General features: G+C 64.1%; 50 protein-coding genes and 1 riboswitch (2 of these 51 running past the window's edge). Of the genes, 32 read left to right on the forward strand and 18 right to left on the reverse strand.

Annotated elements, in window-relative coordinates; all coding sequences use genetic code 11:
- From pgi to CEJ45_RS06710, 5 genes are all read left to right on the forward strand, one after another.
- On the forward strand, window positions 1-530 hold the final stretch of the coding sequence (pgi, locus tag CEJ45_RS06690; protein ID WP_088754392.1) for a glucose-6-phosphate isomerase. The gene continues 1174 nt to the left of window position 1, outside the view; 530 of the gene's 1704 nt are visible here — the last part of the coding sequence; the start codon falls outside the window, past its left edge; its stop codon occupies window positions 528-530.
- A 32-nt stretch (window positions 531-562) separates the two neighbouring features.
- Window positions 563-1207, forward strand: coding sequence for a hypothetical protein (locus CEJ45_RS06695; protein ID WP_338152853.1), 645 nt, complete (start codon window positions 563-565; stop codon window positions 1205-1207).
- A gap of 202 nt (window positions 1208-1409) precedes the next feature.
- A complete protein-coding gene (locus tag CEJ45_RS06700) occupies window positions 1410-3014 on the forward strand; it encodes a sensor histidine kinase (RefSeq protein WP_088754393.1) in 1605 nt (534 codons plus the stop codon).
- Window positions 3015-3068: 54 nt separating this feature from the next.
- Window positions 3069-3533: a response regulator gene (locus tag CEJ45_RS06705; protein WP_088754394.1), complete on the forward strand. Its 465-nt coding sequence runs from the start codon at window positions 3069-3071 to the stop codon at window positions 3531-3533.
- On the forward strand, window positions 3530-4678 hold the full coding sequence (locus tag CEJ45_RS06710; RefSeq protein ID WP_088754395.1) for a hybrid sensor histidine kinase/response regulator: 1149 nt from the start codon (window positions 3530-3532) through the stop codon (window positions 4676-4678). The genes CEJ45_RS06705 and CEJ45_RS06710 overlap by 4 nt, the downstream gene beginning before the upstream one ends.
- Before the next feature lie 38 nt (window positions 4679-4716).
- Here the strand turns inward: CEJ45_RS06710 and CEJ45_RS06715 are convergent, their stop codons facing one another.
- Window positions 4717-6915 (reverse strand): ATP-binding protein, encoded by a 2199-nt coding sequence (locus tag CEJ45_RS06715; protein ID WP_088754396.1) that lies wholly within the window; start codon window positions 6913-6915, stop codon window positions 4717-4719.
- 579 nt (window positions 6916-7494) lie between these two features.
- On the opposite strand from CEJ45_RS06715, the gene CEJ45_RS24800 reads away from it, so the two are divergent.
- The 3 genes from CEJ45_RS24800 (at window position 7495) to CEJ45_RS06725 (ending at window position 12207) form a co-directional block, all read left to right on the forward strand.
- On the forward strand, window positions 7495-7665 hold the full coding sequence (locus tag CEJ45_RS24800; RefSeq protein WP_158214896.1) for a hypothetical protein: 171 nt from the start codon (window positions 7495-7497) through the stop codon (window positions 7663-7665).
- Between the two features lie 13 nt (window positions 7666-7678).
- Window positions 7679-8050, forward strand: coding sequence for a hypothetical protein (locus CEJ45_RS06720; protein ID WP_088754397.1), 372 nt, complete (start codon window positions 7679-7681; stop codon window positions 8048-8050).
- Window positions 8051-8418: 368 nt separating this feature from the next.
- Window positions 8419-12207 carry a hybrid sensor histidine kinase/response regulator gene (locus CEJ45_RS06725; protein WP_088754398.1) on the forward strand — a complete coding sequence of 1263 codons (3789 nt, stop codon included), beginning with the start codon at window positions 8419-8421 and terminating at the stop codon, window positions 12205-12207.
- A gap of 112 nt (window positions 12208-12319) precedes the next feature.
- Here the strand turns inward: CEJ45_RS06725 and CEJ45_RS06730 are convergent, their stop codons facing one another.
- Window positions 12320-12601, reverse strand: a complete 282-nt coding sequence (locus CEJ45_RS06730; RefSeq protein WP_088754399.1) for a PAAR domain-containing protein — start codon at window positions 12599-12601, stop codon at window positions 12320-12322.
- Window positions 12602-12882: 281 nt separating this feature from the next.
- Between CEJ45_RS06730 and CEJ45_RS06735 the strand changes: the two genes are divergently transcribed.
- Together CEJ45_RS06735 and CEJ45_RS06740 are read left to right on the forward strand one after the other, a co-directional pair.
- Window positions 12883-15015, forward strand: coding sequence for a TonB-dependent siderophore receptor (locus CEJ45_RS06735; RefSeq protein WP_370516331.1), 2133 nt, complete (start codon window positions 12883-12885; stop codon window positions 15013-15015).
- A gap of 65 nt (window positions 15016-15080) precedes the next feature.
- Window positions 15081-16331: a PepSY-associated TM helix domain-containing protein gene (locus tag CEJ45_RS06740; protein ID WP_088754401.1), complete on the forward strand. Its 1251-nt coding sequence runs from the start codon at window positions 15081-15083 to the stop codon at window positions 16329-16331.
- A 25-nt stretch (window positions 16332-16356) separates the two neighbouring features.
- Here CEJ45_RS06740 and CEJ45_RS06745 read toward each other — a convergent pair whose 3' ends face one another.
- A complete protein-coding gene (locus tag CEJ45_RS06745) occupies window positions 16357-17181 on the reverse strand; it encodes a universal stress protein (protein WP_088754402.1) in 825 nt (274 codons plus the stop codon).
- A gap of 230 nt (window positions 17182-17411) precedes the next feature.
- On the opposite strand from CEJ45_RS06745, the gene CEJ45_RS06750 reads away from it, so the two are divergent.
- Both CEJ45_RS06750 and CEJ45_RS06755 read left to right on the forward strand, forming a co-directional pair.
- The gene (locus tag CEJ45_RS06750) at window positions 17412-17828 is read left to right on the forward strand and encodes a VOC family protein (protein WP_088754543.1); all 417 of its coding nucleotides are present in this window, start codon (window positions 17412-17414) and stop codon (window positions 17826-17828) included.
- The gene (locus tag CEJ45_RS06755) at window positions 17825-18775 is read left to right on the forward strand and encodes a 2-hydroxyacid dehydrogenase (protein WP_088754403.1); all 951 of its coding nucleotides are present in this window, start codon (window positions 17825-17827) and stop codon (window positions 18773-18775) included. Before CEJ45_RS06750 ends, CEJ45_RS06755 begins: the two co-directional genes overlap by 4 nt.
- Before the next feature lie 15 nt (window positions 18776-18790).
- On the opposite strand, the gene CEJ45_RS06760 is transcribed toward CEJ45_RS06755, so the two are convergent.
- From CEJ45_RS06760 to CEJ45_RS06785, 6 genes are all read right to left on the reverse strand, one after another.
- Window positions 18791-20224 carry a heavy metal sensor histidine kinase gene (locus tag CEJ45_RS06760; RefSeq protein WP_241517292.1) on the reverse strand — a complete coding sequence of 478 codons (1434 nt, stop codon included), beginning with the start codon at window positions 20222-20224 and terminating at the stop codon, window positions 18791-18793.
- Complete coding sequence (locus CEJ45_RS06765) at window positions 20217-20909, reverse strand: heavy metal response regulator transcription factor (protein ID WP_088754405.1); 693 nt, start codon at window positions 20907-20909, stop codon at window positions 20217-20219. The genes CEJ45_RS06760 and CEJ45_RS06765 overlap by 8 nt, the downstream gene beginning before the upstream one ends.
- A gap of 99 nt (window positions 20910-21008) precedes the next feature.
- The gene (locus CEJ45_RS06770; protein ID WP_088754406.1) at window positions 21009-24161 is read right to left on the reverse strand and encodes an efflux RND transporter permease subunit; all 3153 of its coding nucleotides are present in this window, start codon (window positions 24159-24161) and stop codon (window positions 21009-21011) included.
- The gene (locus tag CEJ45_RS06775) at window positions 24158-25399 is read right to left on the reverse strand and encodes an efflux RND transporter periplasmic adaptor subunit (RefSeq protein ID WP_088754407.1); all 1242 of its coding nucleotides are present in this window, start codon (window positions 25397-25399) and stop codon (window positions 24158-24160) included. The genes CEJ45_RS06770 and CEJ45_RS06775 overlap by 4 nt, the downstream gene beginning before the upstream one ends.
- Before the next feature lie 55 nt (window positions 25400-25454).
- Entirely contained in the window at window positions 25455-27008 is a 1554-nt protein-coding gene (locus tag CEJ45_RS06780) for an efflux transporter outer membrane subunit (protein WP_141106962.1), read from the reverse strand.
- A gap of 139 nt (window positions 27009-27147) precedes the next feature.
- Window positions 27148-28332 (reverse strand): citrate synthase family protein, encoded by a 1185-nt coding sequence (locus CEJ45_RS06785; RefSeq protein WP_088754409.1) that lies wholly within the window; start codon window positions 28330-28332, stop codon window positions 27148-27150.
- A gap of 103 nt (window positions 28333-28435) precedes the next feature.
- Between CEJ45_RS06785 and CEJ45_RS06790 the strand changes: the two genes are divergently transcribed.
- The 4 genes from CEJ45_RS06790 (at window position 28436) to CEJ45_RS06805 (ending at window position 32079) form a co-directional block, all read left to right on the forward strand.
- Entirely contained in the window at window positions 28436-29821 is a 1386-nt protein-coding gene (locus tag CEJ45_RS06790; protein WP_088754410.1) for a CoA transferase, read from the forward strand.
- Window positions 29822-29870: 49 nt separating this feature from the next.
- Window positions 29871-30563: a signal peptidase I gene (gene lepB / locus CEJ45_RS06795; RefSeq protein ID WP_088754411.1), complete on the forward strand. Its 693-nt coding sequence runs from the start codon at window positions 29871-29873 to the stop codon at window positions 30561-30563.
- A gap of 186 nt (window positions 30564-30749) precedes the next feature.
- On the forward strand, window positions 30750-31322 hold the full coding sequence (locus CEJ45_RS06800) for a TetR/AcrR family transcriptional regulator (RefSeq protein WP_277622408.1): 573 nt from the start codon (window positions 30750-30752) through the stop codon (window positions 31320-31322).
- Window positions 31323-31740: 418 nt separating this feature from the next.
- Window positions 31741-32079: a hypothetical protein gene (locus tag CEJ45_RS06805; RefSeq protein ID WP_229296920.1), complete on the forward strand. Its 339-nt coding sequence runs from the start codon at window positions 31741-31743 to the stop codon at window positions 32077-32079.
- Between the two features lie 22 nt (window positions 32080-32101).
- On the opposite strand, the gene CEJ45_RS06810 is transcribed toward CEJ45_RS06805, so the two are convergent.
- From CEJ45_RS06810 to budC, 4 genes are read right to left on the reverse strand one after another with little or no spacing between them, the layout of a single operon-like run.
- Window positions 32102-32899, reverse strand: a complete 798-nt coding sequence (locus CEJ45_RS06810) for an endonuclease/exonuclease/phosphatase family protein (RefSeq protein WP_088754413.1) — start codon at window positions 32897-32899, stop codon at window positions 32102-32104.
- On the reverse strand, window positions 32899-35241 hold the full coding sequence (locus CEJ45_RS06815; RefSeq protein ID WP_088754414.1) for a VTT domain-containing protein: 2343 nt from the start codon (window positions 35239-35241) through the stop codon (window positions 32899-32901). The genes CEJ45_RS06810 and CEJ45_RS06815 overlap by 1 nt, the downstream gene beginning before the upstream one ends.
- Window positions 35242-35295: 54 nt before the next feature.
- Window positions 35296-35469, reverse strand: coding sequence for a hypothetical protein (locus CEJ45_RS06820; RefSeq protein ID WP_154133323.1), 174 nt, complete (start codon window positions 35467-35469; stop codon window positions 35296-35298).
- A gap of 33 nt (window positions 35470-35502) precedes the next feature.
- Complete coding sequence (gene budC, locus CEJ45_RS06825) at window positions 35503-36288, reverse strand: meso-2,3-butanediol dehydrogenase (RefSeq protein ID WP_088754416.1); 786 nt, start codon at window positions 36286-36288, stop codon at window positions 35503-35505.
- Between the two features lie 336 nt (window positions 36289-36624).
- Between budC and CEJ45_RS06830 the strand changes: the two genes are divergently transcribed.
- The 7 genes from CEJ45_RS06830 to CEJ45_RS06860 all read left to right on the forward strand — a co-directional run bounded on the left by CEJ45_RS06830 (window position 36625) and on the right by CEJ45_RS06860 (window position 42589).
- Complete coding sequence (locus CEJ45_RS06830; protein WP_088754417.1) at window positions 36625-39063, forward strand: ATP-binding protein; 2439 nt, start codon at window positions 36625-36627, stop codon at window positions 39061-39063.
- A 51-nt stretch (window positions 39064-39114) separates the two neighbouring features.
- Complete coding sequence (locus CEJ45_RS06835) at window positions 39115-39840, forward strand: methyl-accepting chemotaxis protein (RefSeq protein WP_088754418.1); 726 nt, start codon at window positions 39115-39117, stop codon at window positions 39838-39840.
- The gene (locus tag CEJ45_RS06840; RefSeq protein ID WP_088754419.1) at window positions 39837-40445 is read left to right on the forward strand and encodes a hypothetical protein; all 609 of its coding nucleotides are present in this window, start codon (window positions 39837-39839) and stop codon (window positions 40443-40445) included. The genes CEJ45_RS06835 and CEJ45_RS06840 overlap by 4 nt, the downstream gene beginning before the upstream one ends.
- A gap of 31 nt (window positions 40446-40476) precedes the next feature.
- Entirely contained in the window at window positions 40477-41430 is a 954-nt protein-coding gene (locus CEJ45_RS06845; RefSeq protein WP_088754420.1) for a chemotaxis protein CheX, read from the forward strand.
- A gap of 76 nt (window positions 41431-41506) precedes the next feature.
- Window positions 41507-41875, forward strand: a complete 369-nt coding sequence (locus tag CEJ45_RS06850) for a response regulator (RefSeq protein WP_008329138.1) — start codon at window positions 41507-41509, stop codon at window positions 41873-41875.
- Between the two features lie 173 nt (window positions 41876-42048).
- Window positions 42049-42315, forward strand: a complete 267-nt coding sequence (locus CEJ45_RS06855) for a BrnT family toxin (protein WP_088754421.1) — start codon at window positions 42049-42051, stop codon at window positions 42313-42315.
- A complete protein-coding gene (locus CEJ45_RS06860) occupies window positions 42302-42589 on the forward strand; it encodes a BrnA antitoxin family protein (RefSeq protein ID WP_088754422.1) in 288 nt (95 codons plus the stop codon). Before CEJ45_RS06855 ends, CEJ45_RS06860 begins: the two co-directional genes overlap by 14 nt.
- Window position 42590: 1 nt before the next feature.
- Here the strand turns inward: CEJ45_RS06860 and CEJ45_RS06865 are convergent, their stop codons facing one another.
- From CEJ45_RS06865 to CEJ45_RS06875, 3 genes are all read right to left on the reverse strand, one after another.
- On the reverse strand, window positions 42591-43457 hold the full coding sequence (locus CEJ45_RS06865; RefSeq protein WP_088754423.1) for a PPC domain-containing DNA-binding protein: 867 nt from the start codon (window positions 43455-43457) through the stop codon (window positions 42591-42593).
- 307 nt (window positions 43458-43764) lie between these two features.
- Complete coding sequence (locus CEJ45_RS06870) at window positions 43765-45081, reverse strand: voltage-gated chloride channel family protein (protein WP_088754424.1); 1317 nt, start codon at window positions 45079-45081, stop codon at window positions 43765-43767.
- An 89-nt stretch (window positions 45082-45170) separates the two neighbouring features.
- Window positions 45171-45244, reverse strand: a riboswitch (Fluoride riboswitch).
- A gap of 201 nt (window positions 45245-45445) precedes the next feature.
- Window positions 45446-45820: a cupin domain-containing protein gene (locus CEJ45_RS06875; RefSeq protein ID WP_088754425.1), complete on the reverse strand. Its 375-nt coding sequence runs from the start codon at window positions 45818-45820 to the stop codon at window positions 45446-45448.
- Window positions 45821-45960: 140 nt separating this feature from the next.
- Here CEJ45_RS06875 and CEJ45_RS06880 point away from each other — a divergent pair, with 140 nt between their 5' ends.
- From CEJ45_RS06880 to ldcA, 5 genes are all read left to right on the forward strand, one after another.
- Window positions 45961-46875, forward strand: coding sequence for a DUF72 domain-containing protein (locus CEJ45_RS06880; RefSeq protein WP_088754545.1), 915 nt, complete (start codon window positions 45961-45963; stop codon window positions 46873-46875).
- A gap of 162 nt (window positions 46876-47037) precedes the next feature.
- Window positions 47038-47673 (forward strand): 7-carboxy-7-deazaguanine synthase, encoded by a 636-nt coding sequence (queE, locus tag CEJ45_RS06885; RefSeq protein ID WP_088754546.1) that lies wholly within the window; start codon window positions 47038-47040, stop codon window positions 47671-47673.
- A 106-nt stretch (window positions 47674-47779) separates the two neighbouring features.
- A complete protein-coding gene (gene queD, locus CEJ45_RS06890; RefSeq protein WP_034332336.1) occupies window positions 47780-48226 on the forward strand; it encodes a 6-carboxytetrahydropterin synthase QueD in 447 nt (148 codons plus the stop codon).
- Window positions 48226-48777 (forward strand): tRNA adenosine(34) deaminase TadA, encoded by a 552-nt coding sequence (gene tadA, locus CEJ45_RS06895; RefSeq protein WP_088754426.1) that lies wholly within the window; start codon window positions 48226-48228, stop codon window positions 48775-48777. Before queD ends, tadA begins: the two co-directional genes overlap by 1 nt.
- 2 nt (window positions 48778-48779) lie before the next feature.
- Window positions 48780-49784 carry a muramoyltetrapeptide carboxypeptidase gene (gene ldcA / locus CEJ45_RS06900; protein ID WP_088754427.1) on the forward strand — a complete coding sequence of 335 codons (1005 nt, stop codon included), beginning with the start codon at window positions 48780-48782 and terminating at the stop codon, window positions 49782-49784.
- A 48-nt stretch (window positions 49785-49832) separates the two neighbouring features.
- On the opposite strand, the gene CEJ45_RS06905 is transcribed toward ldcA, so the two are convergent.
- Complete coding sequence (locus CEJ45_RS06905; protein WP_088754428.1) at window positions 49833-50405, reverse strand: DUF1439 domain-containing protein; 573 nt, start codon at window positions 50403-50405, stop codon at window positions 49833-49835.
- A 245-nt stretch (window positions 50406-50650) separates the two neighbouring features.
- On the opposite strand from CEJ45_RS06905, the gene CEJ45_RS06910 reads away from it, so the two are divergent.
- The 4 genes from CEJ45_RS06910 (at window position 50651) to CEJ45_RS06925 (ending at window position 55606) form a co-directional block, all read left to right on the forward strand.
- A complete protein-coding gene (locus CEJ45_RS06910; RefSeq protein ID WP_088754429.1) occupies window positions 50651-52249 on the forward strand; it encodes an ABC-F family ATPase in 1599 nt (532 codons plus the stop codon).
- 38 nt (window positions 52250-52287) lie between these two features.
- The gene (gene nadA / locus CEJ45_RS06915) at window positions 52288-53427 is read left to right on the forward strand and encodes a quinolinate synthase NadA (protein ID WP_088754430.1); all 1140 of its coding nucleotides are present in this window, start codon (window positions 52288-52290) and stop codon (window positions 53425-53427) included.
- Window positions 53424-54329, forward strand: coding sequence for a carboxylating nicotinate-nucleotide diphosphorylase (gene nadC / locus CEJ45_RS06920; protein WP_088754431.1), 906 nt, complete (start codon window positions 53424-53426; stop codon window positions 54327-54329). Before nadA ends, nadC begins: the two co-directional genes overlap by 4 nt.
- Window positions 54330-54490: 161 nt before the next feature.
- Window positions 54491-55606, forward strand: a complete 1116-nt coding sequence (locus CEJ45_RS06925) for a zinc-binding metallopeptidase family protein (protein WP_088754432.1) — start codon at window positions 54491-54493, stop codon at window positions 55604-55606.
- A gap of 112 nt (window positions 55607-55718) precedes the next feature.
- Here the strand turns inward: CEJ45_RS06925 and CEJ45_RS06930 are convergent, their stop codons facing one another.
- Window positions 55719-57032, reverse strand: partial view of an MFS transporter gene (locus CEJ45_RS06930; protein ID WP_088754433.1) — the 3' portion only. Its footprint extends 30 nt past the window's final position; only the last 1314 of its 1344 coding nucleotides appear in the window; its start codon lies off the right edge, out of view — the gene reads right to left on this strand; its stop codon occupies window positions 55719-55721.

Genomic DNA, 57032 nt, shown 5'->3' on the forward strand with positions numbered 1-57032 from the left:
TCTACTGGGGCGACAATGGCATCAACGGCCAGCATTCCTTCTACCAGTTGCTGCACCAGGGTACACAGATGATTCCCTGCGATTTCATCGGCTTCTGCCAGCCGGTCGAATCGCTCGGCCAGCATCATGCACTGTTGATGGCCAACATGTTCGCCCAGGCAGAGGCCCTGGCCTTCGGCAAGAATGCGCAGCGGGTGCGCGAAGAAGGTACTTCGGAAGCGCTGGCCCCGCATCGCGTCTTCCCTGGCAACCGCCCCAGCAACAGCATGCTGGTCGAGAAGCTCACCCCCTTTAGCCTGGGATCGCTGGTGGCCTTGTATGAGCACAGCGTCTTCACCCAGGGCGTGATCTGGAACATCGATTCCTTCGACCAGTGGGGCGTGGAGCTGGGCAAACAATTGGCCAAGCGTACTGCCCGCCAGTTGCTCGATCCCGCCGAACCGCTGCATCACGACAGTTCCACCAACGCCCTGATTCGCCGCTATCGCAACGCTGCCAGTGCAGGTGCAGCGACTGACACGACCCGATAAACCACGCTGCCCGCCCTTGTGCAGGAGAAGCCATGAGCACCATCATCGCCGCCCGTTTCGATCTGCAGGAAGAAGCCGCCCATGCGGTCTCGGTGCTGGAAGAGGCCGGCTTTGAGCGCGGGCGCATCAGCAGTTTTTTCGTCAATCCGGCAGGCCAGCATGACCGCTTTGCCGTCGGTGGCGACCGCGACAAATCACCGGGCGCCGAAGAAACCGACCGGGGTGCCGCCGCCGGCGTTGCCGCCGGTGCCGGTGCAGGTGCCGCTGCGGGACTGGCCACGGCCCCGGTGACCGGCCCGCTCGGCGCGGCCCTCGGTGGATTGGTAGGCGGCCATCTGGGTGGCCTGGTTGGCAGCCTGGCCGCCACCGATGACGCGCCCCTGCCGCGCCGTGTGGCGGGCATGATGGTGGCCGTTGCCATAGCCGATGAGCAGGAGGGAAGCGACGTGATTCGACTTCTGCGCGGCCTGCAGGCCAGCGACCTGGAGCGCGCCGAGGGCAGCATCCGGGAAGGCGATTGGGTCGATTTTGATCCGCTGTCGATCCCCGGGCGGTGGACGAGCGCGCGTGAGCGAGCGTGCGCAGTACGTTGTAGCGTCGTAGTGCAAGCCCGGCCCCTTGTTGCCGGGCTTTTTCATGGGCACTTGCCACGGGCTGCGCGCGCGTGCATATTGTGAGTTTATAATCGTGCGTAACAATTGATTACCGGAAACGCACCCGGCCGGATCGCACGACAACATCGCAGCGGTCCGCAAGCAAGGATGTGCGCAGGGCAGAACAACAAGGAAATGTCGTGGGGGCGCACTGCAGGTCAAGCCAGGACCCGGCTTGATCGATGGCGATGCACCGTAAGAATGATCATGAAGCGGGCGAACGCACATGAGATTGCTGACCAAGGGCTTGCTGATCGTTGCCATACCAAGCCTGTTTGAGATACTGCTGCTGGGCGCACTGTTCAACTCGCAGGCCGATGCCGAGGATGCCGAGCGCTGGGCCTCACATTCCCTCCAGGTGATGAACCAGGCCGCCGCGTTGCGCGAACCCATGCTGCTGGAAGCTGCGCGTATCCGCAATGCCGTCTTGCTGGATCAGCCCGATACCCTGAGCCGCAGCGACATGTGGGCCGACATCGAGGTCAAGGCCGGTGAACTGGCGCGCCTGGTGAGCGACAATGCGGGCCAGGGCCGCATCGTGCGCGAGGTGCATGAATCCATCGCGCGCTATCGCAGGTGGGACGACAGTGCCCGCGAGCGCCTGATGCGTGGCCAGCGAGATGACCTGATCCGCGAGTTGCGTGAGGAGCAGGGCCAGCACCGTCTTTCCGAATTCCTCAACCAGCTCGACAACTTCGTGGAAGAAGAGCGACGCCTTGGTGCCGAGCGCAGCGAGCGCGTCCAGGCTGCACGCCGTTCGCAGACCTGGCTGCTGATCCTGGCGGTATTGGGCTCCATCGTGACGGCGGCGCTGGCCTCGCTGGCCTTTACGCGCAGCATCGCGGCCCGCGTGAACGTCCTGATCAGCAATGCCCGCCGCCTCTCCGAAGGCCAGCCGCTGGCCGCACGCGTGGGCGGCAGCGACGAAATCTGCCTGCTGGACGATGCCCTTCATCGCAGCAGTGAGCGTCTCACCGAAGCTGCCCGGCAGGCCCGCGGCTACCGCGAGGAACTCGAACAGCGGGCGCGCGAACTGGCCGACGTCAACACCGACCTGCGCCAGCAGACCCAGGACAACGAGATGTTCATCTACAGCGTCTCCCATGACTTGCGCTCACCGCTGGTGAACCTGCAGGGTTTCAGCAAGGAAATCACCCACGCCACCCGCGACCTCCTGGACGAAGTCGACCGCCTCGCATTGCCCGAGCCGGACCGCCAGCGCCTGCGCACGCTTGTCGAAGACGACATCCATACATCGCTGCGCTTCATCCAGAATGCGGTCACCCGTTCGGCCGGCATTATTGACGCCATGTTGCGACTGTCCCGTGCCGGCCGTGTTGAATACCAGCCGGTCATGCTGGACATGCATGCCATCGCCACCCGTATTGTCGCGGCCATGAGCGGCAGCATCCGGGCCAAGTCGGCCCGGGTCGAGATCGAGGACAACCTGCCCCCGGCCTATGGCGATCCGACCTCTGTCGAACAGGTGCTCGGCAACCTGGTGGGCAATGCCGTCAATTACCTGGATCCGTCCCGGCCCGGCCATATCACCATCGGCCACGTACCCCAGGCAGACAGCGTGGTTGCCGCGCCCAGCCTGGTGACCTACTTCGTGCGCGACAACGGCCTGGGCATCCCGGCGGCCTACATGGACAAGATGTTCATCGCTTTCCAGCGCCTGCATGGCAACGTCGCCAAGGGCGAAGGCATCGGCCTGGCGCTGGTCAAGCGGGTGGTGGAGCGGCATGGCGGGCGCATCTGGGTGGAATCGGTGGAAGGGCAGGGCAGCTGTTTCTATGTCGCCTTGCCGGCCCGCCCGCCGGTGTCCTGAAACCGCACGCAGCCCGTCAGGCGGTGCAACGAATCCATTGACAAGGAGAGCAAGATGGCCACAGAGCAGAGCGTCAACATCATCCTGGTCGAAGACGACGACGGCCACGCCTTGCTGGTCGAAAAAAACCTGCGGCGTGCCGGCCTGGTCAACGGCTTCCAGCGGCTGCGCGACGGGCAGGAAGCGCTGGATTATTTTTTCGGCGGCGACCTGGCCCGGGCCGAGCTGCAGCAGCTGGTGGTGCTGCTGGACGTGAACATGCCGCGCGTCAATGGCGTGGAGGTCCTGCGCCGGATGAAGCAGGAGGCCGCCACTGCCGCCATTCCCGTCATCATGCTTACCACCACGGACGACCCGCGCGAAATTGCCCATTGCTACGAAGTGGGCTGCAATGTCTACATCACCAAGCCGGTGGAATACGAAGACTTCATCGAAGCCGTGCGGCGCCTGGGTTTCTTCCTGCAGGTGGTCAAGCTGCCGCCAGCGTCAGCGGTGGCCAGGGAGAGTGAGTCCCGATGACCGTGCCCATTGCCCACGTACTGGTGCTGGAGGATGACGAAGGCCTGCTTGCGCTGGCCCGCCGTGTCCTCACCAAGCAGGGCCACCGTGTCACCGCCGTGGCCGATGCCGAATCCGCCCAGGCGGCGGTACAGCAGGAGCGGCCCGACCTGCTGATCGTGGACTACAACCTGCAGGCCCTGGAGAGCGGCCTGGATTTCTTCCGCAGCCTGCGCGCGTCCGGTGTGGAGATCCCTGCCATCATGGTCTCGGGCGTCTCGGATGAATTGCGCATCATCGAGGCCTTGCGGGCCGGGGTGGCCGACGTATTGCCCAAGACCAGCGATTACCTCGATCACCTGCCGCAGTCCGTGCAGCGCGTCCTGGAGCAGCAATCGCAGGTGCGACAGGCCGTGCAGCAGCTGCAGCGGGAGCTGGATGCCTTGCTGGCGGCGCAGCGTGAGGCAGAGGCCGAAATCGCCTGGCTGCGCAACGCCCGCGAAACCTTCCTCACGACGCTTTCGCATGAACTGCGCACGCCCCTCAACGCCATCCTTGGCTGGACCCAATACCTGTTGCGCGATGCCTCCGATCCGGCCGGGCTCAACAAGGGCTTGCAGGTCATCGAGCGCAATGCGCGCCTGCAGGCGCAACGGGTGGAGGAGCTCCTCGATGCCAACCGCGTGCTCTCCGGCACGCTGCGCCTGGCGGCTGAACCGGTCGCGCTGGCCGAACTGGTTCGTGATGCCATGCTGGCCGCCGAGAGTGCTGCCGCAGCCAAGGAGATCGCGCTGCGGGCGGAGCCGGCTGCCGGTACGGTAATGGGGGATGCGGCGCGTTTGCGGCAGGTGCTGGGCAAGTTGCTGGGCAATGCCATCCGCTTCACGCCACCGCGTGGCTGGGTACTGCTGTGCCTGCACCGGCACGGCAGCGAGATCGAACTGGAAGTGCGCGATAGCGGACAGGGCATGGAGGGCGCCGAATTGGCGCGCCTGTTCCCGGCGCCGCAGGCGGCTGCAGGCCGGTTGGGGAGTGCCGCCGAACTGGGCCTGGGCTTGGCCGTCATCCGCCAGCTGGTGGAGTTGCATGGCGGCCGCTTGCGCGCGGCCAGCGCCGGTCCAGGGCAGGGTGCAAGTTTCTTCGTGAGGCTGCCGCTGGCCGCCTGAGGCGCTCCGCCTGGAGCGCCTTGCAGGCCGGCCCGGATTCAACCGGGCAAAATCGGCAGGGTGACCGTGAAGGTAATGATGTGATGGTCGCAGTTCACGGCGATCTTGCCACCGTGGCCGCTGACGATCTCGCTGACGATGTACAGCCCCAGGCCCAGGCCGCGTGCATTGCGCTGGTTGCCCATGGATTCCTTCTTGTAGGGCTTGAACATGTTCTCGCGCACTGCCGCCGGGATGGCCGGTCCGTGGTTCGAGACGGAGATCGTCAGTACATCCTCGCGGCGGAACACGATGAGCGTCGAGGGCTTGCCGATTTCGCCGTGATGGCGCGTGTTGGACAGCAGGTTGGAGACCACCTGGCTGATGCGGTCGCCATCGAGTTCGATCTCGCCGCAGTCTTCCGCTTCGAGGATGATCTCGTTGTCCGGATACGCCATGCGCGCTTCGTTGACGATTTCCGTGACCATCTTGCGCACATCCAGCGGACGGCGCTGGATATCCAGGCCCATGCCGCTTTGCAGGCGGCTGATGTCAAGCACCTGGAAAATCAGGCGATGCATGCGGCTCGATGAGGAGGAGATGCGCTTGCTCAGGTTCGAGCTCGAAGGCGAATGCTCGCGCACCTCGATCATGCGTGCTGCCATCATGATGGCCTGCAGCGGATCGCGCAGATCGTGCCCCAGCGTGGCCAGCAGGGTTTCGCGTGCACGCTTGACCATATTCTCGTTGGACAGCGCCACTTCCTGCAGGTCCAGGCGCAGCTGGCTGGCGATCTCGGCTTCGGTCTTTTCCCAGGGCAGGCTCTTGCCGCGCACGGTTTCCTTCCAGACCGCGAAGGAGCCGCGCGGAGTCAGGCGCGGGCCCAGCGGCCCGATGCTGTATTTCTTTTCCGGATTGCCGCCCCAGCGCACGTCTTCCACCTGTTCGGTGCGGAACCAGAAGGCATAGCCATCCTGTTCACGATAGAAGCGCACGGCCAGCACGCCACAGATATCGCCCATCACCGCCTTCAGCGCGGGCGCATCGGCGCCCAGCGCGCTGGTGGAAAAAATGTCGCCGGGTTCGTTTTCGTTGAGCCAGTTGATGAGTGCGTTGACGCCTTCGCGCGAGGGCGCCTTGCCGAAAACCTGGGTCTTGCGCTCCATGGAGATGGCACCGCCGTGCGCGTTCATCAGGCGCACGAAGCCATCATGGTCGGCCGCCAGGGCCAGCACGATGTCTTCGCGGTCGGTCACCTGCGCCACGATCTGGCGCCGCAGGTCGGCGCTGTATTCCAGCGCGCGGGCGCGCTCACCGTTGAGATTGCGTTCCACCAGGGCGCTGACGAATTGCGACAGCAGCTGGCACGACATGCGGACCGCATGCGGCACCAGGTGCGCGGTCATGTGGTGGCAGGCGATGAGACCCCAGAGACGCTCGCCAATGACGATCGACAGGCTCATCGACGCACGCACGCCCATGTTGCTGAGGTATTCGATGTGCACCGGCGAGACGCTGCGCAACATGCTGTGGCTCAGGTCCAGCGGGCCGCCGGTCAGCGGGTTGTGATCCGGTTCCAGCGCCACGGTGGGTGCACCCACATCGGCGATCAGGCGAATCGGATTGATCACGTACAGGCGCCGCGCCTGGGCCGGGATGTCGCTGGCCGGATAGCGCTGGCCGAGGAAGGGTTCGAGATCTTCACGCTTGTGTTCGGCCACCACTTCGCCGCTGTCGTCATGCAGGAAGCGATAGGCCATCACACGGTCGAAGCCGGTGATGCGGGCGATTTCATCCACCGCCAGCGTCAGCAGGTCTTCCACGCCGGGCTGGCGCTGGATGCGCTGGATGGCCTGGTGCGCGGCCAGGGCAAAGCCCTCCAGCGAGAGTGCATCCGACGGCCGCTGTTCGAATTCGGCGATGAGCACGCCTTCGGATTTGTGGGTGACCAGGTCGAAGGCGCCGCTGTCGAGCGAGATCATGCGCGAATCCACGTAGCCGTGGCGGTCTTCGAGCGCGGTTTGAATCACCGCGCGAGCGGCGGCGTTGAGGTGTTCCTCACCCAGCGGCTGCCCGACCTCGGGCAAGCTGCCCAGCAGGCCAGCGGCGTTGGCGCTGCGCGTGACCAGCTGGCCTTCGGGTGAAAAGCACAGGAGGGCGCCGTGATTCTGGATGGAGCCGGGAATGTGGATCGGCTCCTGGTCGCAATTGCTCAGGTCGACAGGTCGACGGCGCACTGCGTGGTAAGGATTGCTCATGCACTACTTTCTCGATGCCAGCCGGGGCGGGGCATCGAACTACCGGCGCGAAAAATCTCCGCGGCCGCAAGTTGGAGGGGCGAAGTGCAGCGCATCCAGAAGACCCCGGGGCTCCTGTCCGGCAGCCTGAGGCTGCGGTGGCAGATGATGCGCATTCTTTACTTCGGGAAGGGCCAATTATAGGCGTCATCGTCAAGCTCCGTGCAGCCTGCACAACAATTAATTCGCCGCTGCCCAGCTGGACGATCCGGCTTGTCTCGCGCGGGCAGGGATTTTCCATTTTGTCCTACAAGCCAATCCGGTACAGTCCGATAGGACTCATCCGTGCCTGGTCCTAAGATCTCTCAAAACTCGCAGAAACAACGCGGCATGGTCGGACCTGTTGCTCCATGGATGGGTCGGGGTGATGCCGCATGGGAAAAGAAAGCCCGGTCCTGCGCTGTCAAGTCTTCAGAAACCACAATTCGTGCAGCCCTTTGCATCAAGCTCTTCCAGTTTGGCGCGGGCTGGCTAAAATGAAGTGTCGTTCGAAGCGCAAGACAGTAAAGCGACCTGGCGCAGATCAGGGAGCGAACACCCATGCTGTCGATGAAACACAGGGAAAAGATCGATCACAGTGTCGGCCAGACGACACGGCTGGTCGATCAGTGGCAGCGCGAGCGCCTGCATGCCCAGGCCAGGCGCGATGCCGCACAGGACAAGCTGATGTTGCAACCAGCCCGGCGCAAGTGGTCGGCGTCGGATCTTTGAGCAGGGTAGCCTCATGGACAAGTCTGATTCCATCCATCCTTATGATCCTCTGATCGCCATTTCCCAAGGCGACTGGACGGCCTATCGCAACCATATCTCCTCCCAGGCCCATGCCGGCGAGATCGAGTCCGAGCCCTTGCCGGCCTATCCCGAGCCGGCGCATGACAGCGCAGGTCAGCCGCTGCATGGCGAGGAAGACATTTTGGCCTACCGGCGCCGCTGCGCGCGCGCCTACATCGGCATGAATGGGCGCCTTGGCGGCCGCGCCTATCGGCCCAACGAGCCTGTCATCCTGACCCAGGAAGCGGTGCAGGAACTGGCCGAACTCAATCGCCTGCTGCGCGAGGAACGGGCGCAGAAAAAGAAGTCCGAGAAATCCAGCTGAGCCAGCGAAAACCCGTCGCATGGCGGAGCCTTTGATGCGCCGACGGCGTGGACCTGCCCGTGTAGGTGCGTGGCGCGATTTCGTGTAGGAAAACAGGAAGTCTTCCGTCATGCTTGCGCCATGCGGTTTTGCGGCCGATGGCAGTTTTTCCGCGCGCTGAGAGCAGGTCCGGAAGCGGCGCGGGCTTCCCGTATAATCATCCGCGGCACGCAGCAGGCGCGCCGGGCGCATGCGCCTGGTCCGCAACGCCTGCTCCAAGCGGATGCGAACAACAATGAAGGGACCAGCGGGAGAACGACGGTACAAACCCGTCGCCCGCCAGACCGACCTCGGTGCTCAAAGCTAGGCTTAAAGGTAAGTTTCACGACATGGCAGACATTTCTTGGTTGCGCGGTACAGGCCTGGCCGCGCAGATCGTCACGGCGACCGACTGGACCACGAGTCCCCTGGGTGCGCCGGCGCAATGGTCGCCGACCTTGCGCACCTCCCTCAACATCGCGCTGCATTCGCCCCTCCCGAGTCTGCTGGTATGGGGCGCAGCACGCCAGATGCTTTACAACGACGCATTCGCCGCCTGTATTGGCGCGGCCCATCCGTCAGCCTTTGGCGCGCCGTTGAGCGGCTCGCCGCTCTGGCGCGGCGCTGGCCGGCTCTGCGAAGCGGCGATCGGGGCCGCCTTCAATGGCCAACAGCAACAATTGCCGCGCCTGTCCCTGTTTCAGGAGACCGGGCAAGCCCAGGACATCGCCCGCCAGTGGGATCTCACCTGCGTGCCAGTGTGGGAAGACAGCGCCGATGGCCAGCCCGCGCAGGTGGCCGGGGTGCTGTGCACGCTGGTGCGCGCAACCACGCTCGATAGCGCGCTGGCCCATACCGACCTGTTGCGCGACCTGATGGAAGAGTCGCCCAGCTTCAAGGCCGTGGTGCGCGGCCCGCAGCACGTGTTCGAACGCGTCAATGGCGCCTACTTCAAACTGTTCGGCGATCGGCCGGTGCTGGGCTTGCCGGCGCGCGAGGCACTGCCCGAACTGCTGGACGAAAATCTTTTTGCCTTGCTGGACCGGGTGTACCAGACCGGCCAGACTTATACCGAACGCGGGGCACGCCTGTTCCTGCGGCGCACGCATGAGATCGGTTTTGCCGGCGCCGTGCTGGACTTCGTGTTCCAGCCGATACGCGATGCCCAGGGCCAGGTAGCCGGCATTTTCATCGAGGGTAACGACGTCACCGAACGCTTCGTGGCCGAGGAGCGCTTGCGCATCGTCGACCGCGCCGGCGGAATCGGTATCTTCGAGTGGTTCCCGGTCTCCGGCAAGCTGGCGGTCTCGGATCGGTTCCGCCGCTTGTGGGGCTTGCCGGCCGATGGCGAGGTGAGCTCGCAGCAGCTGGTGGACATGATCGATGAAGAATTCCATCCCAACCTGGGTACGTCGCGCATCAAGGAAGGCGGCCCGCGCAATCCGCTGGAATATACCGAATACCACATCACCCGTCCCGACGGTGAGCAGCGCTGGCTGGCGCGCAAGGGCGAGGTGGTGGAAGACGATCCGCGCGCCGGTTCACGCTATGTCGGGGTGGTCTTCGATGTGACCTCGCGCAAGCTCATGGAGCAGGCCCTGGCCGCCTCCGAAGCCAGCGTGCGCGCCAACAATGCCTTCGTGCGGCAGCTGCTCGATTCGACCGACCAGGGCTTTTTCTCGATCGACCGTGACGGCATCGTCACGCTATGCAATGCCGCCTTCCTGCAATTGCTCGGTTACGCCAGCGAGAAGGATGTGCTGGGCCGCGACATCCATGAGGTGATCGTCAGCGCCAATGACGATGCCGGCTCGCGCAGCGATTGCGCCGTGCTCAGGGCCGCGCGTGAAGGCCTGACCGCGCACGTGGACAGTGAGGACTTCATCCGTGTCGATGGCAGCAGTTTCCCGGTCCAGTACCAGGCGCATCCGGTCTGGCAGGACGGCGAACTGCAGGGTGCACTCTGTACCTTCGTCGACCTCACCGAGCGGCGCCGTGGGCTGCAAGCGCTGTCCTGGAGCGAGAACCGCTTGACGGCCATCTTCAACCAGGCCTCGGTGTGCTTCTCCGAACTGGACCTGCAGGGCCGCTACCTGCGCGTGAACCAGGCACTGTGCCGCATGCTGGGCCGCACCGAAGCCGAGATGCTGGAGATGACCCTGGCCGATGTGACCCATCCGGAAGACGTGCCGATGAACATGAACCTGTTCAATCGCTGCATCGCCGATGGCAGTTCCTTCACCCTGGAAAAACGCTACCTGCGCCCGGATGGCCGTGCCTTCTGGGTCTCCAGCGACATCAGCCGCATCGTCGATGATGAGGGCCGTCCGCAAGCCATGATTGCGGTCTCGACCGACATCACCGAGCGGCGCCGTGCCGAAGACGCCTTGCGCGAGCTCAACGATACGCTGGAACAGCGCGTGGTCGAGGAGATCGTCGAGCGCAGCCGTGCCGAAGCGGCGCTGCGCCAGATGCAGAAGATGGAGGCGGTCGGCCAGTTGACCGGCGGCGTGGCGCACGACTTCAACAACGTGCTGCAGATCATTGGCGGCAACCTGCAGTTGCTGCAGACCGATCCGCGCCTGGATGACCGCAGCCGCCAGCGCGTGCGCACCGCCATCGGCGCGGTCGACCGCGGTGCCAAGCTGTCCTCGCAGCTACTGGCCTTTGCCCGCCGCCAGCCCTTGCAGCCGCGCAGCATCAACCTCGAGCGCGTGGTGCAGAACATGGATGACCTGCTGCGTCGCGCCGTGGGCGAAAACATCGAGATCTCCACGGTCATCACGCATGATCTCTGGAACACCATGCTCGACCCCAACCAGGTCGAGAACCTCATCATCAACACGGCCATCAATTCGCGCGACGCCATGCCCAACGGCGGCCGGCTCACGCTGCAGATCGACAACGTGCAGTTGAGCGACCCCGCCTTCCTTTCGCAGGCCGACCTGCAGCCGGGCGATTACGTGGAACTGCAGATCTCCGACAACGGCGCCGGCATGTCGCCGGAGGTGCGCGAGCGCGCCTTCGAGCCTTTCTTCACGACCAAGCGCGAAGGGGAGGGCACCGGCCTGGGCCTGTCGATGGCCTATGGCTTCGTCAAGCAGAGCCGTGGCCACATCAGCCTGCACAGCGAAGCCGGCAAGGGCACCACGATCCGCATCTACTTCCCGCGCTGCGTTGATGAGGAAGTGCTGATCGACGACAACCGCGACATGGAAGTGCGCGGCGGCGACGAAACCATCCTGGTGGTGGAGGATGATCCCAACCTGCAACTGACGGTGATCGACACCCTCTCTTCGTTGGGCTATCGCGTCCTCAAGGCCGATAACGGCGAACGCGCCCTGGCCATCCTGCAGAGCGGCATTGCGGTCGACCTGATGTTTACGGACGTGGTCATGCCCGGCAGCGTGCCCGTGACCGAGCTGGCGCGCCAGGCACGGCAGCTGTTGCCGGACATCGAGATCCTCTTCACTTCCGGCTACCCGCGCGATGCCATCGTGCACGAGGGGCGGCTGGATGCAGGTGTGGAACTGCTCTCCAAGCCCTATCGCATCAACCAGCTGGCGCAGCGCATCCGGCAGATGCTCTCCAGTCGCGCGCATCGCATCGAGCTGGCCCAGCTCACGCACGAGCGCGACCAGGCCAATGCCAACGCTGCGCTCCATATTCTGCCGGTGGGTGACAGCCAGCGCCCGGCAGAAGGCCAGGACGCGCACTTCGAGCAGCCTGGGGGCAGCAGCGCCACCGAGCTGGCCACTGCGCCAGGGCAGGCCGGGGCCGCCGCCAGCGGACTGCGTTTGCTGGTGGTGGAGGACAACATCGATTCCCAGCAACTGGTGTGCGAACTGCTGGAGACGCTGGGGCACCAGGCGCGTGGCGTGGTCAGCGCCGAAGACGCGCAGCAGGCGCTGGGCGAGCAGAGTTTTGATGTGCTCTTCACGGACGTCAACCTGCCCGGCATGTCGGGTGTTGACCTGGCCAAGCGTGCGCTGGAGCGCTTCCCCGACCTGGCGGTGATCTTCGCTTCCGGCTATGGCGCCATGGTGGCGCGCAATGTCGGCTTTGCCTCGCACTCGCTACCCAAGCCCTACGATATCGACCAGTTGCAGGAGATCCTGAAGAAGATCGCTGCTGCCTGATGCGCCCGCCGGAAGGGCCAGGGAAGGCGCTCTCTTGCCTGGCTGGTTTCGCGTTCGATCTTCCGCAGTTGGCCTGCTCACCCCGGTGAGCAGGCCATTTTTTATGCCTGTATCAGGCCTGCTTCGGGGTGGGCGTTATCTTGGCCAGATGCTGGGTCGCGATGAGCACCGCGCCGCAGGAGGTCAGCATGCCTTCCACGGCGGCCTTGCGTCCCAGGTATTCGTAGGTTTCTTCACCTGCCAGGATCACGAATTCACATCGGCATTGCGGGCAGTAGCCGCGATGGCCAACCCCGGCCATCGCCTTGCCGTACAACTTCACATTGGCGAAACCTTCCTGTACGACACCGCCGTGCGAGGTGGGATCGTCGAGACGGATGATGGCCCTGGGCATGTGCGCTTCCTTTCATAAAAAGTGAGCAAGAAAGATAAAGCCAGCCGTTCGACTGAGGGGCATAGACGGCAAGAGATCAACCACATTCAGTAATTTTTGAAGCCTTGCCTCGAATCTGTTCGAGGCCATCATCTCCTTGGGTCACAAACTTTGTCAGGGAGGTTTCCTTTTTGTGTCATATTTCATAAAATAAATAAGAACAATTATCGTTCGTATTAATTGCAATGAGAATGAAGAGGAATCCCTTGCTCCCGTCTTCCCTGCCAGCGCGTCCCAGCGCCATGTCGCGTGCCCTGCGCCCGGTCTTCCTCAGTATGGCGCTGGCCGGCTCCCCTGCGCTGGTGCTGGCGCAGTCTTCCCCGTCAGACGCTGCCGGTGCTGCATCTGCCAATGCCGCCAGCCAGCTGCCTACCGTGACCGTCTCCGCCGCTGGTGCGGGCCAGGGTACGCAGCACCTGCAGAGCCAGACCACGTCGGGTGCGCTGGGATCGCGTTCGCTGCTGGAGACGCCTTTTTCGGTCACCAGCATGACCGCCGCCGACCTGGCCGACAAGCAGGTCAACAAGCTGGGCGACCTGTTCTACAACGAGGCATCGGTGAGCGACAACAGCGGCGGTTACAGCGCCTGGGCGTCCTACATCACCATTCGCGGTTTGCCCGCGGACTGGCAGAACTCCTTCCGCATCGATGGCAAGCCTTTCCTGGGATACGGGATCACGCTGCCCTACGATCATTTCGAACGCATCGACCTGCTCAAGGGCTCGGCTGGCTTCATGTATGGATTCGGCTCGCCGGGCGGGGTGCTCAACTATGTCTCCAAGAAACCGACTGATACGCCCGTGCGCAGCGTCTCGGTGGGCTATACCAGCAACAGCATCCTGAGCGAGCACGTCGACCTGGGCGGACGCTTCGGCAACGACAACATGTTCGGGTATCGCCTCAATGTCACGCATGAACAGGGTGAGACTTTCAATGAAGGCCACATCCGCCGCAATTCGGCCTCACTGGCGCTGGACGGGCGTCTCACGCGCGACCTGACCTGGGATTTCCAGGCCATCTGGCAGAACAGCAATTCCACCGACCAGACTCCCTCGGTGGTCACCACCAACCTCACTGGCAGCCGCCTGCCCTCGGTGGTCAGCGGGGCGGACAAGACCCTGGTTGGTCCGGGCCAGCACCTGGACACCAACTTCCAGCTCTACCAGACCGGGCTCACCTATCGCATCAATCCCGACTGGAAGGCCAACCTCAGCTACAGCCACAGCACCGCCAAGCGTTTCCGCAATGAAGACATCGCCATGCTGTCGGATGCGGCCGGCAACTACAACGACTGGCGTTCTGACAGCCGCGAGGGGCATACCTTCGACCAATGGCAAGCCATGCTGGAGGGCAATGCCCGTACCGGCGGCATCGATCATCAGCTGGTAGTGGGCGCGTCCTGGCAGAAGCAGGTCAATGATTACTCGATCAGCTCGGTGTACAAGCAGATCGGTACCGGCAATCTCACTACGCAGAACACCAACGCGTATTACAGCAGCACCGACCTGCAGACCTATCACAACGCCATCATCACCCAGCAGGCGATTTTCGCCAGCGACACGCTGAACTTCTCGGAGCGCTGGTCGCTCTTGGCCGGTGGCCGCTACAACCAGTTCAAGCAGGACAATTTCACCACCACCGGCGCACTCAGTTCGCGCTATGACAAATCGGCCCTGACCCCGACGGTCGCGCTGATGTTCAAGCCCGAGCGCAACACCACCCTCTATGGCAGCTATGTGGAATCGCTGGAGCAGGGCGGCGTACCGGGCGTGACCAATACCAACTACGGTAGCCAGCTCAAACCGCTCAAGAGCAAGCAGTACGAGCTTGGCGCCAAGACCGACCAGCGGGACTGGAGTGCCACCGCCGCGCTGTTCCGTATCGAGCGTGCCTCCGAATACACGCTCAATGGCGCGCTGGTGCAGAGCGGGCAGTCCAATTACCAGGGCCTGGAACTGGGCGCTTCCTGGCGTCCGGCGCCGCAATGGCAGGTGGGTGGCAGCCTCATGCTGCTGGACGCGAAGTACCAGCAGGGCAACACCTACAACGGCAATCGTGTGGCCGGTGCGCCGCGCAACATGGCCACGGCCCAGGTGGCCTACCTGGTGCCGCAGGTGGCGGGCCTGAAGCTCTCGGCCGATGCCAAGCTGACCGGCAGCACCATGGCACGCGCGGCCAACGACATCGAGCTGGCCAGCTATACGCTCTTCAATCTCGGCGCCAGTTACACTACGCGCATCGGCCAGCACGATACGACCTTCCGGGCGTCGGTCAACAACCTGCTGGACAAGCGCTACTGGCAATACCAGTACGAGAACTACATCAAGCCGGGTGATCCGCGCAGCTTCAACGTGTCGGCCAAGGTCGATTTCTGAGCGTGCCATGCCAGCCTTTCCAGCTAGTCCCCCATCCCTTCGCCATTTAGCCAGGTAAGCCAGCCATGCGTGCACTTCTCGTTCTTCTCCACCGTTGGTTCGGCCTGGCCGTGGCCGTGTTCCTGTTCATCGCCGGCGTGACCGGCGCAGTGATCTCCTGGGATCATGAATTGGATGCCTGGCTCAATCCGCAACTGTTCCATGCCCACAGCGCCGAGCGCGCCGAGGCCGGGCGGCCCATGCCCGGCCTGGAGCTGGCGCAGCGGGTCGAAGCCGCCGAGCCCAAGCTGCGCGTGACCTATGTGCTGACCGAGGCCGAGCCTGGCCACACCATCAGCATGATGGTCGAACCGCGCCTGGACCCCGCCACCGGCAAGCTTCCCGAGCTGGATTACAACCAGATCGCGGTCGATCCGGTGACCGGTGATATACAGGGGCGCCGCATGTGGGGGGCCATCTCGCTGGCGCGGGAAAACCTGCTGCCCTTCCTCTACAAGCTGCACTACACGATGCACTTGCCGGACCTGGGCGGCATCGAGACCGGCATCTGGCTCATGGGCATCATCGGCATTGTATGGGCACTGGATTGCTTCATCGCGCTGTACCTCTCCTTCCCGAACTGGCGCAGCTGGCGCAAGTCGCTGGCCTTCCGCTGGCGTGAGGGCGGGCACAAGCTCAACTTCGATTTGCACCGCTCGGGCGGGGTGTGGATCTGGGGCCTGCTGCTGGTCCTGGCGGTGACCTCGGTGTCGATGAACCTGGAGCGGCAGGTCATGCGGCCTATCCTGCAGACCGTGTCCAGCCTGACGGCCGGTCCCTTCGATACGCGTACGCCGATTGCGCCTGACAAGGTGCCGGAGCCGCGTATTTCACGCGAGCAGGCGGTAGCACTGGGACGCGCGCAAGGCCAGCAGCTGGGCCTGACGGAGCCGGTCGGTGGCGTCTTCTACTCGGGCATGTTCGGGGTCTATGGGGTGGGCTTCTTCCAGCCGGGCAATGACCATGGCGATGTGGGCCTGGGCAATGCCTGGCTGTATTTCGATGCCATGACCGGTGCCTATGAAGGCGGCAAGATACCGGGGCGCGGCAGTGCCGGCGATATCTTCCTGCAGGCGCAGTTCCCGCTGCATTCCGGCCGCATTCTCGGCCTGACCGGGCGCGTGCTGATTTCCCTGATGGGCGTGCTGGTAGCGATGTTGTCGGTGACCGGGGTGATCATCTGGGTGCGCAAGCGCCGCGCCCGCCTGCAACAGCGCGAGCGCCTGGCCGCCCAAAAGACACCGGCCCGCGAGGGGCCGGTAGTGGAAGCGCGCTGAGTCAGCGCGAGTCATGCTGGAGCGTTCAGTGCGCCATCAGCACCGGCAGCGTCGTGGTCTTGAGGATGGTGAGCGTCACGCCACCCAGCAGCACTTCGCGGAAGCGGGTGTGACCGTAGCCGCCCATGACCAGCAGGTCGGAGCCCTTGTCGGCCGCCAGCGAGAGCAGGGCGTTGCCGATATCGAGCGTGGTCTGTTCCTGCGCCACTTCCACCTTCACGCCGTGGCGCGCGAGATAGAGGGCGATATCGGCACCAGGCTGCTCGCCGTGGGTGCCCAGGCGCTTGTCGGAATTGAAGAGCACCACCGTCACGTTGTCGGCCTGGCGCAGCAGCGGCAGGGCGGCCGTGATGGCGCGGGTCGATTCCATGCTGCCATCCCAGGCGATCAGCGCATTCTTGCCCACGTGCTTGAATTCACCGGCACTGGGGATGATGAGTACCGGGCGCGGTGAATTGAGCATGACGTATTCGGGCAGGTCGGTGAGGAAGCTGTCATCGGCATCGTCCAGGTCGGCCTGGCTCACCACCACCAGGTCGGCATAGCGCGCCTGCAGCGCCAGACCCCCTTCGGCGTCGTCATCGACGAAACGCTTTTCGCAGGAGGGCACGCCCACGCTGTTGGCGATCTTGTCGAAGTTTTCCAGGGCAGCCAGGGCGCGGTCACGGAAACCGTCCATTTGCGCGGCGATGTAGGCCGCGCCTTCCATGGTGATGAAGCTGGAGATGCCGCTGACGGCGCTGCCGATCAGGTGCGCCTGCTGCGCGCGGGCCAGTTCGGCGGCAATGCGGATGCGCTGGGCGGCGTGGCGCGACTGGTCGACATGGACCAGGATGGACTTGTAGCTCATGGTGGCTCCTCGGAAATTCGTGGGGGAAGACATCCGGGGCGGGATGCCATGCAGGCAGATTAGGCCCGGCATCTCCATGCGTCCAGCGCAAATCCCGGGCTGCTTGACGCATGTCAATCCTGCCCGCGTGGCTCTTGTAGGGAAGCATCTTTGGCTTGTTTCCATACAAGCATCAAGCTTGCGGTATGCTTGTCGGCTTTCGCAACCAGCCTGCCGATCCGGGACTTTTCATGCCATCCATCTTTCACCTGGCCTACCACGTGCGCGACCTCGACCAGTCGCGCCACTTCTATTGCGACCTGCTGGGTTGCGCCGAGGGGCGCAGCACCGAGACCTGGGTCGACATCGATTTCTTCGGCCATCAACTCTCGCTGCACCTGGGCGAACCATTTGCCGTGAGCAACACCGGCCGTGTCGGCAATCATCTGGTGCCGATGCCCCATCTGGGCGTGATCCTGCAACTTGAGCAATGGCAGCAACTGGCGGACCGCCTCAGCGCCAGCGGCGAGGTGCAATTCGTGCTGGCCCCGCAGATCCGCTTTGCGGGTGAACCGGGCGAGCAGGCCACGATGTTCTTCCTCGATCCCTCGGGCAACCCCATCGAAGTCAAGGGCTTCCGCGATCTGGCTGCGGTGTACGCCAAATGAGCGCGCGCATGCCCATTCCTTTCGTCAGCCAGAGTGATCCCGCTGCGGTAGCGTCGTGGCTGCAGGCTTTGCGCGCGGCCATGCCGGAGGAAGAGATCATCGCCTTCAGCGAGCTGGACGAAGACCAACGCGCGCAATGCCGCGTGGCCATCGTCGCCAATCCTGATCCGGCGCAGCTGAAGCTGCTGCCGCAACTGCAGTGGGTGCATAGCGTGTGGGCCGGGGTGGAGCGGCTGGTGGCCGATCTCGGCCAGAGCGACTTGCAGATCACGCGCCTGGTCGATCCGCGCCTGGCCGCCACCATGGCCGAAGCGGTGCTGGCCTGGACGCTCTACCTGCATCGTGACATGCCGTATTACGCGCGCCAGCAACAGGCACGCCAATGGCAGCCGCTGGACTACGTGCTGCCGGAGCAGCGCCGCGTGGGCATCCTCGGCCTGGGCGCGCTGGGTGAAGCGGCTGCCGCCGCGTTGCGCCAGGCGCGGTTCCCGGTGATGGGCTGGAGCCGCAGTGCGCGCAACCTGCCGGATGTGCGGACTTACAGCGGCATGGACGGACTGGCGCAGATGCTGGCGCAGACCGACATCCTGGTCTGCCTGCTGCCGCTGACGGCCCAGACGCGTGCTCTGCTGGATGCGGCGCGGCTGGCGATGCTGCCTCCGCAGGCGCAGCTCATCAACTTCGCACGCGGGCCGATCATCGAAGAGGAAGCGTTGCGCCAGGCGCTCGATGCAGGCAAGCTGCGTCACGCGGTGCTGGATGTGTTCGCCACCGAGCCCCTGCCGCCAGGGGCATGGCCCTGGTCGCATCCTGCGGTGACGGTACTGCCGCATTGCTCGGCGCCCACGGATTCCGGTACTGCGTCGGCGATCGTGGCGGCCAATATCCGTCACTATCGCAAGACCGGCGAAATTGCCGCCAACGTGGATCTCAAGCGCGGTTATTGAGCCAAACAGGCGCCCTCACTGGCGCGCGATGGTAAAGCCGATGGTATTGTGCCCGCCACTGCTGCTGGCAAAAGCGCGCCCGCCGTGCATGCGGGCCACCGCCTTGACGATGGCCAGCCCCAGCCCCAGCCCGTGGCCGTGGCTGCCGTTGATGTCCTGGCGCGCGCTGTCGACGCGGTAGAAGCGGTCGAACAGGCGCGGCAGGTGTTGCTCCTCGATGGCCGGGCCGGGATTGGTCACGGCCACGCGCACCATCTCTTCGCCGCCGGAAATGTCGATGCGCAATTGCGCACCCTGCGGCGAATGCTGGATGGCGTTCTGGATCAGGTTCGTCAAGGCGCGCTTGAACAGTGCCGTTTCCATGGTGGCCGTGGCATCGAGGTCACCGGCCACCGTGATGGACATGCCCGTGTCATCGAGCACGAACTCGAAGAAATCCACGGTCTTCTGCACCGCCGCGGCCACGCTGGCCGGTACGCGCGCCGTCGCCGCTTCACCCTGGTCGGAGCGCGCCAGGAACAGCATGTCGTTGACGATGGAACGGATGCGGTCCAGCTCTTCCAGGTTCGATTGCAGCACGTCCTTGAATTCCCCCGCACTGCGTTCGCGCGCCAGCGCCACCTGGGTTTCGCCGATCAGATTGGCCAGGGGCGTGCGCAATTCATGGGCCACGTCCGCATTGAAGGCTTCCAGTTGCGTGTAGGCTTGCTCGATGCGTTCGAGCGCCCCGTTGAAGGCATCGGCCAATACCGACAATTCTTCGGGCAGGGCTTCCACCGGCATGCGGGCCGACAGCTTGCGCGGCGAAAAGCTCTGGGCGCGCGCCGACATGCGACGCAGCGGCGCCAGCCCGGCACGGGCAATCCAGTAGCTGGAGATGACCGCCAGCACGATGCCCAGCAACGAGGAAATGGTAGTGGCCAGCAGGAAGGTGCGGCGCATCTCGAAATAGGGGGCGCCATCGACGCCGACCGTCACGCGCACTTCAGGACGATCCTCGAAGGGCGGCAGGGTGCGCGTCATGATGTGCAGCGGATAGGCACGCCCGGGAAGATGCAGGCGCCCGACCAGCTTGCCGTCGGCATGATTGATGGCCGAGGGTGAGAGCCGCGTCAGGTCGCCATAGGTATAGCGCGCATCGTCGCTGGCGATCCAGAAGAAGACGTGCTGGTCGGCCTGCGAGAGCGTGGAGAGTTTCAACTGCACGCGGGCCCAGCGCTCGGTATTGCCGGCGCGTTCGATCTGGTAGCTGATGTCGTTGAGGGTGGTAAAGAGCGCATCGCGTTCATGGCGCAGCAGCTCGCCCTTGAGGACGGTGTAGAGCGCCACGCCCGCCACGGCGAAGATCAGCAGCGCCGAGGCGGCCGACATCAGCACCAGGCGCGCCGTGATGGACTGGCGCAGCGGCAGGCGGCGCTTCTTCACCGGCTTGGCGGCGGGCTCACTCATCGGCGGCATCGGAGGAGGCGCGCGGCTCCAGTACGTAGCCCATGCCGCGGACGGTATGCAGCAGCTTCTGCTCGAAGGGCGCGTCGATCTTGGCGCGCAGGCGCTTGATGGCCACTTCCACCACATTGGTATTGCTGTCGAAGTTCATGTCCCAGACCAGTTCCGCAATGGCGGTCTTGGACAGGATCTCGCCCTGCCGCCGTGCCATCACGGCCAGGAGCGCGAATTCCTTGGCGGTGAGGTCGATGCGCAGCCCGCCCCGGAAGGCCTTGCGCGAGATCAGGTCGATCTGCAGGTCGCCGATGCGCAGCTGCGGCGCTTCCTGCACGCGGCCGCGACGGGTCAGGGCCTGCAGGCGGGCCAGCAGCTCCAGGAAGGAGAAGGGCTTGATGAGGTAATCATCGGCGCCGTCATACAAGCCCTTGATGCGGTCTTCCACGCTGTCACGCGCGGTCAGCATGATGACCGGGGTCTGCTTGACGGTGCGCAGCGAACGCAGCACGGCAAAGCCATCCAGGCCCGGCAGCATCACGTCCAGCACGATGACGTCGTAGTCATGCTGGATCGGCAGGTGCTGTCCATCGACCCCGTTGCTGGCCACATCCACCGCGCACCCCTGCTCGGTCAGGCCCTTGCAGAGGTATTCGGACATCTTTTGCTCGTCTTCGACTATCAGGATCTTCATGCGCTCTCCACTGGCGGCGCCGGGAACACTCCCCGGCACTCGCCCATGCCGGATTCTACCTTCCCGGCTCGCCCTTGTTGATGAGGATGCCTCACTGTCTCAATGTTCCTGCGCCAGGCGTGCGGCCTTGCGTTCCTGCCTTGCCTTCTTCTTGCGTTCGTACCAGTAGTGCGCGCGGTCCAGGTAAAGATAGACCACCGGCGTGGTGAAGAGCGTGAGCGCCTGCGAGAGCACCAGTCCGCCGACCATCGCATAGCCCAGCGGACGGCGCAGCTCGGAGCCGGCACCATGGCCGAGCATGAGCGGCAGGCCCGAGAGCAGGGCGCACATGGTGGTCATCATGATGGGGCGGAAGCGCAGCAGGCAGGCCTGGTAGATCGCTTCTTCCGGCTTCATGCCCTGGGTGCGCTCGGCGGTGAGCGCGAAGTCGATCATCATGATGCCGTTCTTCTTGACGATGCCGATCAGCAGGATGATGCCGATCAAGGCGATCACCGACAGGTCGTACCCGCCGATCATCAGGATCAGCAAGGCACCGACACCGGCCGAGGGCAGGGTGGAGAGAATGGTCAGCGGGTGGATGTAGCTCTCATAGAGCAAGCCCAGCACGATGTAGACCGCGATCAGGGCCGCCGCGATGAGGTAAGGCTGCGAGGCCAGCGAATCGCCGAAGGCCTTGGCCGTTCCCTGGAAGTTGCCCACCAGCGTCTGCGGCACGCCCATCTCATCCTTGGTCTTCTGGATGATGTCCACCGCTTCGCCCAGCGAGACGCCCTTGGCCAGGTTGAAGGAAATGGTCACTGCCGGGAACTGGCTCTGGTGGCTGATCGACAGGTAGGAGGTCTTGGTGGTGTCGACCTTCACGAAGGTCGACAGCGGCACCTGCTGGCCGGTCAGCGGTGAGGTCAGGTAGAGTTTGTCGAACAGGGAAGGATCCTTCTGCAATTGCGGCGTCACCTCCATGATCACGCGATAGCTGTTGATCTGCGTGAAGAATTGCGCCACCTGGCGCTGGCCGATGGCGTCATAGATGGTCGCGTCGATGAGCGAAGGCGAGATGCCGAAGCTGGAGGCGCGTGCCCGGTCGATGGTGATGACGGCTGCAGCCGCCTGGTTCTGCTGGTCGGAGGCCACATCGGTCAACTGCGGCAGCTGGCGGAACCGCTCCAGCATGCGCGGTGCCCAGACGTTGAGTTCATCCAGGTCGGTATCGGTGATGGTGTACTGGTACTGGGTGCGCGAGAGGCGGCCACCGACGTTGATGTCCTGGCTGGCCTGCATGAACAGGTTCACGCCCTGCACCTTGGCCACCTGGGGACGCAGGCGCGCGATGACCTCGTCGGCATTGGTGGTGCGTCCCTCATCCTTGGGTTTCAGCGCGATGAAGAATTGCCCGGTGTTGAAGGTGGTGGAGCCTGCACTCATGGCGAAGCCGATCACGTCCGGGTCCTGGCGCACCACCTCGGCCACCTTCAGCAGCCGCTCCTGCATGGCGGCCGAGGACGTATCCTGGGCCGATTCGGCAAAGCCGACGATGACGCCATTGTCCTGCTGGGGGAAGAAGCCCTTGGGAATGAAGATGAACAGCACCACCGTCAGCGCCACCGTGGCGATGAAGCTCATCAGGGTGATGAACTGGTGCTTCATCACCACATCGAGACCGCGCTTGTAGCCGTTGAGCATGGCATCGAAGCAGCGCTCGAACCACTGGTAAAGCTTGCCGTGCTGGCGTCCATGCTCGTTCTTGAGGAAGCGCGAGCACAGCATGGGCGTGAGCGTGAGCGAGATGATGACCGAGACCGCAATGGTCAGCGTCACCGTCACGGCGAATTCGCGGAACAGCCGGCCGACGATGCCGCCCATCAACAGCAAGGGAATGAACACCGCCACCAGCGAGACCGAGATCGAGATGATGGTAAAGCCGATTTCGCCCGCGCCCTTCAAGGCCGCTTCCAGCGGCGACATGCCCTCCTCGACGTAGCGGTAGATGTTTTCCAGCATGACGATGGCGTCATCGACCACGAAGCCCACCGCGATGGTCAGCGCCATCAGCGAGAGGTTGTCGAGGCTGTAGCCGACCACGTACATCACCGCGGCCGTGCCCATGATGGCCAGCGGCACGGTGACCGACGGAATCAGCGTGGCGGCCACATTGCGCAGGAACACGAAGATCACCATCACCACCAGCGCGATGGTCAGCACCAGGGTGAACTCCACATCCTCTACCGAGGCGCGGATGGTCTGGGTACGATCGATCAGGGTATTGACGTGGATGGCCGCCGGAATGGCCGCGCGCAGGCGCGGCATGGCGGCCTTGATGCGGCCCACGGTGTCGATCACGTTGGCACCGGGCTGCTTGGTGATGGCCAGCACGATGGAACGGCCATTGGTGATGGTGTGATCCGCCGTATTGGCAGCACCCGCAAAGGCCCAGGCGGCGATCTTGTTGTTCTCCGGGCCGTCGATGGCGATGCCGATGTCGTTGACGCGGATCGGCGCGCCATTGCGCCAGGCCAGGACCATGTCATTCCACTGCTCGGCCTTGAGCAGCTGGTCGTTGGTATAGACGGTAAAGGCCTGGCGCGCACCATCGACCGTCCCCTTGGGCTGGTTCACGGTGGTGGTGGCGATGACGCCGCGGATGTCTTCCAGGCTCAGGCCCAGCGTAGCGATCTTGGCCGGATCGACCTGGATGCGCACGGCCGGTTTCTGCTGGCCGTTCACGCTCACCAGGCCCACGCCCGAGATCTGCGAGATCTGCTGGGCCAGGATGTTGTCGGCATAGTCGTTGACCACCGTCAGCGGCAGCGCATCGGACTGTACCGACATGATCATGATGGGCGAATCGGCCGGGTTGATCTTGCGGAAGGTCGGCGGATTGGGCAGGTTGGCCGGCAGCTGCCCGGTGGAGGCGTTGATGGCCGCCTGCACATCCAGCGCGGCGGCATCGATATTGCGGTTCAGGTCGAACTGCAGGGTGATCTGGGTGCTGCCCAGGGTGCTCTGGGAAGTCATCTGCGACAGGCCCGCGATGAGCGAGAACTGGCGCTCCAGCGGCTGCGCCACGTTCGATGCCATGGTCTCGGGACTGCCTCCCGGCAATTGCGCGGTGACCTGGATGGTCGGGAAATCGACCTGCGGCAAGGGCGCTACCGGCAGCAGCGGCCATACCGCGATGCCCACCAGCAGGATGGCGATGGCCAGCAGGGTGGTGCCGATGGGGCGCTTGATGAAGGCGGCGGAGACGCTCACTTGGTGCTTCCTTTCGCCTCAGTATTGGCGCCGGGCGCAGCTGCAGCACCCTTGGGCGGCTGCGGCTTGCTTTCCACGATGCGGCTGCCCGGCTTGAGCTTGTACTGGCCGTCGATGACCACGCGCTGGTCCACCGTCAGGCCGCTGTCGGCGCCCAGCACGGCCACGCCGTCCTGGATGCGGTCGACCTTGACGGGTTGCATGTTGGCCTTGTCGTCCTGGCTGATGGCATAGACATAGGTGCCTTGCTGGTTGCGCTGGATGGCGGCTGCCGGGACGGTGAGGGCATTGCCGTGGCTGTTCATCTGCAGGCGGGCATTGACGTACTGGCCTGGCCACAGCTTGTGCTCGGCATTGTCGAAGCGGGCCTTGAGCTGCACGGTGCCGTTGGTGATGTTGATCTGGTTGTCCAGCAGGACCAGCTTGCCGGTGGCCAGCACCTCCTGCGAATCCCGCGCATAGGCCATGACCTTGAGCGGCTGCTGGCTGCTGCGCTGGGCGCGGTTGATGCCGACCACGGCTTCTTCGGGCAGGGTGAAGACCAGGGTGATCGGATCGATCTGGTTGATGACCACCAGGCCATTGGCATCGGCTGCGTGCACGATGTTGCCCGGATCGACCAGGCGCGCACCGACGCGGCCGGAGAGAGGCGCATTGATGGTGGTGTAGCTCAGTTGCACCTTGGCATAGGCCACTTGTGCCTCATCGGTCTTGACCGCCGCTTCCAGCTGCGCGACCAGGGCCTTTTGCGTATCGAGCTGCTGCTGGGTCGCCGCGTCCTGGCTGCGCAGGGTGGTGTAGCGCTGCAAGTCCAGGCGGGCATTCATGAGGGTGGCGCTGTCCTTGGCGCGTTGCGCTTCGGCCTGGGCCAGTTGCGCCTGCAGGGCGCGCGGATCGATCTGGGCCAGCAGCTGGCCTTTCTTGACCTCCTGGCCTTCCTCGAAGCCGACCTTCTCCAGCTGGCCGTCGATGCGCGTCTTGACCACGACACTGGCGTTGGCGGTGACCGTGCCCACGCCGGCCAGATACAGGGGGACGTCGCGCTCCTGCACGCGGGCGACCGACACCGACACCGGCGGTGGCGCCTTGGCGGCAGGCTGGTCGGCGGCCGTGGCGCGCTGCATCAGGGTCCAGCCACCGATGCCGGCGCCAAGGAGCAGGGTGGTGGCGACAAAAACGGCCAGCGAAGAGCGATGCGCAATGCGCGCAGCCTGGGGGGAGTTGGGTGAGGTAGTCATGCCTGAAACTCGTTCTGGAAATGTCACGTTGGATTCGGTATGTGCAACGTCCGCTTCAGCGGGCCGCCATCGGTGCCTGGGCATTGGCCGGATCGATTTGTCCGACCTGCCAGCCGCCACCGGTGGCCTTGATCAATGCCACGCTGGCGACCAGCTGCCGACCCAGCAACGTGACGGCGCTGCGCTGGTTGGTCAGGGAAGTCGCCTGGGTGGTCACCACCGACAGGTAGGTCACGGTGCCGGCCTGGTATTGGCTCAGGGCCAGCCGTTCGGCCAGTTGGGCGGATTTGACGGCCTGGGCCTGGACGGCGCTTTCCTGGTCCAGCACGCGCAAGGTAGACAGGTTGTCCTCCACATCCTGCAGGCCGGCCAGGACCGTCTGCTTGTATTGCGCGGCGGCGGCGTCATAGGCGGCCAGGGCGGCATCGTTGCGCGCACTGCGTGCGCCACCGTCGAAGAGGGTCTCGGCCAGAGCCGCACCCAGCGACCAGACCCGGCCCGGGGTGTTGAAGAGATTGGCGAAGGAGGCGTTGTTGTAGCCGCCGCTGGTGGAGAGCGTGAGCGTAGGGAAGTAGGCGGCCCGTGCCACGCCGATGTTGGCATTGGCGGCCGCCGCCAGGCGCTCGGCGTTGGCGATGTCGGGGCGGCGCTCCAGCAGGTCCGAGGGCAGGCCGGCCGGCATCTGCGGCAGGCTCGCCTGCAGCCGCTGGGCGTTGGCGTCCATGGCGCTGTCGCTGGCCTCGGCCGCGGGCAGCGGGGCCAGGCTGAAGGCGGCGGGTGCCTTGCCGATCAGCATGGCAATGGCGTGCTCCAGCTGGTTGCGGGTGGCGTCCAGGTCGATCAGCTGGGCCTGGGCCGAACGCAGTTGGGTCTCGGCTTGTGCGACATCCGAGCGCAGCGCGGTTCCGGCTTCGTATTGATGGCTGGTCAGTTGCAGCGAGCGCGTGTAAGCCGCCACGGTGCGGCGATACAGATCCTTCTGCAGGTCGGTCACGCGCAGCTGCAGGTAGTTCTGCGCCAGCGTGGCCTGGATCGCCAGCCGGGCAGCGGCCAGGCTGGCGGCACTGGCTTCGGCGTTGGCGTCGCCGGCCTCGGCACCACGGCGGATGCGGCCCCAGAGGTCGGCTTCCCAGGAGGCATTGAGGCCCACGGTGTAGTTGTCGGCCAGGCGTTGCACGCCGTTGGTGTTGGTCTGCGCGCGCGTGGCACCGGCCTGTGCACCGACGGTCGGCCACAGGCTGGCACGGGCGACAGCGGCGGTGGCCTGGGCTTGGCGATACTGGGCCGCAGCCTGTTGGATGGTCTGGTTGGCGGCGTTGGCCTGGGTGACCAGGTCATTGAGGATGGGGTCGCCATAGGCTTCCCACCAGCGCTGGCGGTCATCGGCCAGGCGCGGGGCGGCCACTTTCCAGGGGCCTTGCTCCTTGTAGGCCTGCGGCAGGTCCATGGCCGGTCGCACGTAGTCGGGCCCGACGGCGCAGCCGCCCAGCAGCGCGGCCAGCGCCAGCACCGTCATTCCCTTCTTGGCGCGGAAGGGGGAGTGTTGTGGGGGATGAGTGAAATGACGACGACTGACGCTGGCTGCGGCGCGGCGAAACGGGACGACCATAGGGCTCACGATGATGGCTTGCGGATGAAGGGCTGGCCGGCCCGGCGGCGCCCCTCAGCGCCCACGGCCGACCTCTGCTTACGGCGTTAATGTAAGCCCGGCCCCTCAACGCGAGGCTGACATCAACATGACAATTTTGTCAGCCAGGACGGACACCGACATAGGCCGCACGCGGCCGGATCAGGCTGCCGCCGCGGCCCTGTTCCAGCGCATGGGCGATCCAGCCCAGGGAGCGCCCCAGCGCAAACAGGCCGAAGGCACTGCCGGGCGGCAGCTGCAGATGGCGCCGCACGGCGGCCAGCGCAAAGTCCACCGAGGGTGGATGGCCGGTCAGTTCGCGGACCACCTCGATGGCTTGTTGCCAGCGCGGATGGACCGGCAGCAGCGGCGCCAGCAGGGCGCAAGCGCGCACGTCGCCCTGCGGATAGAGATGGTGACCGAAACCGGGCAGCTCTTCGCCCCGCGCCAGTCGTTGGCGCAGGCTGTCGGCGGGATCGTCCTGTTCATCCAGCGTCTCGAGCAGGGCCTCGACCCGCGCCGTGGTACCGCCATGCAGCGGCCCGGATAGCGCAGCCAGCCCGCCGATGACGGCCGCCTGCAGGTTGGCACCGGTCGAGGCGATGCATCGGGCGGTAAAACCAGAGGCATTGAGTTCATGGTCGGCGCACAGCACCAGGGCACGGCGTACCAGCTGCGCGCCGGCCCCATCCAGTCCCCAGGCGCTGGCACATTGCTGGTGCAGAGGCGCGGTGGAAGGCGCCGTGCCGAGCAGGCAGGCCGCCAGGCGGCGTACCAGCAGGCCGCAGCTGGCCAGCTGGCGCGGCAGCGGCAGGTGCCATTGGGCGCCGATGTCTTCGGCGCAGGCCAGGGCAAACAGCGGCAGCAAGGTTTGTTCGGCGCGGCCTGCGCTCCACTCGGCCTGGACGCTCTCCAGCCGGGGCGGCCGGGCCGGCGGCACCGGGCCGAAGGCGTCGTCCACCGCGCAATCCCAGAGCAGGGCGGCGACCTCTTCGACGCTGGCCTCGGCGCTCAGGGTCACGGCATCATGGCCCCGGTAATAGAGCCGGCCGTCTTCGATCAGCGTGAGCGCCGATTCCAGCACCGGCAAGCCCCAGTCCAGCGCTGCCCGCGCCACCTCGCGCGGCTTGCGCCCACGGGAACGGCTGCCGGCCAGCCGCTCGACCTCGGCGGCCAGGTAGCGGCGGTCGCGGGCCTGCCCGCCGGGATGGGCGTGCAGCAGGCCGCGGCTGACATAGGCGTAGAGCGTCTGGCGGGATATGCCGAGCAAGGTGGCAGCCTCGGAGGAGGAAAGATAGCGGCTCATGGAGGCCCCTCAAAGACAGACAAGTTGATTAACTTAATCAATATTGACGATTAATTCAAGGCTAGTATCCTGCAGTCATTCCCCCTTCATTCCGAGGATTGCCATGACTTCCCTTTCCCCCTCGCAAAGCCTGCTTGCCACGATGTGGAGCGCCCTCGACGGCGATCCTGGCGCTCTTGCCGCCGTGCGCCTGACCGGCGAGGGCGATTTGCCGTCGGTGTTTGCCACCACGGACCTGGCCCAGGCATCGGTAGCGGCAGCCGGACTCGCGCTGGCCGGGCTGGTCAGCAGTGCCGGCGGGCCCTTCCCCGGGGTGAGCTGCGATCGCCGCCTTGCAGCGATGTGGTTCAGCAGCAGCCTGCGGCCCGAGGGCTGGGCGCCGCCGCCTTTGTGGGATGCGGTGGCGGGGGATTACCGCGCCGCCGATGGCTGGATCCGCCTGCATACCAACGCCAGCCATCATCGTGCCGCTGCCCTGGCAGCGCTGGGGCTGGATGCAGGCCAGGCCACGCGCGAGCAAGTGGGGCGCGCCGTCTCAGGCTGGCGCGCCAGCGAACTGGAAAGCGCGGTAGTAGCCCACGGTGGCTGCGCCGCTGAAATGCGCAGCCAGGCGCAATGGGCAAGCCATCCGCAAGGCGCAGCCGTGGCGGCCGAGCCGCTGGTGGCCTGCCAGCACTTCGAGGCCGCTGCGGCCGCGCCGCGCCCGGTCGACGCAGCGCGCCCACTGGCCGGGGTACGGGTACTGGATCTGACGCGGGTGCTGGCCGGCCCGACGGCCACGCGTTTGCTCGCCGCTTTCGGCGCCGATGTGCTGCGCATCGACCCGGCCTCTTGGGAGGAACCCGGCGTGGTTCCCGACATGACGCTCGGCAAGCGTTGCGCCGGACTGGACCTGCGCCAGCCGGCCGGGCGCGCCGCGCTGGAAGATCTGGTGCGGCAGGCCGACGTGATGGTGCACGGGTATCGTGCCGATGCCTTGGAGCGCCTGGGGCTGGGGGCGCAGCGGCGGCGCGAACTGAACCCCGGGCTGGTCGATGTGGCCCTCAATGCCTACGGCTGGAGCGGTCCGTGGTCGTCGCGGCGGGGCTTCGACAGCCTGGTGCAGATGAGCAGCGGCATTGCCGAGGCCGGCATGCGCGCCGCCGGCAGCGACAAGCCGGTACCGCTGCCGGTGCAGGCCCTGGACTATGCGACCGGTTATCTCATGGCGGCGGCCGCCGTGCGCGGGCTCACGCGGCGCCAGACCGGAGGCGGCAGCCAATACCGCCTGTCGCTGGCCCGTACTGCCCGCCTGCTGGCTGATTATCCGGCCGCCTCAGGCCAATCGCCGCTGGCCCCCGAAACGCCGGCCGATGTGCATCCGCATCTGGAAATGACCGCCTGGGGCCCGGCCCGGCGCCTGCGTGGGCCGCTCGGCGTGGGGGTGGCCGCGATGGCATGGGACCGGCCGGCCTCGCCCCTGCGCAGCGTCCAGCCCGCATGGAGCTGATTTCATTTAGCATGGTGGTCTTCGTGAACACAATCAGCGAGATGGCAACATGAGCTTTCCCCTCAAACAACTGGCAGCGGCCAACAAGGGCCTGCTGGCCTTCATCGCTTTGATGGTGGTGTTTCGCAGCGCCATTGCCGACTACAACGTGGTGCCCAGCGGCTCCATGCTGCCCACCGTGATGGTGGGCGACCGCATCCTGGTCGACAAGCTGGCCTATGACCTGCGCCTGCCGCTGACCCACATCAGCCTGGCCCGCCTGGGCGAGCCGCGGCGCGGCGACATCGTCACCATCGATTCAAGGCAGGCCGGCGAATTGCTGCTCAAGCGCATCATCGGCCTGCCTGGCGACGTGGTGGAGTTGCGCGACAACGTGCTCTTCATCAACGGCCAGGCGGCCAGGTATGGCCCCGCGCACGCACGGCCTGAGAGCGGCGATGGGGTGGACCAGGCGCGCTATCGTGATGAAACGCTGGATGGCATGAACCACCTGGTGCGCCTCTCGGAAGCCCACCCCAGCCTGCACAGCAGCTTCGGCCCGGTCGTGGTGCCGGCCGATCACTACCTGATGCTGGGCGACAATCGCGACAACAGCATGGATTCCCGCTATTTCGGCTTCTTCGCCCGCAACGAGCTGATGGGACGTACCCGTCGCATCGCTTTCTCGCTGGATGCGGAGCAGTTCTACAAGCCCCGTCTGGAGCGTTTCGGACGCCGGCTGGACGCTGTCACCATGCAGTAATGGACTTGCCGGGTTTTTTGTCACAAAAATCTGCGTTTTTTTGCTGTCAATCGCTCAAGTTGTCCAAAAGCATGCCGTTATCAAGAGCGGAATACATGCCTTTGTCATCTGGAGCACATCATTTCTCTCACCTTCATCTCCGACCCGGCCACCGGTCGCCGCAGGAATGCCGTCAGCCATGACGCCATCCTCGATGCCACTTATGTGATGCTCGAGGAGATCGGTTTCGACAAGCTCTCCCTGGAGGGCGTGGCTGCGCGCGCCGGTGTTGGCAAGGCCACCATCTACCGCTGGTGGCCCAACAAGAGCGCGCTGGCCATGGAAGCCCTGCTGCGAGCGGTGGAGCCCATGCCCCCCATTGGCGACAGCGGCTCGGCCCGTGATGACATCGAGCAGCACATGCTGCAACTGTCCCAACTGCTGGGCGGCAAGTCCGGTCGGGTGGTGCGCGAGATGATCGCACTGGCCCAGTTCGAACCGGAAAGCAAACGCATCTTCAATGACAGCTACCTGGAGCCGCGCCGCCTGGCGCTGGTCAACGTGCTGCGCCGCGGAGCCCAACGCGGCGAATTCCGGGAAGACGCCGACCTCAACCTGGTCTTCGACCTGCTGTATGCCCCCGTACTGCAGCGTCTGCTGACCGGCAGCGGCGATATCGACGAGCGCCAGATTCAGTCCCAACTGAAGCTGGTCCTGGGCAGCATCGCGCTGTCGCAACCCATTTTGACGCCTAGTAAAATTTCGAGCCAACAAGCGTAAATTTTGTTGAGCAGTGCCCTGATTGCACCTAGAATCCGAGACGAAACGTATCGTATTGGTTCTGGGCAAGTGAACTTTTGCGTCAAAAATCAGCGATTCCGGGTGACCGGGGTGGCCTGAAAGCGCCCGCAGACGGCGACAAACGACGATAAAAATCCATGTCTTCCTCCGCAGAGGGTGCGGAGGACAGCCCTCGGGAAATACGAGCCGCCGGTATGGCAGGCGGCCTGTTTCTTCCCATGCGCCGGTGCAGGCCGGCGTTTTTCCACGCTACGTTGATCCGAACAGACATCGCCGGTTTTCCTCACGGGGAGACTGGCTCATGGTTGCCGCAGCGCATTTGGGCGTCGTCATGACGGCGCTGCGGTGACCCAGGGGCAGACCAGACATGCAACACAGGCCAGTGCAAGGGGGAAACATGCACAGCAACGCCATGCAGCCATGCCGGGGCGGTAACGCCTCGCCACGCCGCGACGATTTGTGCCGCCGTTACCGCAAGATGCGGCGATGGTGCCTGACCGGTTTCGTCGGCATCCCGCTGTTATTGGGATTTCTCTGGCTGCAGTTCGTTGCCGCGCGCAGCGGGGGTGAATTGTTCTACGCCGATCAGGTGTGCGATTGCCGCGAGGCGGCATCGGTATGGGTACGGGATTATGTCTGGACCCAGATGATCTGGTTGCCGGGCAATATGCTGTTCCTGCTGATCTGGATCGCGCTCGCAGTCAAGCTGTGGAGCGGCAAGCGCAACGCCGGCTGAGAAATTTGCAGCAGGCCCGCGCTCATCCGGCTATGTGCGCTACCAGCGGCAAGTGATCCGACGCCACACGCGCCAGCGCCGTGCGGTGCACATGCACCTGCAGCAGGCGCTGGCGCGGGCTGATCCAGATGCGGTCGAGGGCAAACAGGGGCAGCCGCGAGGGGAAGGTGCGCGGTGCCGGTGCTGCCTCGAAGTGGGAGACCAGCCAGCGCAGGGTGCGCCCCCACATGAACCATTCATTGACATCCCCCATCAGGATCACGGGGGCCTGGTCAGTATCGAAGGCCTGCAGCAAGCGCTTGATCTGGGCGCGCCGTTCAGCGGGCTTCAAGCCGAGATGGGTGGCGATCACCCGGAGCATGTGGCCGTGGTAATCGATATCCGCATCCAGCGCGCCACGGGGCTCGCGGCTGCCGAAGGAGAGGTCGATGCTCTCTTTGGCCAGGATGGGATAACGGCTCAGGACCGCATTGCCGTAGCGTCTTGCCTCGCTTTGCATGGTCGGGCCTTCCACTGCAAAGAAGCCGGTTTCCTCTTTCAGCAAGGCCAGCACATCCGGCTGTGCGCTGCCGCCCAAGGGGACTTCCTGCAGCGCGACCACGTCGGCCTTGATCTCCTGCAACACCCGGGCGATGCGCCCGGGCGCGAACCGTCCGTCCGTGCCTACTGCACCGTGGATGTTGTAGGTGGCCACCGTCAGGGGCCAGGGATCGAGGTCGCGCAGCGGCACGTCACCGCTGAGGACGAGTTCGGTATCGGACAGCGCGGGCGGTGCCGGGGCACCCTGCGGCGTACGGCGGGACAAGGTTGCGGAACGCATCAGGCCTGCCTTGCCTCCACGCCGTGTTCGGTATTCAGGCGCGCCATGCCGTCGTCGCTGGACGGTGTCGTCGGCTGGACTTTGCGTGGCTGCTCGGTGACGGGCCTTCCGAAGGCGCTGTCGCGGGACTTTGCGGCCGGCTTGACGGACTTCTTGCCGTCACGCGGCTTGAGCAGCTTTTGCAGGCCGAAGGCCATCAGCATGAGCGCGGCAGTCACGCCGACCAAGATTAGTACGGTCTGCATGCTGGGGTGTCGGATGGCTTCGGCCAGGTTATGCGAGAAGACCACCGTCAGTACGATGCCAGGGAGCATGCCGATGAGCGTACCCAGCAGGTAGTCACGCATGCCCAGGTGCGAAGCGCCAGCCACCACGTTGACCACGGTAAACGGCGCGATGGGCAGCAAACGCACCACCGCCATGGCCGCGATGCCGCGCTGGGCGAAGCGCCGGCTCAGGTTGTTGATGCGCGGGCCGAGCATGTCGCGCAGCGCGTCGTGGCCCAGCCAATGCCCCAGGCCAAACCCGAGCAGGGCGCTCAAACCCACGCCCGCCGTGGCATAGAGGCCGCCATTGACAGGTCCGAACACCACCCCCGCCACGGCGATCAGTACCGTGATGGGCACCATCAGCATGCCCGCCACGACAAAGGCGGCAATGACAATGGCCGGTGTGAAGGGCATCTTGTCGACGCTGCGGGCCAAGGCGATCAGTGAACTCAGGTTGATCCACTCGCGCAGTGGCGTGAATCGCCAGGCCAGCGCAAAGACCACCAGCGCCACGGCCAGCACGCCCAGGCCGACCATGCGGCGCGGAACGGGCTTCCTGGCGCTGCGCGGCACATAGGCGTCGACGATTTCATCCGGGCTGATGGGGCGCTCGGGGTCGAAGACGGCGTTGTCCTGGGTCAGCGCATCCAGTTCCGGAATGAGGCGTGGATCCATGGGCCGCAGTTCGCGCCGCTCAGGTTGGCGCAGGCTGGCGATGGCCGCGTGCAAGCCGTGCTCTCGCTGCAGCGCCGCCTGTACATCGGCCGGCGCCACGCCGAGGTGTTCGGCCAGCAGGCGATTGCGCATGAGGGCGATGGCGTTGCGGATTTCTTCCTGCTTGGCAGCATCGCCCTGGACCTCGATGGTGAGATTGCATTCGGTGTCGAAGGCCATGGAGCGATTGCTCATGTTGGCGGAGCCTACCGAGATCATCCGGTCGTCCATGGTGAAGACCTTGCTGTGCACGTTCAGGCAGCTGCCGTCTTCCAGGCCGGGCAGGTGCGGACAATACATCTGGTAGCGGGCGTCGGCCTCTTGGCCCTGTTCATCCAGCGCGCTCTTGAGGCGATGGTGGATGCGTGCGCGCAGGGCGCCCATGGTGGCCTGTTCCAGCCAGCCGCTTTGCGTCTGTGGCGAAATCACCGCCACTTCCGGTCCCTCGGGTTCACGCAGCCGGGCACCGATGGCCTCGGACAGCACGTTGGAGGTGAAATACTGGTTCTCGAAGAACAGGTGTTGCCGGGCAGCGGCGATGGCGTCCAGATACAGTTCGCGTACCTCGAAGACGCCCGGCCGGCCCTCGTAGGCAGGCTCGGTGCGGGAAATGCCGACCTGCAGGTCACGCAGGTCCGGTTCGAAACCTTGCGGCCACGGATCCTCCGAGGGCAGCGCCAGCGCAGCTTGCATCAGCGGACGGCGTTCGGCATACCCGGCCAGGCTCCAGCGGCGCCGTGCCAGTTCGCCAAGCGCGCGGGCAGCATCGCCATCCACCATGGCCTGCACATCGTGGAAGGGCGCATAGGGCTTGTCGTCGGGATCGCGCCGCAGCGGGTGCTCCGGCAGGTGCTCCGGGGTATCCCAGCGGCAGCGCGTGAGGTCGAGGCCACCGACGAAGGCCAGCTTGTCATCGATGACCACGATTTTCTGGTGATGCGACGCCCCCACCGGATGTCGCGCATCCGTGCGGAAATGCAGGCGTTTGTTGCGCGGCCGGCCGGGCTTGCGCGCCATCATCCATTCGCGCTCCAGCGCGTAGAGCATGGCGTAGTCCCAATTGAGGACGTGGATGTGCAAGTCGGGCTGGCGCTCGACCAGCGCGTGCAGCAGGTCACCCAGCTGCGGCGGCATGCCGTCGTCATTGATCCCCGGTACCAGCACGGTACGGCTATCGATATCCCATCCCAGGATGTAGACGCTGCGCCGTGCATTGAGCAAGGCCAGGCGCAGCGCGCGGAAATAATCCGCAGCGTCAATGAGCAGCTTGAAACGCCCTGCATGTTCTTGCCGCCAGCAATTGCGGCCGGGCTGCAACAGCGCTGAAGGGGCAGGGTCCTGGACAGTGGTGGACGACATCGGAGCCTCCGGGGAGTCGGTGGTCATTGGGGTGATGGTTGTTGTTGTGGGTGCTCAGGGTTTTCCTACCGAAATCGGATGCTCTTCGTCCGCCGCGGGATGTTCCGGCGAGGGACGATCACCGCCGCCCTTGACCGCATCGTGCGGAAGCGGGGTCGGCTTGCGCTGGTCCATGCCGGTTTCGGTCGCCTCGGTGGTGTCCTCGGGCAGGGGGATCTTGTCGCTCACGATGTGCTCCTCTTCACTTGGTTTCACAGGTGGTCATTGCGCTGGCTGGCCATTGGAGGCCGTCACGCCGCCATCGACAGGCAGATTCACGCCGGTCACGAAACCGGCGTCGGGACTTGCCAGGAAGGCGATCACCGAGGCGATTTCCACGGGGTCGGCCCCCCGGCCCAGCGGGATGCGTTCGGCGAATTTGGCCAGCTGTTCCTGGTCCTCTGCCACGTCGGCGGTCATGGCGGTGAAGGTCAGGCTGGGGCAAACCGCATTGACGCGCACGCCCTTGCGGCCAAAGTCCATGGCCATGGCGCGCGTGAGGTTGACCACCGCGCCCTTGGAGGTGTTGTAGGCCGCCAGATTCCAGTCCGCGCCCAGGCCCGAGACCGAGGCCACGTTGACGATGCAGCCGCGCGTCTTTTCAAGGTGCGGCATGGCTTCGCGGGCGCCGTAGAACACCCCGTTCACGTTGGTGGCCTGCACGTGATGCCAGTCTTCCGGGCTGACCTGGGTGATATCGCCTTCGGCAAAAATGCCGGCATCGCTGACCAGTACGTCAAGGCGGCCGAAGCGTTCGATGGCGAACTCCACCATCTGCTTGACGTCTTCGTGGTGCGAAACATCCGTTTCGCGCGCGGCCGTCCGGTCGGCGGGGAGGGAATCGAACACTTTCGTCAGGGCCGCAGCATCGCGGTCAGCTACCAGGACCGACGCGCCTTCGTCCGAAAACCGCCGGGCCGTGGCTTCGCCGATGCCGGAGCCGGCACCGGTGACGATGACGACCTTGTCCTTGAAGCGTTGCAGTCGGGAGGGATTGAGGCTGGGCATGCGGGCTCCTGTTCAATGTGGAAAGCTTGCGGGCGGCCAGGCGCGAGAGGCCCTACCGCCAAAAGCTTCACATTAGGCCCTTCCTCGTTGGCGGCCCATCGGACAGCTCCCCAAGCTGATGTAGGAAGATGCTGTCGCAGCTCCCCCTTGAAACGGGCGAATGCGAGTCGCTGAACCCGGCAGAGGTGAAGGTTTTTGTTGTCACGGAGCAGTAATACTTCAGTGCAACAATGCGCCCCGCATCCAGACCGGCTGTTCATTCGTTCAGTTTCCCGGGAAGAAACTGAAGCAAATGTCCACCTCTCGCCGGTTCACCGCCACCTCAAGGGGACTTCCATGACCATCCGCATGCGTATCACGCTCTTGGTGATACTTACCTTCATCGCCATCGCCGGCATCGGCGGCTATGCGATGACGCAATCCCGCAGCAGTGCCGTCGAGGTGCGCTCGGTCACGGAGGGTGTCATGCCCAGCGTGCTGGCTTCGGCCGACCTGATGGGGCAGTTGAAGGACGTGCAACTGGCTGCCATGGTGATGGTCAACGAGACCGACAACCAGCTGGTCGCGCAAGAAAACGACAAGCTGGCCGAAAAGAAGGCCGTCCTCGAAAAAGCCCTGGCGGCCCAGGCCGAGCAGGCGCAAGGCGTGGCCCAGCGCGGCTTGATCGAACAGGCCAAGGAAAGCCTGGACAATTATTTTGGCGCCATCGACACCACGGCCAAGTTCAAGCTGGCCGGCAAGAACGAGATCGCGCAAGCGCAGTTCTTCGGCGGCGTGATGCAGTACCAGACCGAGCTTGAAGGCATCGTCAACACCCTGCGCATCGAGAAGAACCGCTTCAAGGACAACGCCATTGCCTCGTTGAACGGCAAGCTGGCGCAGACCACCACCACCATCAGCATCGTCACCGTGGTGGCGGTGCTGCTGCTGGGCGGCATCGGCTTCCTGCTGTATCGCCAGATCACCGGCCCGATCAGCCGCATGGCCGCCATGATGGGCGAGATCGCCACCAGCCAGGACTTCACGCGCCGCCTGCCGGTGCAGCGCATGGATGAAGTGGGCCATTCCATCGTCGCCTTCAACGGCATGGTCGAGAAGATCGAGCAGGCTTCGGCCCAGGTACGCCAGAAGACCGCCGACATGCAGGCCATGTTGCAGAATATCCCGCAGGGCATTCTCACCATCGTCGATGGCAACAAGGTGCATCCGGAATATTCGGCCTTCCTGGAAACGGTGTTCGACACCACCGACATCGCCGGCCGCGACGTGATGGAACTGGTCTTCTCCGGCACCAATCTCGGTGCCGACACGCTCTCGCAGATCGAAGCCATCGGCGGCGCCTGCATCGGCGAAGACGTAATGAACTTCACCTTCAACGAACACCTGATGGTCGGCGAAATCGAAAAGACCATGGCCGATGGCAGCGTGAAGATCCTCGACCTCTCCTGGTCGCCGATCACCGATGAGCAGGACCTGGTGATCCGCCTGATGCTGTGCGTGCGCGACGTGACCGAGCTGCGCCACCTGGCCGCCGAAGCCAACGAGCAGAAGCGCGAACTGGAAATGATCGGCGAAATCCTTGCCGTGGCGCCGGCCAAATTCAGCGAATTCATCGCCAGCGCCCGCCGCTTCCTGGACGAGAACGAGCAGATCGTCCACCAGAACCCGCAAGCCACGGCCTTTGCCATCGCCAAGCTGTTCCGCAACATGCACACCATCAAGGGCAATGGCCGTACCTACGGCCTGCTGCACCTGGCCAACGTGGTGCACCATGCCGAGCAGCACTACGACGACCTGCGCCACCCGTCCAGCGGCGCTGCCTGGGACCAGCAAGAATTGCTGCTGCAACTGGGCCAAGTGCGCGAGATCATCGACCGCTACGCCCGCATCAACGACGTGACCCTGGGCCGTGGTGCCAGCGCCGGTGCCGACCAGGTACTGCCGGGCTATGAGCGCCATGTGCTGACGATCGATCGCAAGCACATCCAGGAAAGCCTGCTGCGCCTGGAAAACGTCAACACCGCCAACCTGCACGAACTGGTGGCCGTCCGCAACGACGTGCGCCGTACCCTGCGTCTCTTGGGTACCGAGACCGTCGAGGCTGTGCTGGCGCCGGTCATCGATTCGCTGCCGGCGCTGGCCAGCGACCTGGGCAAGGCTGCCCCGGTGGTGCAGATCGACGACAACGGCTACGTGGTCCACAGCTTTGCCGCCCCGCTGCTGCAGAACGTCTTCATGCACCTGATCCGCAATGCGGTCGACCACGGCCTGGAGTCGGCCGAGGAACGCTTGGCCCACGGCAAGCCTGAAGCCGGCACCATCAAGCTGGAAATGGGCGTGATGGACGACATGTTCCAGATGGCCCTGTCCGACGACGGGCGTGGCCTGGCCCTGCACAAGGTGCGCCAGATCGGCATTGAGAAGCAGCTCATCAGCGTGGACCAGGTGCTGACCGACGCCCAGATTGCACGCCTGATCCTGCAGCCGGGCTTCTCCACCCGCAGTGAAGTGACCGAGGTGTCCGGACGCGGCGTGGGCATGGATGCGGTGCTGGACTTCGTGACCCGTGAACACGGCAAGATCGAGATCTGCTTCACGGATCGGGAGGAGGGCGCTGCCTTCCGCGCCTTCCAGATCATCGTGATGCTGCCGGAGAACGTGGCGGTGGAAGTTGACGGCATCGATGTGCCTTATCCGGTGGCCGGGCAGGACCACGCACCGGTCGCGGTGCAGCCGCTGGTACTGCCGCAGGGCGGCGATCCGCAGGTGGCCTGAGCCGTCCGCTGTCGTTACCCTGGAAACATCAACCTGCAGGAAATCAGATCCATGTTTGAATCCCTTCTCCTGGTGGCGCTGGGCGCCGCCCTGGCCGGCCTGCCGATGGCTGCGCTGTGGCTGCGCCAGAAGCGCCGGGCACGCCAGCTGGTCGACGCCGGCCAGCTGGAACGCGTGCGCGACCAGGCCCAGGCGGCGCTGGCCGAGCAACAGCAGCAATGGGCCGCGCACCAGCAACAGCTGGAGCAGGACAGGCTGGCCGCGCAGCAGCATATGGCCGAGATGCGCCGCGAGAGCGAGGCCATGATGGCGCGCCTGTCCAGCGAGCAATCGGATCATGTTTCGCGCGTGCGCCAGAGCTGCGATGAATCGCAGGACACCATCAGCAAGCTGCTGGGCCTGGTGCGTACCTTCGAGCGCTGGCATGACGACATGAACGAGCTGATCGCCCACAACCGCGAGATGCATCGCAAGAACGACGAGTTCGCCCTGATCGTGAACCAGGTCATCATCGTGGCCTTGAACGCCTCCATCGAAGCCGCACGCGCCGGTGTACATGGTCGCGGCTTTGCAGTGGTGGCGCAGGAGGTGCGTGACCTGGCGCAGCGTGCCGAGAAGCTCTCCAAGAGCTATCGCGCCAACCTGTACCAGAACGACCTGATCACCACCACCACCTTCCAGGACCTGCAAGCCGGCGGCAAGATGATCATGGGGGCCGTCATCGGGCTGGACCTGATCAACAAGAAAACCAGGCAAGCCCTGGCCGAAGCAGCATGAGCGCCAATGACATGGACGAGCTGCAAGCCGTGGCCGGGATCATCACCGACGAGCGCATCAGCGCCAGCGCCCGCGATGGTTTCGACACGCTCTTGCAGCAGGCGCTGCGCAGCAGCCTGGTGCCTGCGGACGCTACGGCGGAGATATCGGTAGTCGAAGACGTGGCCGAGCTCACCGAAAAGAAGATGGTGGTGCTGACCATTTCCTCCTATCTGTTTCGCCTGATGGTGATGTTTCATTTCAGCCCGGATATGGCGACCCGCGGGCATTTTGCGCGGCTGACGCGGGTCTCTGCCGGTGAGATGGACGAGCAGGCCTTGATGGATGGGATCGCCGAATGCGGCAATCTCTGCTGCGGCATCTTCAACCGCGAGCTGGGGCGTTTCTTTCCGCACCTGGGCATGTCCACGCCCAACGTGATCGACACGCAGTGCGTGGCCTACCTGCAAAAACTCAACTGCGCGCACGTGCGGCATTTCGCCATCGACATGCCGGACGCGCCGCGTCTGCACGTCTCGCTGGCCGTCTCCACTTATGACCGGCTGGACTTTGCGGTGGCACCGGGCGAAGAGGCCGACACCACGGGCGAGCTGGAACTGTTCTGACCATTCATCGATTCGGGGGAATCTCATCATCATGCAAGCCTCTGCCAGCCTCGACAACGCCATCACCAGCAAGGTGCTGGTCCTGGACCGCGATGCCGACTGCTACGACACCATCAAATCCTTCTGCGAGCGCCACAACCTGGTCGGGCTGAAGGCCCATGAGGAGCATGTGATGGCCGTCTTGCGCAGCAACGTGGACCTGGGCGGCATCATGCTCTCGGAAAGCCTGGCCGGACTGGGCGAGGGCGGGCCGGGCCTGGCGCGCCGCATCCGCGAAGTGCGCCCGGAGTTGCCGATCTTCCTGCGTCGCCGGCGCGAAGCCGCTGATGCCGAACTCTCCGGGCGGGACAGCGAACTCTTCAGCGCCGTCTACCGCATCGAGGAAATCGATGCCCTGGCACCGGCGGTGGCCTCGTCGATCTTCAGCCAGCAGTATCCCAATGCGCTGGTGCGCGGCATTGCCGAGATCAGCCGCATGGTCCTGGAGAGCCAGTTCCCGGACATGCAGGTCGAGATCGAGCAGCCTTATCTGGTGCGCGACCGCATCATTTTCGGGGAAGTGTTTACGCTCATTCCGCTGGAGAGCAGCTGGTGCCGTGGCTACATGATGCTGCAGGCCGAGCAGAAAACGCTGCAGGCGCTGGCGCCGGAGGAATCGGGCGACTTCCGCCATCTCAACAATGCGCTGGGGGAATTGACCAACCTGATCTGGGGCTGGTTCAAGAACCGCTTCATCAACCAGGCCCAGCCCATTCATCAGCTGAGCCAGGTGCCGATCATCATCAATCACCAGCATCGCTACATTTCCTTCGGTTCGGAGGATGCGCAGCTGTGCTTCAAGTACTTGCTGCGCCGGGATGGCGGCGCACCGCTGGTCCTGCTGCAGCGCTTCATCTTCAACCTGTCGTGGTCGCCGGAAGATTTCACCGAGAACCAGACCTCGGTGGAAGAGCTGTTCGAATCCGGCGAGCTGGAACTGTTCTGAGGCCGGGGTAGCTCCCCGGCATTGATTTACCTTCCCCTCAAGCAATTACGCAAATCAAGCAAAGAGAGAATTCAAGATGGCACAAATCCTGGTAGTGGACGATTCGAGCACCGTGCGCGCCGAAGTCGGTGACTTCCTCAAGAAGAATGGCCTGGACGTGGCCCTGGCCGTGGATGGCCGCGACGGCCTGGCCAAACTCAAGGGCGACCCGGCCATCAAGCTGGTGGTCTCCGACGTGAACATGCCCAACATGGATGGCCTGACCATGGCCGAGAAGATCCGCAGCGAACTGGGCAATGCCAGCGTGAACATCATCATGCTGACCACCGAGAACTCGCCCATCATGAAGGAACGTGGCAAGGCGGCCGGGATCAAGGGATGGATCGTCAAGCCCTTCAAGGGGGAGGCGGTGTTGCCGACGTTCAAGAAGCTGGTGGGTGTTTGACGAGATTCGTCTAGATTGAACATTGAATCTTCATCAAGTAGTGTCAACACGAATAGGCCCGCAGTGATGCGGGCCTATTCGTTTGTGTCTGCCGCCGGAGCAAAGCTGGTTTATTAATCGTAGCTACGAATATTGGTTGAAGAACGGATTAAGTGTAGTTACAATTAATCCCCATGCAGATTACATTCGACCCGAAAAAAGACGCCATCAACCGACACAAGCACGGCGTTTCACTCGCAGAGGCGGCGGCCATCGAATGGGACACGGCATTGCTCAGCGTCGACCGCAGGTTTGACTATGATGAGGTTCGGGAAATCGCGATTGCCTACATCGGTCTGCGGCTCCATGTGGTGGTCTTCGTGGAGCGAAATGAAGTGTTGCGCATCATCAGTCTGCGCAGGGCAACCAAAAGGGAGATACAACACTATGCCGAAGCTTAAACAAGGAACAATCGTACCCACGGCCGCCGAAGATGTGGCGCTCACCAAGGCCGCGTTGGCGGATCCGGACGCGCAGCCTCTCACGGCAGCGCAGTTCGCCACGATGCGTCCGGCGCGCGGACGCGGCAGGCCGGCGGGAAGTGGTTGTAAGGTGCAAGTGACGATGCGCTTTGATCAGGACATCGTTGAGGCTTTCAAGGCCGGTGGTGATGGCTGGCAAAGTCGGATGAACGGTGCCTTGCGGGAATGGCTGGCGCAGCACAAGCCTGCTTGAATCACTTCTCTTCCAGCACCAGTTCGAAACAGATCAGCACGGGATTGCTGCCGCGCTTGAGCACTCCCTCACAGACCTGACCTTGGGGATTGATGAGGCCGATGTCCAGGCGTCCGATGCCATCGCGCACTTCGCCCGAGCGGACCAGGATTTCAGTGGCGCGGTCGTCCAGTACGCGTCCGTCTTCGAATTCCGCCCCGATGATGCTGCCCACGCTGCCGCGCACGATGGCATCGCGCATGCCGTGCTCCGCGCAGGCTTGTTCGACGGCGATGGTCAGGTCCTGGTCGGGCCGGATGCGTGCCAATACCACGCGTTTTCCACGCGCTGAGAGAGGCTGGTCGCTTAACCGAGTCGGGTAGAACAGGGTGAAATTGGTCTCGGGATCGTAGCGGGTCGCCATGGTGGCGTCGTGCAGGCCCCAGGCTTGCGCGGGGGTACTGGCGCCAACCTCGGTTTTTTCCATCATCAGGTGACCGCCCTGGCGCTGTCCGTCGCGGCCGCGCCAGATGGCGTGACAGTGCACGAAAGGCTCGCCATCCTTGCGTCCGGCGGTGGCGCAGGCGTATTCGATGACCGTTCCTTCTTCCATCGCATGGGGTGCGCTGTAGAAAGCGGCGTGCTGGTCATCCACCGCGAGGGCGGGCATCAGGAAATGCAGGGGGGCGACGGGAAGGTTGGCGAAGCGCACGGTACCGCCATCCAGGCCCGCGCGCGCCAGGGGAATGCTGATGGCGTCGCGCAGGTTCATCCCGGCTTCGAGCATGAAATCGAGATGCATCGCCGGACCGGACAGGGTGACGATGCGCTGCGGGTCGGGCGCGCCAGGATGGCGGACGGTGCGGGCGAAGGCGGGTGTGGCTGGCATGCGGTCTCCTTGGCAGCTGGGCTGCGGGCGGTGCGGCTTTGAGGGGCCGTCGGGGCTGGTTGGTTTCGGCGATTATCGCGCGTTCGGGGATGGGATGCCGGTGAATGTTTTTAAACCGTCCGCATGCAGATGAGGTTTGCTGCTGCACCTTTTCACCCGCAGTGCGTGCTGACACCTGTGCGCACACCTTTGCCCCGGTCAGCAGTACAGTTCGAGCCAATGACCATTACAGTCCCGATACAGCTCACGGTACAGTTCTGCCATCCCCCTCCTGCTCAACGAGACAGCAGACCCGCCTGGCCTGTCATCACTTTTCGCCAGTGTTCTCCGATGCTTGTTCCTCCCGGCGCCTTGCCTTGTAAGCCCCGATCTCTCCAATCCTCAATCCTTCCGGCAGCGACAGGTACTTCCCTTGTCCCACGCGTTGCGCGTGGTAGATGCCGGTATGTCCCGAGAACAGATATGCCACCACGCAAGCCAGCGCCGCAAACGGACCGATCTCCGGGCCGAACAATTCGACGGCCATGATGGTGGAGGCAATCGGCGTATTGGCCGCGCCCGCAAAGACCGCCACGAAGCCGATTCCGGCCAGCATCGAAAAAGGCAAATGCAGCAGCGGTGCGAGTGCATTGCCGACGGTCGCCCCGATGTAGAAGAGCGGTGTGACTTCGCCACCCTTGAAGCCGGTGCCCAGCGAGGTCACCGTAAAGACCATCTTGCCCAGGAAATCCCAAGGGGCCAGCGGTTGCTGGAAGGCTTCCACGATCACCGGGATGCCCAGGCCGATGTAACGTTGCGTGCCCAGCGCCCACACTGCCACCGCCACGATGGCACCGCCGATGAAGGGGCGCAGCGGGGCATAGCTGACGTGCCGTTTCATGAAGCCCGAGAGGCGGTGCGTGCTGTTGGCAAACACCATGCCGACCAGGCCGAAGATCACACCGGCAGCAATCACCGCCGCCACGCTCGCCAGCGCGACCGGCACCACGCCCCCCATGTGGTAATGGGTGTGATGCACGCCCCAGGCCAGCCCGACCTGGTCGGCCGCGATGGCCGCCACGAAGCAGGGCAGGATGGCGTCATAGCGCATGCGGCCGATGGCCAGCACTTCGAGACCGAACAGCGCCCCCGCCATCGGCGTACCGAAGACCGAGGCAAACCCGGCGCTGATCCCGGCCATCAAGAGGATGCGCCGGTCTTGCGGGCGCAGGCGCAGCAGCGTGGTCAACTGATCGGCCAGCGCACCGCCCATCTGCACGGCCGTGCCTTCCCGCCCAACGGAGGCGCCGAACAGGTGCGACATCACGGTGCCAAACAGCACCAGCGGCGCCATGCGCAGCGGAATCACCTTCTTCGGATCGTGGATTTCATCGATGAGCAGGTTGTTGCCGGCTTCGACCGGCTTGCCGGTCTTCAGGTACAGCCAGCCCACGGCAAAACCGCCCAGCGGCAGCAGCCAGATGATCCAGGGATGGGTTTCACGCCAGTGCGTGGCGTAGTCCAGCGCAAAGAGGAAGAAGGCCGAGGCCGATCCGGCCAGCGCCGCGATCAGGCAGGCGATCAGGCACCACTTGAGGATGTAGGGCAGCAGGTGCAGCTGTTCAGGGAGTTTTGGATTTTTCATGTGACCAGAGTGCTGAATGAACATCCTGGCACACCGGGTGTGGAGCGCGCGAAGCAGAAAGGCGAACGCCTACAGCCCCGGATTGCCAGGTCACTGTAGGCATCATCAGCCCCAACAGGACGTTGGTGGCGGTTGAAGGAGGAATGCCATCTCCTTGACCACGATAGTAGCAAGTTTGTAGCTCATCGACAACGGTGCGTTGTCAGTTGGGGACACAGTGCATGCGTGCATTCGTCCAAGCAGGGTTGCCTCGAGGTCACGCACCTGCCGCCACGGGCAGCGCTGCTGCCGACCACCAAGGCGTGTGCGATGCACTTTCCGCTGCCGCACGGCCAGGGCGCCGTTGCACCGCGCCAGCAGGTACTCAACCGGCGGCGCGTTCGACGATGACGTAATGCTTGCGCACCGGTTCCACCACTTCAAAGACGCCCCTGAAGCCTGCCGGGATCACCATCGCATCGCCCGGTCCCGCTTCGGCCGCATGGCCTTGTTCGTCGATGACGCGGCAGCGGCCTTCGAGGACGCAGAAATATTCATCCTTGTTGGGGGCGAAGGCGATGCGCCAGCTGCCTTTTTCGCAGGCCCAGATGCCGGCGTTCATTTCGCCGCTGGCATTGGTGAAGTGATTCCAGGTGGTACGCAGCGGATTGCCCTCCAGCCGGCGGTCTTCGCGCGGGTGGTCAACTTCGGGAGCGGGGGAGGCCAGGCGGAACTGGGTGATGGCAGGAGTGGCGGACATGATGAAGTAGTGGACAGGAGTCGGTCAACGGCTGGGCCCGCAGTGTAACAGCAGCAGGCCCGCTACGGTCGCGCTGGCTGGCACCAAGCTGCGCGCCTTTGGTCACATCGGATCAGGAGAACCTGAACGAGGAGAGCATGGTGGGCAAGATCTGGATCGGCATTTCCGGCTGGCGCTACGCGCCGTGGCGAGGCAGTTTCTATCCCAAGGGGCTGCGTCAGGACGACGAACTGCATTACGCCTCGCGGGTATTGCCCAGCATCGAGCTCAACGGCTCCTTCTACGCCCTGCAGCGCCCGGAAAGCTACCAGCGCTGGTATGAAGACACGCCGCCGGGCTTCCTCTTCAGCCACAAGGGCAACCGCTTCATCACGCACACGCGCCGGCTGCAGGATATTGATGGTGCTTTGGCCAATGTCTTCGCCTCAGGCGTACTGAACCTGAAAGAAAAACTCGGCCCCTTCCTGTGGCAGTTCCCGCCCAGCTTTCGCTATGACCCGGAACCGCTGGAGCACTTCCTGAGCCTGCTGCCGCACGATACCGAGGCGGCGCAGCGGCTGGCGCGGGGCCATGAGCCGCGCATGGAGGGCAGGGCGGCGCTGGAGATCGACCGCAAGCGCAAGCTGCGCCACGCCATGGAGATCCGCCATGACAGCTTCGTGGATGAATCCTTCATCAAGCTGCTGCGCAAATACAAGGTGGCGCTGGTGGTCGCGGATGCGCCCAGGAAATGGCCCTACCAGGAGGACGTGACGGCCGATTTCATGTACCTGCGCCTGCATGGCGACAAGCGTCTGTACCAGAGCGGCTACAGCGACGAGGCCATCGACGCCTGGGCCGAGCGTATCCGGGCCTGGGCCAGCGGCGGTCAGCCGGAAGAGGGGCCGCGCATTGCCGGGAGTGCGCCGCGCAAGCGGGCCAGCCGCGATATTTACTGTTATTTTGATAACGATATGAAGGTCAAGGCCCCCTTTGATGCCCGCCGCCTGATCGACCGCCTGGGCCTGAAGCTGGACCTGGCGGTCCCCGGCCGCATGCTCGATGAGTATCAATGAGGTGAACCGGCCCGGGGAGCGGCTATAATACCGCCCCTGATGCGGAGAAAATGGGCTGCAATATCAGTGACTTAGTGAAGTTTGCTGTGGCTCGGCCCGCCGCATGAATACGTCCCAGTGCGGTCCTGCGCCTGCCTTTCGCCCGCCTTTCGCTTTCATATCGTGACTTACAGCATCAAAGAAATTTTCTATACCTTGCAAGGCGAGGGCGCTCATGCCGGCCGTCCGGCGGTGTTCTGCCGCTTTTCCGGCTGCAACCTCTGGACCGGCCGCGAGGAAGACCGCGCGCGCGCCATCTGCCAGTTCTGCGATACCGATTTCGTCGGCACCGATGGCGAGAACGGCGGCAAGTTCAAGTCGGCGGCTGAGCTGGCCGACAAGATCAACAGCTTCTGGCCGGCCCGTCATGCGGCCAGCAAATATGTCGTCTTCACCGGTGGCGAGCCCCTGCTGCAACTGGATACGGCCCTGATCGAGGCCATGCATGCGGTCGGTTTCGAGATCGCCATCGAGACCAATGGCACCATCGAGGTGCCTGAAGGCGTGGACTGGATCTGCGTCAGCCCCAAGATGGGCTCGGAACTGAAGGTCAAACGCGGCAGCGAACTGAAAGTGGTGGTGCCGCAGCCCGGCCAGCCGCTGGACGAGTATGAGAAGCTGGATTTCCAGCATTTCCTGCTGCAACCCATGGACGGCCTGCAGGCGGCCGCCAATACCCGCCTGGCCATCGAGATGGTCAAGGACAACCCCAAGTGGAAACTGAGCATCCAGACCCACAAGCTGCTCAATATTCCCTGACTGATTTTTTGCTTTTTTCTTCATGCGGCGTCGCGCCGCGTGATTACAATGGCCTCACCCGGGCTGCTGCACGGCTTGTGCAGCGGCCATCCTCGAAGAAACATTCATGCTCACCATTACCCGCAAACTCGAATTCGACGCCGGCCACCGCATTCCGGACCACAAGAGCCAGTGCCGCAACCTGCACGGCCACCGCTATACGCTGGAAATCACCCTGACCGGCGCGGTCATCGACATCGAGGGCAATTCCGACAATGGCATGATCATGGACTTCTCGGACATCAAGGCCCTGGCCAAGGAACACCTGGTCGATGTCTGGGACCATGCCTTCCTGGTCTACGAAAAGGACGCGCCGGTACGCGACTTCCTGGCCAGCCTGCCGGGCCACAAGACGGTCATCATCGGCAGCATCCCGACGGTGGAAAACCTGGCCCGCGAAGCCTTCGCCATCCTCAAGGCGGCCTACAAGGACCGCTACGGCACCGGCCTGCACCTGCAGAAGCTGGTGCTGCACGAAACGCCCAATTGCTGGGCCGAAATCACGGCAGACTGATGGACGGCGCTGTGCTCCCGCAAGCCGTCACCGAGGCCGACCTGCGCCACATGCGCGCCGCGCTCGACCAGGCCAACAATGCCTGGGCCCTGGGCGAGGTGCCGGTGGGTGCAGTCGTGGTCAAGGATGGCGTGGTCATCGCCACCGGTTTCAACCAGCCCATCGGCAAGCATGACCCGACCGCGCACGCCGAGATCATGGCGCTGCGCCGGGCGGCTGAGAAGCTGGGCAATTATCGTCTGCCCGGATGTGAACTTTACGTTACGCTGGAACCCTGCGTGATGTGCTCCGGTGCCATGATGCACGCCCGCTTGGCGCGCGTCGTGTATGGCGCGGCCGATCCCAAGACCGGCGCGTGCGGCTCGGTGGTGAACCTGTTTGAGCAAGACAAGCTGAATCACCACACCGAGCTGCTGGGCGGCGTGATGGCCGAGGAATGCGGCCAGCTACTGAAAGAATTCTTCGCCATGCGACGCGAACAAGTGAAGCAGCAACGCCTGCTCGACGCCGCAGCGCAAGGCGATGTACAAGCATCAGGTGAACCACTATGACGATGGCAACTGCTGGCCGTGAATTGCTGGAAGGACTGGTCCCGCCGGGTACGGGGGTGGCCATCGTGGCGCCTTGCGGGCATGCCGGGCTGGATCCCGCCGGCGTAGAGCGTGGCGTGGCCTTGCTGGAATCGCTGGGCTGCCGGGTGCGCAATTTCTACGATCATGCCCAGCGTTACCAGCGCTTCGGCGCCACCGATGAGCGGCGCGCGGCGCAACTGATGGAAGCGGCGGCCGACCCGGAAATCGAGGTCATCATGGGCCTGCGCGGCTCCTACGGCATGAGCCGCATCCTGCCCGCGCTGGATATTCCCGCCCTGGCCGCCAGCGGCAAGCTGCTGGTCGGCTACAGCGATTTCACGGCCTTGCAGTGCTGCCTGCTGGCGCAATCCGGTTATGCCGGTTTCCAGGGGCCGATGCTTTCCGGTGATTTCGGCGCCGAATCGCCCGACTGGGCCGCGCTGGCGACTTTCTGGCGCACGCTGACTTCGCCGCAGGTGGTGGTGCACAACTATGAGGGACAGGCTGCGGCAGATCGCGCCGCCAATGGGGACCGCCGTACCGATCCGATGAGTCCGGTGCTGAAGTGCGCGGGCAAGCTGTGGGGCGGCAATCTGGCGATGATGGCGCATATGGTCGGCCATCCGCAGTTTCCCCCGATAGAAGGCGGGATTCTGTTCCTGGAGGATGTGAATGAACATCCCTTCCGGGTCGAGCGCATGATCCTGCAGCTGGAGCAGGCAGGCGTGCTGGCCAGGCAGAAGGCGGTCCTGCTGGGCGACTTCTCCGCTTACCGCCTGGCCGAGATCGACAATGGCTACGATTTCACCGAAATGCTGGCTTTCCTGCGCGAGCGCATCGCCACCCCCATCGTGACCGGCCTGCCTTTCGGCCATGTGCGCGATCTGGTGACGCTGCCGCTGGGCGCGCACGCGGAACTGGACGCCCGCGGTGCAGAAGGTTTCACCTTGACCCTGTCGGATTATCCCACCCTGGCCCGGCGCTGAGGCTGCAGGCGGCTCGCCGGGCTGCCTGGGTACTCAATGAAGGAAACGTCACTTCTCCTTTATTTCGACCTTCACCGCGTCCTGTTCGACCGTGATCTTGCCGGGCTCGAAGGTCTTGCCGTTCATCTGCAGCTGTTCCGGCTTGAAGGTGTAGAGCGCATAGTCGCGCAGGAACTGGTCGGCAGCGGCATTGCCCAGCGCCGTGAGCTGTTGCGCGTATTGCGGCGGCAGGTCGGTGCTGTCGACCTTGTCCACCTTGGGTGCATCGAGCCGCAACGAGCGCGTGGCCGGATCGTACTTGAAGGCGCTGCTCAGGGTCAGCACCGCATTGACCGGGCGCTGCAGCAGCAAGGGATTGGCGATCTGGGCGTCCACCACGGTATTCATGCGGTTTTCGGCGGGCAGCATGCCCAGGCGCGGATTGCTCAGGGTGACATCGAAAATGTCCATATAGCGCAGCTTGCGCGGGAATTGCGGGGCGATGGCCGTCTGCAGCTGCTGGCGGGAGACGCTGTATTCGTTGGTCCAGACGTTGTAGCCGGTGTCGGCCGCTTGCGCCGGCATCGCGGACAGCGTGGACCAGGCGAGGAGGGCGATGGCGGGGATGATGGCTCGCTTCATGCTTGCGGTTTCCTGAGTGACAAAATGGGTCAGAGCCTGCCAGGGGGCGTAAAAATCCCGGGAATTGTAAGCTGGCCGTGTGCGATGAGCAGCGCAAACATGGAAGTTTGGCAAGATTTTGGCGGTGCTCAGGCACCGCGATGCAAGCCGCATCAGGCGTGCAGTGGTAAAATGCCCGGTTTCGCGCGCCCGGCCAAGCTTGCTGGCTGGCATACGCAAGTTACATTTTTGAAAAGGTTTTCGCAGTGCTATCCACCGCAAACATCACCATGCAGTTCGGCGCCAAGCCGTTGTTCGAGAACATTTCCGTCAAGTTCGGCGATGGCAATCGCTATGGCCTGATCGGCGCCAATGGCTGCGGCAAATCCACTTTCATGAAGATCCTGGGCGGCGACCTGGAACCGTCGGGCGGCAATGTCAGCCTGGACGTCAATGAGCGCCTGGGTAAGCTGCGCCAGGATCAGTTCGCCTATGAAGAAATGCGCGTGCTGGATGTGGTCATGATGGGCCACGTGGAAATGTGGGCGGCCATGTCCGAACGCGATGCGATCTATGCCAATCCGGATGCCACCGACGACGATTACATGAAGGCGGCCGACCTGGAAGCCAAGTTCGCCGAATACGACGGCTACACCGCCGAAGCGCGTGCGGGCGAGCTGCTGCTGGGCGTGGGCGTGCCCATCGAACAGCACAACGGACCGATGAGCAATGTCGCACCCGGCTGGAAGCTGCGCGTGCTGCTGGCCCAGGCCCTGTTCTCCAACCCGGACATCCTGCTGCTGGACGAACCGACCAACAACCTGGACATCAACACCATCCGCTGGCTGGAAGAAGTGCTCAACGAGCGCAATTCCACCATGATCATCATTTCCCACGATCGCCACTTCCTGAACCAGGTCTGTACCCACATGGCCGACATGGACTACGGCACCCTGAAGATCTATCCGGGCAACTACGACGACTACATGCTGGCTTCCTCGCAGGCCCGCGCCCAGCAGCTGGCCGCCAATGCCAAGGCCAAGGAAAAAGTCGCTGAACTGCAGGACTTCGTGCGCCGCTTCTCGGCCAACAAGTCCAAGGCCCGCCAGGCGACTTCGCGCGCCAAGCAGATCGACAAGATCAAGGTCGAGGACATCAAGCCGTCTTCCCGCGTGAACCCGTTCGTGCGCTTTGAAGGCGAGAAGAAGCTGCACCGCCTGGCCGTGGAAACCCAGAGCATCACCAAGACCTACGACCGCGACATCTTCCGGAACTTCAACATCATGGTCGAAGCCGGCGAGAAGATCGCCATCATCGGTGCCAACGGCGCGGGTAAAACCACCCTGCTGCGCAGCATCGGCGGCGACGTGACCGGCCTGCATCCGGATTCGGGTGAGGTGAAGTGGGCGGAAAACGCCAACGTCGGCTATATGCCGCAGGATCCCACCGAGGAATTCGCCGGTGGCGAAACCCTGACCGACTGGATGGGCAAGTGGACCCAGGAAGGCGACGATGACCAGGCCGTGCGTGGCATTCTCGGCCGTCTGCTGTTCTCGGGCGACGATGTGAAGAAGTCGGTGAAGGTGCTCTCCGGTGGCGAAAAGGGCCGCATGATGTACGGCAAGCTGATGCTGGGCCGCCACAACGTGCTGCTGATGGATGAACCGACCAACCACATGGACATGGAGTCCATCGAGTCGCTCAACATCGCGCTGGAAAAGTACGCCGGCACGCTGATCTTCGTGTCGCACGACCGTGAATTCGTGTCCTCGCTGGCCACCCGCATCCTCGAAGTGAAGGACGGCCAGGTGATCGACTTCCAGGGTGGCTACGAAGACTACCTGGCCAGCCAGGGCATCGAATAATTCCCCCCAACCGCATCCGCACAGCATTGTTGACCGCCATGCAAGCAACAGCAACCAAGGTCGTCGAGTTCGAGCGACCGCAAATGGAGACCGGCGGCAGTTGTACCGCCAATGCGTGGGCCAAGGTACCGGCCACGCCCAGCCCCGAGGAACGCGCGCAGCTCAAGGCGCGCATCCGCCAGCTGCTCAAGGAGAAGCAGGCGGTGCTGGTGGCGCACTACTACGTCGATGGCGACCTGCAGGACCTGGCCGAGGAAACCGGCGGCTGCGTCTCGGATTCGCTGGAGATGGCACGTTTCGGCCGCGACCATGCCGCCCAGACCCTGGTCGTGGCCGGCGTGCGTTTCATGGGCGAGACCGCCAAGATCCTCAGCCCCGAAAAGCGCATCCTCATGCCCGACCTGGACGCGACCTGTTCTCTGGACCTGGGCTGCCCGGCCGACGAATTTGCCGCCTTCTGCGACCAGCATCCGGACCGTACCGTGGTGGTCTATGCCAATACCAGCGCAGCGGTGAAGGCCCGTGCCGACTGGATGGTGACGTCGGGCATCGGCCTGGAAATCGTGCAGCACCTGCATGCCCAGGGCAAGAAGATCCTGTGGGCACCGGACAAGCACCTGGGCAGCTACATCCAGAAGCAGACCGGCGCCGACATGCTGCTGTGGCAGGGTTCCTGCCTGGTGCATGACGAATTCAAGGGCATCGAGCTGGAACTGATGCGCGCCGAACACCCCGACGCCCTGGTGCTGGTGCACCCGGAGTCGCCCGAGGCGGTGGTGGCGCAGGCCGATGTGATCGGTTCGACGTCACAGCTGATTGCGGCGGTGCAGTCCTCCGATGCGTCCGCTTTCATCGTCGCCACCGACAACGGCATCCTGCACAAGATGCGCGCAGCGGCGCCTGGCAAACGGTTCATTGATGCCCCGACCGCCGGCAACAGCGCCACCTGCAAGAGCTGCGCGCATTGCCCGTGGATGGCCATGAATGGCTTGCAGAACCTGCTGCACGTGCTGGAAACCGGCGCCAATGAAATCCACGTCGACCCGGCGATCGGCAAGCAGGCTGTCGTGTGCATTGACCGCATGCTGGATTTTGCCGCCCAGCGCAAGGCCAAGGTCCGCCCCTCGGCGCGCCTTGAAGACGAACAGCAACTGTTTGCAGGAATCGGCCCCGCATGACGCTCCACGCCCTCAAGACTGCCTCGACCATCGCGGCCAGCAACCTGCGCAATCCCTTTGGTCCTTTCGATGCCGCGCTGCATGCGGCTTTCGATGCCAACGTCAACCAGGCCATCGCCGAGGATGTGGGTGACTGCGACTACACTGGCCTTTTGGTGCCGGAAAACGAATTCGTGAAGGCCCGCGTCATCGTGCGCGAAGCCGCCGTGCTGTGCGGTGCGCCCTGGTTCGAGGCGGTAATGACCCGTCTCGATCCGCGCCTGCAGGTCAGCTGGGGCTATGCGGAAGGCGACCTGATGGCGGCCGACAGCGAGGTCTGCACCATCGAAGGCCCGGCCCGTGCCTTGCTCACTGCCGAGCGCGGTGCGCTCAATTTCTTGCAACTGCTTTCGGGCGTGGCCAGCGCTACCCGGCGTTATGTCGAGGTGGTGCAGGGCACCCGCGCGGCCATCCTCGATACCCGCAAGACCTTGCCCGGCCTGCGCCTGGCGCAGAAGTACGCAGTGCGTGTGGGCGGTGGCGCCAACCAGCGGCTGGCGCTGTATGACGGCATCCTCATCAAGGAAAACCACATTGCGGCCGCCGGTGGCATCACTGCGGCCGTGGCTGCCGCCTTGAAGCTCAACGCAGGCGTGACCATCCAGGTCGAAGTGGAAAGCATTGCCGAGCTCAACGAAGCCCTGCAGGCTGGCGCCGAATCGATCCTGCTGGACAACTTCTCGCTGGACATGATGCGCGAGGCGGTGGCCGTCAATGCGGGCCGCGCTTTGCTGGAAGCTTCCGGCGGCATCAACCTGCAGACCGTACGCGCCATTGCCGAGACCGGCGTGGATCGCATCTCCATCGGCAGCCTGACCAAGGATATCCAGGCAACCGATTTCTCCCTGCGCGTGATCGGCTGACCGGCTGATCCCACCCTTGCATCAGCCTGGCGCGGTGGCTTGCGCCAGGCTTCATTTTTTTTCGGCACCGAGTGCAGGAACGTATCCGGGTTTTCCCCTTCCAACGCCAGATGCCAGCGACAATGGTTCGCCGGCGACGACGATAAACACAGGGGGAGCCCATGAAAACCTTTCATTGCGACAATTGCAGTGCGCAAGTCTTCTTCGAAAATACCGTATGTGGAAACTGTGGCTGGATGCTGGGTTACCAGCCCCAATTGCAGGCCATTGCCAGTTTTTCGCCACTGGAGCCGGCCGTCGCACCGGCAACTGATGCCGACTCTGCCGCCGCTGAGGCGGGGTCCGGCCGCTGGCGCAGCGTCAAGCCTCAGAACGAGGGGCTGGTATTCAAGCAGTGCGTCAACTACTGGCGCGAGAACATCTGCAACTGGATGCTCGATGAGCGCGAGCCGCACGAGCTGTGCGCCTCCTGCCGCCTGACCCGCGTCATTCCCAATCTCGACGAAGGCAATAACCGCGTGCTGTGGAGCCGCCTGGAGACGGCCAAGCGGCGCCTGCTGCATTCCCTCTGGACCTTGCAATTGCAGCCGGTCCCAAAGATGGAAGATGAAGAAGCCGGCCTGGCCTTCGAATTCCTGCAGGATCTTCCGCATGGCGAGCGGGTACTGACCGGGCATGCCGATGGCGTCATCACCATCAACATCGCTGAAGCCGACCCCGCCTACCGCGAACAGGCGCGCGAGCAGATGGCCGAGCCGTATCGCACGCTGCTGGGGCATTTCCGCCATGAGAGCGGGCATTATTATTTTGACCGGCTGGTAGCGCCGACCGACTGGATCACACCGTTCCGGGAGAAATTCGGTGACGAGCGCCAGGATTATGGCGAAGCGCTCAAGGTCCATTACGAGAATGGCCCGCGTCCGGACTGGGAAGAAAACTTCGTCAGTGCCTACGCCAGCAGCCACCCCTGGGAAGACTGGGCGGAGACCTGGGCCCATTATCTTCATATGTTCGACACCCTGGAGACTGCCTACGCCTGCGGCGTGCAGTTGCGGCCGCGCCATGAGGGCGAGCAGAAACTGGTCATCAAGGCGCCGCCGGTGGCGGCCGGTTCCTTTGACGAACTGGCTCGCGAATGGTTTGCGCTGACCTATGTGCTCAACAGTCTCAATCGCAGCATCGGGATGCCGGACTCCTATCCCTTCACGCTGTCCACGCCGGTGCTGGAGAAGCTGCGTTTCGTGCATGAGGTGGTCAATGGCGGCGCGCCTGCCTGAGGCTTGCAGGATATTTCACGTACACGCGCACGCGCGCGGCGCAATAAAAAACCCGGAAGTTTCCTTCCGGGTTTTTTCATCCTGCGCGCAGGGATGGGGATGTCAGAGCGGCTCAGTCATCCCGCGCTTCCAGCGCACGGTTCAGGCTCAGTGCGGCCAGCGAACCCACCGCACCCGACAGCAGGTAGAAGCTGACATAGGCCATGCCGAAGTGCGCCGACAAGCCCAGCGCCACCAGCGGGGCGAAACCGGCACCAACCAGCCAGGCCAGGTCTGAAGTCAGGGCCGCGCCGGTGTAGCGATAACGGGTCTTGAAGTTGGCCGTCACGGCACCGGCAGCCTGGCCGTAGGACAGGCCCAGCAAGGCAAAGCCGATCAGGATGAAGGTGTTCTGGCCGGATTCACCGCCGTTCATCAGGGCCGGCACGAAGGCCGACAGGATCGCGATCAACAGCGCCATCGAACCCAGCGTATTGCGGCGGCCGAAGCGATCCGCGACCACGCCCGAAACGAGGATGCCCACTGCCATGATCAATCCGCCCCAGATCTGGATCACCAGGAAATCCGACGCCTCACGCAGCGAATAGAGCTTGATCCACGACAGCGGGAACACCGTCACGAGGTGGAACAGCGCATAGCTGGCGAGCGCGGCGAGGGCGCCGATGATGATGTTGCGGCCCTGGGTGGTGGCCAGCTCTACCACACCGGCCGGCTCCAGCTCGCGCTCATCGAGCAGCTTGGCGTATTCCGGGGCCGACACCAGGCGCAGGCGCGAGAACAGGGCGACCACGTTGATGGCAAAGGCCACGTAGAAGGGGAAGCGCCAGCCCCATTCGAGGAAGTCGGCCGTGGTCAGCGTGGCCAGCATGTAGGCAAACAGGCTGGCGGCGATCACGAAGCCCAGCGGTGCGCCCAGCTGGCCCATCGCGGCATACCAGCCACGCTTCTCCGGCGGGGCGTTCATCGCCAGCAACGAAGGCAGGCCGTCCCACGCGCCGCCGAGTGCTACCCCTTGACCGACACGCAAGAGCGAGAGCAAGATGATGGCCCACACACCGATGTGTTCGTAAGTTGGCAATAACGCAATGCCCGCAGTCGAAAAGCCGAGCATGAACAACGCCAGCGTCAGTTTTACCTCTCGGCCGTAGTGCTTTTGAATCGCCATGAAGATCGTGGTCCCGATGGGGCGGGCCAGGAAGGCGAAGGCAAAGATCACGAAGGCGTAGAGCGTGCCTTCCAGTTTCGGTTCGTTGGGGAAGAAAACCGCCGGGAACACCAGCACCGAAGCCAGTGCATAGACGAAGAAGTCGAAGTATTCGGACGCGCGTCCGATCACCACGCCCACCGCGATCTCACCGGGTTCGATCGTGCCGTGTTCGTGGTGAGTGGAAGGATTGCTGGATTGAGGCCGGAGTTGACCGGAACC

It is taken from the genome of Herbaspirillum aquaticum (genome assembly GCF_002213425.1).
In the GTDB taxonomy this organism is placed as follows: domain Bacteria; phylum Pseudomonadota; class Gammaproteobacteria; order Burkholderiales; family Burkholderiaceae_D; genus Herbaspirillum; species Herbaspirillum aquaticum.

Excerpts from the sequence above, each read along its gene's own strand:
- CEJ45_RS06780 (WP_141106962.1), bottom strand. The coding sequence starts at position 27,008 with ATGGTCGTCCCGTTTCGCCGCGCCGCAGCCAGCGTCAGTCGTCGTCAT.
- CEJ45_RS06775 (WP_088754407.1), bottom strand. The coding sequence starts at position 25,399 with ATGACTACCTCACCCAACTCCCCCCAGGCTGCGCGCATTGCGCATCGC.
- CEJ45_RS06730 (WP_088754399.1), bottom strand. The coding sequence starts at position 12,601 with ATGCCCAGGGCCATCATCCGTCTCGACGATCCCACCTCGCACGGCGGT.
- tadA (WP_088754426.1), top strand. The coding sequence starts at position 48,226 with ATGGACGGCGCTGTGCTCCCGCAAGCCGTCACCGAGGCCGACCTGCGC.
- CEJ45_RS06850 (WP_008329138.1), top strand. The coding sequence starts at position 41,507 with ATGGCACAAATCCTGGTAGTGGACGATTCGAGCACCGTGCGCGCCGAA.
- CEJ45_RS06735 (WP_370516331.1), top strand. The coding sequence starts at position 12,883 with ATGTCGCGTGCCCTGCGCCCGGTCTTCCTCAGTATGGCGCTGGCCGGC.
- CEJ45_RS06905 (WP_088754428.1), bottom strand. The coding sequence starts at position 50,405 with ATGAAGCGAGCCATCATCCCCGCCATCGCCCTCCTCGCCTGGTCCACG.
- CEJ45_RS06810 (WP_088754413.1), bottom strand. The coding sequence starts at position 32,899 with ATGCGTTCCGCAACCTTGTCCCGCCGTACGCCGCAGGGTGCCCCGGCA.
- CEJ45_RS06925 (WP_088754432.1), top strand. The coding sequence starts at position 54,491 with ATGAAAACCTTTCATTGCGACAATTGCAGTGCGCAAGTCTTCTTCGAA.
- CEJ45_RS06785 (WP_088754409.1), bottom strand. The coding sequence starts at position 28,332 with ATGAGCCGCTATCTTTCCTCCTCCGAGGCTGCCACCTTGCTCGGCATA.
- CEJ45_RS06875 (WP_088754425.1), bottom strand. The coding sequence starts at position 45,820 with ATGTCCGCCACTCCTGCCATCACCCAGTTCCGCCTGGCCTCCCCCGCT.
- nadC (WP_088754431.1), top strand. The coding sequence starts at position 53,424 with ATGACGCTCCACGCCCTCAAGACTGCCTCGACCATCGCGGCCAGCAAC.
- CEJ45_RS06715 (WP_088754396.1), bottom strand. The coding sequence starts at position 6,915 with ATGAGCAATCCTTACCACGCAGTGCGCCGTCGACCTGTCGACCTGAGC.
- lepB (WP_088754411.1), top strand. The coding sequence starts at position 29,871 with ATGAGCTTTCCCCTCAAACAACTGGCAGCGGCCAACAAGGGCCTGCTG.
- CEJ45_RS06845 (WP_088754420.1), top strand. The coding sequence starts at position 40,477 with ATGCAAGCCTCTGCCAGCCTCGACAACGCCATCACCAGCAAGGTGCTG.
- CEJ45_RS06855 (WP_088754421.1), top strand. The coding sequence starts at position 42,049 with ATGCAGATTACATTCGACCCGAAAAAAGACGCCATCAACCGACACAAG.
- CEJ45_RS06815 (WP_088754414.1), bottom strand. The coding sequence starts at position 35,241 with ATGTCGTCCACCACTGTCCAGGACCCTGCCCCTTCAGCGCTGTTGCAG.
- CEJ45_RS06830 (WP_088754417.1), top strand. The coding sequence starts at position 36,625 with ATGACCATCCGCATGCGTATCACGCTCTTGGTGATACTTACCTTCATC.
- queD (WP_034332336.1), top strand. The coding sequence starts at position 47,780 with ATGCTCACCATTACCCGCAAACTCGAATTCGACGCCGGCCACCGCATT.
- CEJ45_RS06750 (WP_088754543.1), top strand. The coding sequence starts at position 17,412 with ATGCCATCCATCTTTCACCTGGCCTACCACGTGCGCGACCTCGACCAG.
- CEJ45_RS06835 (WP_088754418.1), top strand. The coding sequence starts at position 39,115 with ATGTTTGAATCCCTTCTCCTGGTGGCGCTGGGCGCCGCCCTGGCCGGC.
- CEJ45_RS06705 (WP_088754394.1), top strand. The coding sequence starts at position 3,069 with ATGGCCACAGAGCAGAGCGTCAACATCATCCTGGTCGAAGACGACGAC.
- CEJ45_RS06720 (WP_088754397.1), top strand. The coding sequence starts at position 7,679 with ATGGACAAGTCTGATTCCATCCATCCTTATGATCCTCTGATCGCCATT.
- CEJ45_RS06695 (WP_338152853.1), top strand. The coding sequence starts at position 563 with ATGAGCACCATCATCGCCGCCCGTTTCGATCTGCAGGAAGAAGCCGCC.
- CEJ45_RS06725 (WP_088754398.1), top strand. The coding sequence starts at position 8,419 with ATGGCAGACATTTCTTGGTTGCGCGGTACAGGCCTGGCCGCGCAGATC.
- nadA (WP_088754430.1), top strand. The coding sequence starts at position 52,288 with ATGCAAGCAACAGCAACCAAGGTCGTCGAGTTCGAGCGACCGCAAATG.
- CEJ45_RS06765 (WP_088754405.1), bottom strand. The coding sequence starts at position 20,909 with ATGAAGATCCTGATAGTCGAAGACGAGCAAAAGATGTCCGAATACCTC.
- CEJ45_RS06710 (WP_088754395.1), top strand. The coding sequence starts at position 3,530 with ATGACCGTGCCCATTGCCCACGTACTGGTGCTGGAGGATGACGAAGGC.
- CEJ45_RS06790 (WP_088754410.1), top strand. The coding sequence starts at position 28,436 with ATGACTTCCCTTTCCCCCTCGCAAAGCCTGCTTGCCACGATGTGGAGC.
- CEJ45_RS06740 (WP_088754401.1), top strand. The coding sequence starts at position 15,081 with ATGCGTGCACTTCTCGTTCTTCTCCACCGTTGGTTCGGCCTGGCCGTG.
- CEJ45_RS06755 (WP_088754403.1), top strand. The coding sequence starts at position 17,825 with ATGAGCGCGCGCATGCCCATTCCTTTCGTCAGCCAGAGTGATCCCGCT.
- CEJ45_RS06865 (WP_088754423.1), bottom strand. The coding sequence starts at position 43,457 with ATGCCAGCCACACCCGCCTTCGCCCGCACCGTCCGCCATCCTGGCGCG.
- CEJ45_RS06870 (WP_088754424.1), bottom strand. The coding sequence starts at position 45,081 with ATGAAAAATCCAAAACTCCCTGAACAGCTGCACCTGCTGCCCTACATC.
- CEJ45_RS06840 (WP_088754419.1), top strand. The coding sequence starts at position 39,837 with ATGAGCGCCAATGACATGGACGAGCTGCAAGCCGTGGCCGGGATCATC.
- budC (WP_088754416.1), bottom strand. The coding sequence starts at position 36,288 with ATGCCCAGCCTCAATCCCTCCCGACTGCAACGCTTCAAGGACAAGGTC.
- CEJ45_RS24800 (WP_158214896.1), top strand. The coding sequence starts at position 7,495 with ATGCTGTCGATGAAACACAGGGAAAAGATCGATCACAGTGTCGGCCAG.
- CEJ45_RS06860 (WP_088754422.1), top strand. The coding sequence starts at position 42,302 with ATGCCGAAGCTTAAACAAGGAACAATCGTACCCACGGCCGCCGAAGAT.
- CEJ45_RS06805 (WP_229296920.1), top strand. The coding sequence starts at position 31,741 with ATGCACAGCAACGCCATGCAGCCATGCCGGGGCGGTAACGCCTCGCCA.
- CEJ45_RS06745 (WP_088754402.1), bottom strand. The coding sequence starts at position 17,181 with ATGAGCTACAAGTCCATCCTGGTCCATGTCGACCAGTCGCGCCACGCC.
- ldcA (WP_088754427.1), top strand. The coding sequence starts at position 48,780 with ATGGCAACTGCTGGCCGTGAATTGCTGGAAGGACTGGTCCCGCCGGGT.
- CEJ45_RS06760 (WP_241517292.1), bottom strand. The coding sequence starts at position 20,224 with ATGAGTGAGCCCGCCGCCAAGCCGGTGAAGAAGCGCCGCCTGCCGCTG.
- CEJ45_RS06700 (WP_088754393.1), top strand. The coding sequence starts at position 1,410 with ATGAGATTGCTGACCAAGGGCTTGCTGATCGTTGCCATACCAAGCCTG.